A 56,528-nucleotide genomic window follows, 5' to 3' on the forward strand; every position below is an offset into this window, starting at 1 on the left:
GTACGTCACGATCGCGATGGCGATCTTTCCAGCAGCCGAATTCACGCGGTCAGCCTACCGGCACCGCTCCGGCCGCCCGGGACGCGGCGTTCAGAGGGCGGAGGCGTCGTCGGTGACGGGGGACTCGCTGGTCGGGGTGCCGTCGCGGTAGGCCGCACGGTCGGCCTCCGAGCGGGCGATCATCGCATCGATCGCCGCCTGGAAGAACTCCAGCGAACGGTGCGCCGGCGGGCCCAGGAGGTACGTGGCCAGCTCGGCCCGCGCCTCGGCGTGCCGATCGGGCGAGGTGCGGGTCACGACGTCGATGAAGTCCTGGATGCCGCTGCCGTCGCGACCGATCATGGTGCCGGCGGCGGTGGACGGGTACTGCGCGTGGAACGACTCGTCGTCCAGATCGGCGTGGTTGAACACCGCATAGGGCTTCTCGCTGGCCAGGAAGTCGCTGACGACGCTGGAGATGTCGGTGACCAGCGCGGTCGCCCGGTTGAACCACTCGTTGATCGAGCCGCCCTTGACGACCTTGTGGTCGATGCCCGTGCGCGCCGCGGCGTCGTTGATCAGGCCGGCGATGCGGGCCAGGACGAAGCGGTACTTCGCATCGCGCTGCCCCGTGAACGGATGCGCCTTGAAGACCACCCGCACCGGGGGATCGGCGGCCAGCAGCGCCTCCACGACCTTGACGCCGACGGCCGAGACCGAGGAGTACTCCTGCTCGTGGTTGACGCCCTCCCACGTCGGTGCGTAGAGGACGGTCGGGACCGGGTCGTCGCCGAGGGCCGGCTCGCGGGAGATCGCGTGCACCTGCGGACGTCCGACGAAGCGGTACTGGTCCTCGTGGATGCCCAGCCCCGAGCGGCGGTAGCGGTCGGCTCCGGCCTCGCCGGCGACCCACAGCTCGTCGTAGGCGCGGGAGAACGGATTGTTCGAGGCGCTCTTGTCGCTGTCGCCGTGCCCGATGAACGCGCTCATGAGGGTCGGCAGGCGCAGGAGGTGGATGTTGTTGCCCGTGTTGGAGGGGTACAGCGCGATCTTCGCCGCGCGGAAGTCCAGCATCAGGAGCTCGCCGGGATCGCGCAGCTCCAGGGAGGGGATGGAGGTCTGCGCCATCTTGGAGAACAACGGGGGGTCGCGCAGGACGATGAACACCCGACGGTCCAGCGACTCGAGGGCCTCCAGCCAGGTGTTGATCTGGTAGGCCGCCGTGTCGGGACCGCTGAGGTGCACGATGACCTCCGGGCGGTACTCGTCCAGGAAGTCCTGCACCTGCCGCAGGGGACCGGTGAAGCCCGTTGCGCGCTTCTGCTGACGCATGCGCCACGAGGCGAGCATGTCGGGGACGGACGCCCGCACCAGCAGGCCGTGAGCGATCGCGCCCAGGAGCACCACCAGCCACCACGGCGCGCCGAGCAGCGCCGGCGCCAGCGCGAGCAGCTGGCTGGCCACGACCTCGACGGCGCGACGCGGCGGTGCGTCGTCGATGCGCGGGGAGCCGGGCACGTTGCGGGTGCGCATCGGCTTGAGCGGGCCGATCTCGCGGTACGTGTCGTGCAGTGCGCGGGCGCACAGCAGGACGACCTCGACGACGCCGACCGCCACCAGGGCACGCCACGCGTGGACGGAGTCGATCCAGTCGATCGTGACCAGGCCGACGACGAGCCGCAGCGCGAAGCGCATGGGGATGCCGAACGATCCCTGGGTCAGCAGCATCGTCGCTGCCGAGCGGTGGCGCTCGAAGAACGCCTCGCCGACGACTGACACGAGCAGCAGGACCAGCGCTGCGATCTGCAGGCCGAGGACGGCGCAGACGATGGACAACAGGAGCCCACCGACGGCCGCGGCGAAGGCCGCGAGGCCCTGCGATCCGCCCAGTCGGGTGAGCGCGGCCTGGACGGCACGAGCGGGCGAGAGCATGGCGTCGAAATTATCACGGTCGACGCGACACGATCCTGGGGTAACGTCGTGCCGTGCTCCGCCCTCGGAGGCTCTCGTTGCCGGCCTCGATCGCCCATCCGGTGCGTCTGCTCCCGTTGACGTTCCTGACCCTGATCTTCTTCGGCACGCTGCTTCTCCTGCTGCCGTTCGCGCGCTCGGGCCAGCACTCGCCGGAGTTCCTGCCGGCCTTCTTCACCTCGACGTCGGCCGTCACGGTGACCGGCCTGGCGACGGTCGACACCGCGTCGTACTGGTCACCGGCCGGGCAGGCGATCATCCTGGCCCTGGTCGAGATCGGTGGTCTGGGCATCATCGCGCTCGCGACGGTCCTGGGCCTGTTCATCGGCGGACGGCTCGGGCTGCGGACCCGGCTGGTCGCCCAGGCCGACATGCACGTGGTGAACATCGGTGAGGTGCGCCCGCTGTTTCGGCGCGTCGCGATGACCATGGTGTTCTTCCAGGCGGTGACGGCGGTTGTCCTGACGCTGCGCTACCGCAGCGCCTACTTCGGCGACTGGCCCACCGCGGTGTGGCACGGGGTGTTCGACGCCGTGATGGCCTTCAACAACGCCGGGTTCTCCCTCAACAACGACAGCATCGTGCGCTATGCCGGTGACGGGCTGATCATCATCCCCATCGCCGTAGCCGTGTTCTTTGGAGCCGTGGGCTTCCCGGTGCTGGCCGAGCTGTTCAGCGGCTGGCGCACACCGGCCCGGTGGACGATCCACACGCGCCTCACCGTGTGGGGATCGATCGGCCTGCTGATCTTCGGTGCCGTCGCCTTCATGCTGCTGGAGTGGAACAACCCCGCGACCTTGGGTGGCGAAGGCCTCTGGCACAAGATCGTCACCGGGATCGAGGGCGGCATCATGCCGCGGTCCGGCGGGCTCAACAGCTTCGACTGGGACATGGTCCGCCCCGAGACCCTCAACATGGGCATCATCTTGATGTTCATCGGCGGCGGCAGCGCCAGCACGGCCGGCGGCATCAAGATCACGACGTTCCTCCTGCTGGCCTACGTCATCTGGGCCGAGCTGCGCGGCGATCCGGAGATCACGATCGGTGCCCGCTCGGTCGCGCCGCGCGTCGCGCGCACCGCCATCACGATCGCGCTGCTGGCGGTCATGCTGGTGACCTCGACGACCTTCCTGCTGATGCTGATGACCGACTACGGGTTCGACGTCGCCTTGTTCGAGTGCACATCGGCGTTCGCGACCGTGGGCCTCAGCACCGGCATCACGCCCGACCTGCCGCCCGACGCCCAATGCGTCATCATCGTGCTGATGTTCCTCGGGCGTGTCGGCACCATCGCTGCCGCCGGAGCGCTCGTCCTGCGGCGTAGGATGCCGCGGTACCACCTTCCCGAGGAGCAACCGATCATTGGCTAAGGACCGCAACACCTCTCCGACCCGCCCGGTCATCGTTCTCGGCCTGGGTCGCTTCGGCACGGCCGTGGCCCGTTCCCTCGTCCAGCTGGGGCACGATGTGCTCGCGGTCGACGAGCGCGCCGACATCGTCCAGAAGTTCGCGAGCGACTTCACGCACGTCGTCGCCGCCGACACGACCGACACCGAGGCGCTGCGGCAGATCGGCGCCGAGCAGTTCGAGGTGGCGGTCGTCGGCATCGGCACCGACATCGAGGCCAGCGTGCTGACGGTGCTGGGCCTGCTCGACCTCGGCGTCAAGGAGGTGTGGGCCAAGGCGATCAGCGGCAAGCATGCCGCGATCCTCGAGCGCGTCGGTGCCACCCACGTCATCCGGCCCGAGTCACAGATGGGCAAGCGGGTGGCCCACATGGTGACCGGGACGATGAGCGACTTCATCGAGTTCGAGGGCAACTTCGCGATCGCCCGAACCCGGTCGCCGTCCAGGGCCACGGGCAAGACGCTGCAGGAGGCGCGGTTGCGCGGCGACTACGGCGTGACGATCGTGGCGATCAAGGCCCGCGGTGAGGACTTCGTCTACGCCCAGGCCTCCACGCCCGTGCGCGACGGGGACGAGCTCATCGTCTCGGGGCCGACCCAGAAGGTCGAGGCGTTCTGCGCGCTGTCGTAGCGGCCGGCCGGCCGGCCTAACGGTCCGGCGCGGTCGAACGTTTGACCTCCTCGGCCAGGTCCCGCCAGGGCCCGTCCAGGTCGCTCTCGGTGACCACCGCCTCCATGTCGGCCACCCGGAAGTCGTAGACGAAGCCATCGGGGACCTGGTCGTGCGAGGCCTCGTCCCACGGGCAGGCCTCGACGATCGGTCGCCAGTGATCGGCCTCCTGCGGCGCGGCGACCTCGACGCTCCACTCGCGGCGCAGGCCGGCGACGCCGCCGGAGCGCACGACCGTGATGACGAAGGGCAGCTCGTCCATCACGTCACCTCCCAGATCTACTGCGTGGTGCCAGTGTCCCCGATCGGCAGTCCGACCGTCGACCACGCCTCGCGCACGGCGCCGTGCTCGCGGGAGGTGGGGCCGAACCGCTGCGCAGCGGCGGCGGCAGTGGCGGCCGCGAAGTCGGCGAAATCCGTCTGGGGCTCCAGCCCGGCGGTCAGCGTGTCGTACCAGATGCGTCCCGCCCGCTCCCACGCGTGACCGCCGAGCGCCGTCGCGACGAGGTAGAACGCGTGGTTGGGGATGCCGGAGTTGATGTGCACCCCACCGTTGTCATCGCTGGTCTGGACGTAGTCGTCCATCGTGGCCGGCTGCGGGTCCTTGCCGAGGACGTCGTCGTCGTACGCGGTGCCGGGGGCCTTCATGGACCGCAGCGCGGTGCCCTGCACCTGATCGGTGAACAGTCCCTCGCCGATCAGCCAGCTCGCCTCGGCGGCGTCCTGGTCGCGAGCGTGCTGCTCGACCAGCGCGCCGAAGACATCGGACAGCGACTCGTTGAGCGCGCCGGACTGCCCCTGGTACGTCAGGTTCGCGGTGTACTGGGTGACCCCGTGCGTGAGCTCGTGGCCGATGACGGACAGCGATGCCGTGAATCGTCCGAACACCTGACCGTCGCCGTCGCCGAACACCATCTGGTCGCCGTCCCAGAAGGCGTTGTCGTAGTCGCGTCCGTAGTGCACCGTGGCCAGCAGCGGCAGCCCCGCGCCGTCGATCGATGCGCGGTCGAAGGCCCGGGCGAACAGCTCGTAGGTGGCCCCGAGCCCGGAGTACGCCTCGTCCGCCGCGGGATCGCCGGTGGGATCGTCGCCCTCCCGGCGCACCACCTCGCCGGGCAGGGACTGGGTGCCATGGGCATCGCTGATCGTGCGGTCGGGACCGGTCGGGGCGGTGGTGGACGGCGGCCGCGAAGGGGTGGCCGTGGGCCTGGGCGGGCGCGGCGGAAAGGGGGAGGCGAGCGTGCGCTGTGCGGCCTCGGACGCCGCGCGCAGGTCGTCACGGTCGAGCTGGGACAGATGTCTCAGCAGGTACGGGGGAACGATGCCGGGGCACATGCGTCCACGGTAGGTGTGGGGTCCGACACGCGCGAGCATTCTCGCCGGTGGCACAGCGATTGTGGCGCCGTTCGCCGACATGCGCGGCGCCCGGCGCGAGAGTAACGTCGGCCGATGGAGTCGGCCAGGGGGTCGACATCCATTGAACGAGGAGGAATCGAGTGCTCCAGGCTGCTGATGACACATTCCGGCTGAATGCCGATTTCTTCGACTACACGATCATCGCGCTGTACTTCGCGGTCGTGCTGGGCATCGGCATCCTGGCCAGGCGCCAGGTCTCGTCGAGCCTGGACTTCTTCCTGTCCGGACGCTCCCTGCCCGCCTGGGTGACCGGCCTGGCGTTCATCTCGGCCAACCTCGGTGCCGTCGAGATCATGGGCATGTCGGCCAACGGCGCCCAGTTCGGCGTCGCCACATTCCATTACTTCTGGATCGGCGCCGTCCCGGCCATGCTGTTCCTCGGCATCGTGATGATGCCGTTCTACTACGGCTCGGGCGTGCGCAGCGTGCCGGAGTTCATGCGGCGGCGCTTCGGCACCGGGGCCCACCTGGTCAACGCGCTGAGCTTCTCGATCGCGCAGCTCCTGATCGCCGGCATCAACCTGTACCTGCTCGCGACGATCGTCAACCGCCTGCTCGGCTGGCCCCTGTGGGTCTCGCTGATCGTCGCGGCGCTGGTGGTCCTGAGCTACATCACCCTCGGCGGCCTCTCGGCGGCGATCTACAACGAGGTGCTGCAGTTCTTCGTCATCGTCGCCGCGCTGACCCCCCTGACGATCCTGGCGCTGCACAAGGTCGGCGGCTGGGAGGGCATCAAGGAGAAGGTGCAGCCCAACTCCGAGCAGCTGTCGTCCTGGCCCGGCACCGACCTGACCGGCATCGACAACCCGGTCCTGTCCACGATCGGCATCGTGTTCGGTCTGGGCTTCGTCCTCTCCTTCGGCTACTGGACCACCAACTTCGTCGAGGTGCAGCGGGCGATGGCGTCCGACTCGCTGTCCGCAGCCCGGCGCGCGCCGATCATCGGCGCCTTCCCCAAGATGTTCATCCCGTTCATCGTCATCATCCCCGGCATGGCGGCGGCCATCATCATCCCGGAGATCGCGAACCTGAAGTCCGGCGAGGGCAGCTCCGGCGGGGCCACCTACAACGACGCGATCCTGCTGCTGATGCGCGACCTGCTGCCCAACGGCATGCTCGGCGTGGCGATCGCCGGCCTGCTGGCCTCGTTCATGGCCGGCATGGCCGCCAACATCTCGGCGTTCAACACGGTGTTCTCGTACGACCTGTGGCAGCAGTACGTCAAGAAGGACAAGCCGGACGACTACTACACGCTGGTGGGCCGGATCGCGACGCTCGCCGCGACCATCACGGCGATCGGCACGGCGTGGTTCGCGTCCAACTACGACAACCTGATGAACTACCTGCAGACGCTGTTCGGCTTCTTCAACGCTCCGCTGTTCGCGACGTTCATCCTCGGTATGTTCTGGAAGCGGATGACCGCGACGGCCGGCTGGACCGGCCTCGTCTCGGGCACCGCCGCAGCCGTGGCCGTCGCCTTCCTGAGCGAGGACGCCTTCGGCAGCGCGAGCACGGGCCTCATCCCGTTGGCGGGGCAGGGCGCGAGCTTCGTGGCCGCCGGCGCGGCGTTCGTGGTCGACATCGCGGTCAGCATCGTCGTGACGATGTTCACCAAGTCCAGGGACCCCAAGGAGCTGAAGGGCCTGGTGTACTCGTTGACGCCGAAGGAGTCGCTCGTCGACCCCGACAGCGCGGCGCTCCCGTGGTACCAGTCGCCGACGAAGCTGGCAGGCATCGGCCTGGCGATCGTGATCGTCCTGAACCTGATGTTCCGATAGGAGAGCGTGATGACCGAGAATGCGCGCACGAACGACAAGCCGGTGAAGAAGCAGAAGGCCGGGCTCTTCGACATCCGGTACATGATCGCCGGGCTCATCGGCGTCTACGGCGTGATCCTGGTGCTGCTGGGGCTGTTCAACGCCTCCGAGGAGGAGCTGGCCCGCGGCGACGGCATCAACATCAACCTGTGGGCCGGCATCGGGATGCTCGTGGCTGCCGCGGTGTTCGGCATCTGGGCCCGTCTGCGTCCCGTCGTGGTGCCCGTCGAGGCGCCCGTTGAGAAGGACTAGGTCCTGCCACCGGTAACATGCGGGCAGTGAGCACGCCTGAAGAGACACCCACCTCGTACCGCTACACGAGCGACCTGGCCGGCGACATCGAGCGCCGTTGGCAGGACAGGTGGGACGCCGAGGGAACCTTCGAGGCCCCGAACCCCGTGGGCGACCTCGCGGGTGACGTCTCGGGCGACAAGTACTTCATCATGGACATGTTCCCGTACCCCTCGGGTGCGGGCCTGCACGTCGGCCACCCGCTGGGTTACATCGCGACCGACGTGGTCGGCCGCTACCGCCGCATGCTGGGCGACAACGTCCTGCACGCGCTGGGCTACGACGCCTTCGGCCTGCCGGCCGAGATCCACGCGGTGCAGACCGGCGAGCACCCGCGCACCAACACGTTGTCGAACATCGCCAACATGCGCCGCCAGCTGCGCCGGTTGGGTCTGGCGCACGATCCGCGCCGCAGCTTCGCGACGATCGATCCGGACTTCGTGCGCTGGACGCAGTGGATCTTCATCCAGATCTTCGAGTCCTGGTACGACGAGGACCAGCAGAAGGCCCGTCCGATCAGCGAGCTGCGCGCCGAGTACGAGTCCGGCGTCCGCACCGCGCCCGACGGCGCCGGCTGGGCCGAGCTCGGCCCGCTCGAGCGACGCATCCTGATCGACTCGCGCCGCCTCGCCTACGTCGACGAGTCGCCGGTCAACTGGTGCCCGGGCCTGGGCACCGTGCTGGCCAACGAGGAGGTCACGGCCGAGGGTCGCAGCGAGCGCGGCAACTTCCCGGTCTTCACGCGCAACCTGCGCCAGTGGAAGATGCGCATCACCGCCTACTCCGACCGCCTGATCGACGACCTGGAGCGCGTCGACTGGCCCGAGTCGGTCAAGAACATGCAGCGCAACTGGATCGGACGCTCGCACGGCGCCCGGGTCCGGTTCGACGTGCCGGCGGCGGCTGCGTCCTTCGACGTCTTCACGACCCGTCCCGACACCCTGTTCGGTGCGACGTACGCAGTGCTTGCGCCCGAGCACGAGCTCGTGGGTGCACTGACCACCGAGGCGTGGCCCGAGGGAACGCCGCGCGCGTGGACCAACGGCGTCGCGACACCGGCCGAGGCGGTCGCGGCCTATCGTGCCGCGGCGGCGGCCAAGACCGACCTGGAGCGCCAGGAGAACAAGGACAAGACCGGTGTGTTCACCGGCTCGTACGCGGTCAACCCCGTCAACGGCGAGCAGATCCCGGTCTTCATCGCCGACTACGTGCTGACCGGCTACGGCACGGGCGCCATCATGGCCGTGCCCGGGGGCGACCAGCGCGACTGGGAGTTCGCGCAGGCCTACGGACTGCCGATCATCCACACCGTCCAGCCGCCCGAGGGCGTCGAGGGCGCCTACCCCGGTGAGGGCCCGGCGGTGAACTCCGCGCACGGCGACCTGGACATCAACGGGCTGGCCGTCGACGCGGCCAAGACCGCCGTCATCGAGTGGCTGCAGGAGCACGGGGCCGGCGAGGGCACCACGACCTACCGCCTGCGCGACTGGCTGTTCAGCCGCCAGCGGTACTGGGGCGAGCCGTTCCCCATCGTCTACGACGAGCTGGACCAGCCCATCGCGGTGCCCGACCACATGCTGCCCGTCGAGCTGCCGGACGTCCCGGACTACTCGCCGAAGACCTACGAGCCCGAGGACGCCGACAGCGAGCCGGAGCCGCCGCTGGCACGCGCCGACGACTGGGTGCACGTGCTGCTCGACCTCGGTGACGGCCCGCGCCACTACCGGCGCGAGACCAACACGATGCCCAACTGGGCCGGATCGTCCTGGTACGAGCTGCGCTACACCGACCCGCACAACACCGAGGCCATCGCCGACCCGGAGAACGAGCGCTACTGGCTCGGCCCCCGCACGCCCGGCGGCACCGGTGGCGTCGACCTGTACGTCGGCGGCGTCGAGCACGCGGTCCTGCACCTGCTGTACGCGCGCTTCTGGCACAAGGTGCTGTTCGACCTGGGCCACGTGTCCAGCGAGGAGCCGTTCCACCGCTTGTTCAACCAGGGCTACATCCAGGCCTACGCGTACGTCGACGAGCGGGGGACCTACGTGCCCGCCGACCAGGTCGAGGAGCGCGACGGCGGGTACTGGTACGCCGGCAAGCCCGTCACCCGTGAGTACGGGAAGATGGGCAAGAGCCTCAAGAACGTCGTGACCCCCGACGAGATGTACGACGCGTACGGCGCTGACACCTTCCGGGTCTACGAGATGTCGATGGGCCCGTTGGACGTCTCCCGGCCGTGGGAGACCCGCGCCGTCGTCGGCTCGCAGCGCTTCCTGCAGCGCGTCTGGCGCCTGTTGGTCGACGAGGAGACCGGCGACCTGCGGGTCGATGACGAGCCGCTGGACGCAGCGACGCTGCACGTCCTGCACACCACGATCGACGGGGTGCGCGGCGACATGCAGGACCTGCGGTTCAACACCGCGATCGCCAAGCTGATCGAGCTGACCAACCACCTGACGAAGGTCGGCGTGAGCAGCCGGGCGGCGGTCGAGCCGCTCGTCCTGATGCTCGCACCGCTGGCACCCCACCTGGCCGAGGAGCTGTGGTCGCGGCTGGGGCACACCGAGTCGCTGACGCATGCGGCCTACCCGGTCGCCGACCCGGCCCACCTGACGTCCAGCTCGGTCACCTGCGTCGTGCAGGTGCTGGGCAAGGTGCGCGGCAAGCTGGAGGTCAGCCCCGACATCTCCGACGACGAGCTGACCGCACTGGCGCTGGCCGAGCCCAATGTCGTCAAGACGATCGACGGTCGCGAGATCCGCAAGGTCATCGTGAAGGCGCCCAAGCTCGTCAGCATCGTCGTCTAGGACGCACGGCTCGGATACCATTCGCGCATGCCCCGCATCGCCGTCGTCACGGACTCGACGTCTTCACTGTCGCCGAACGATGCGCTGCGCGAGGACATCACGGTCGTCCCGCTCCAGGTCATCATCGGCGCGGACGTCTTCACCGAGGGCCACGACGTCACGGCGGACATGATCGCCGAGGCGCTGGCCGGTTTCGTGCCGGTGAGCACCTCGCGTCCGACCCCCGATGACTTCCTGGCGGTGTACGAGCGGCTCGCGGCCGAGGGAGCCGAGGCGATCGTCTCGGTGCACCTGAGCGCCCGGATGTCGGGGACGCTGGACTCCGCGGTGCTGGCCTCCAAGCAGTGCTCGATCCCGGTGACCTGCATCGACTCCACCCAGGTGGGCATCGCCACGGGATTCGCCGCCGGTCGTGCCGCCCAGGCTCGGGACGCCGGCGAGGACGCCGTCGGCGTTGCGGAGGCCGCCCGGCAGGCGGGGGAGAGCTCGACCGCGCTGCTGTACGTCGACACGCTGGAGTACCTGCGCCGCGGCGGACGGGTCGGCGCCGCGGCCGCGCTGATCGGCTCGGCCCTCGCGGTCAAGCCGCTGCTCACGATCACCGACGGGCTCGTGGTGCCGCTCGAGCGCGTCCGGACCAAGGCCAAGGCGCTGGCCCGGCTCGAGGCCCTCGCCGTCGAGCAGGCGACGTCGTGCGAGAACGGCTTCGACATCGGCGTGCAGCACCTGGCCAGCCTGCCGACCGCGAATGCCGTCGCGGGACGGCTCGCCGCCACGCTGGACCGCGAGAGCATCGCGGTGGACGAGGTCGGCGCGGCGATCGGCGCCCATGTCGGCCCGGGGATGATCGCCGTCACCATCACCCCGCGCTGACCCAGCGGCTGCGGCGTCCACCGGGTGCGACCCCGGATCCGCTTGTCCACAGCCGGGATCAGCGGCGCTCCCGATCGCCGGCGGTGGTGCCTACCGTCGAGGAGTGAGACCAACCCGACGAGACGATCCGGACGAGACGCGCGCCGAGATCGCCCGTCGCCGGCTCGCGGCGCTCGCTGCCTCGTTCGACGCCGAGCTGCCTCCGGCGGACGACGAGGCGCCGGTGCCGCGCCGCCGCACCGAGATCCCGCACGTGCGCGCGCTCGGTGCGCTCGCCGTGGCCGGCTCCGTGCTGCTGGTCTGGTGGCTGCTGGCCGGGCGGCCGCACGCCAGCGATCCGGTCGCGCCGCTGGCCTTCGCGCCGTCGGCGAGCGCATCGGCCGGTGCGGCGGCGTCGGGCGCTCCCGGCGGTCTCCTGGTCATCGACGTGGTGGGCAAGGTCAAGCAGCCGGGCATCGTGACGGTCCCGAAGGGTTCGCGGGTGTACGAGGCGATCGAGGCCGCCGGCGGCCTGAGGGGACGGGTCGACACGACAGCGCTCAACCTGGCTCGTGAGCTCAGCGACGGCGAGCAGATCCTGGTCGGTCTCGACCCCGTCGAGGTGGCCGGTGCCCCGGCGGGGACCGCGCCTCCCGCCGGCGGCGCCACGGCGGGAGGAAAGGTCAACCTCAACACCGCGACGGCCGAACAGCTGGACACGCTGCCGGGAGTCGGCCCCGTCACGGCGCAGGCCATCCTCGGCTGGCGGGAGACGAACGGCCGCTTCGGCAGCGTCGAGGACCTGCTCGACGTCAAGGGCATCGGCGAGGCGACGCTCGCCGAGCTGCGCGATCTCGTCGTGGTGTGAACCACGACGCCAGGATGGCGCCGGGCGCCGTCCTGGCCTGGGCACTGGCCGCCTGGCTGGTGACCACCGGATCGCCGGCTGCGGTCGCGGTGGCCGTTGCTGCCGTGGTCCTCGCTGCCGCCGTGTGGCGCCGGCGGTGGGCCAGACCGGTCCTGCTGGCCGCGGTCTGCGTGGCAGCCGTCGCCGCGTCGTGCGCGTGGCGTCTGGCGACCGTCGAGCAGTCACCGCTGGTCGACCTGGCCCGGGACGGCCGTCTCGCGATGCTCGAGGTCACCGTGAGCGGCGACGCCCGGGTGTTCAGGCTGCGCGGGCAGGACTCGACGATCGTGCAGGTCGTCGTGCGGAGGGTTGTCGTGGACGGATCCGAGCTGCGCCTGCGATCGCGGGCCACGGCCTTTCTCGACGGAAGGGCCGATGACCTCGTCGTCGGTCGGCGCGTCACCCTGCAGGGGCGGCTGGGGCCCTCGCACGACACCGACCGCAGCGCCGTCATCGACGTCGTCCGGCGCAGCGCGTCATCGGGTGCGGCCTGGTGGTGGGAGGCGTCAGAACGGGTGCGGGCCGGCGTCCGCCGGTCGGTGGAACGGTTGTCCGACGAGCCCCGGGCGCTGGTGCCCGCGCTGGTCGACGGCGATGACAGCAGGATCTCCGACGAGGTCGAGGAGGACTTCCGCCGCAGCGGGCTGACGCACCTGATGGCGGTGTCCGGCAGCAACCTGACGATCGTCCTGGCGGTCACGATGGCGCTGGGCCGGGCCGCGGGCCTGCGCCGCCTGTGGATCGTCGGCCTGCTGTCCATCGTGGCCTTCGTCCTGCTGGCGCGTCCTGAGCCGAGCGTGGTGCGGGCCGCCGCGATGGGCGCCGTCGGGGTCGCGGCTCTCGGCTTCGGGGCACGTGGAGGCCTGCGGGCGCTGTGCTGGGCGGTCGTCGCGCTGCTGTTCCTCGATCCGTGGCTGGCCCGGTCGCCGGGCTTCATCCTGTCAGTCAGCGCCACGGCCGGAATCCTGCTGCTGGCGCCGATGCTCGTCCGGCGGCTGCAGACCTGGCTGCCGCACTGGTGCGCCGTGGCGGTCGCGGTGCCGCTGGCCGCACAGCTGGTCTGCACCCCGGCCATCGCGGCGCTGTCGGGTGAGGTCTCCCTGGTCGCGGTCGTGGCTAATCTGCTGGCCGCGCCTGCCGTCGCACCGGCCACGATCGCCGGCCTGGTCGGCGGGCTCCTGGCGGTCGTCTGGCCACCAGCCGGTCAGCTGTGCGGGGTCGTCGCCGGGGCCAGCGCCCGCTGGATCCTGGCCGTGGGGCACACCGCCGCGGACCTCGACTCCGCATCGCTGGAGTGGAACGCCCCGTGGCAGCTGCTCGTGCTGATCGTGCCGGCGGTGACCTGGGCCGCGATCCGGCTGGCATCGCGCCCGGTCCTGTTCACGGGCCTCGCGCTGGGCGTCCTGATCGGCATGTGGCGGCCTCCCGAGACGGGGTGGCCGCCGCCGGGCTGGGTCATGGTGGCGTGCGATGTCGGGCAGGGCGACGCCTCGGTGCTGCCCGTCGGCCCCGGCGAGGCGGTCGTGGTCGACACGGGGGAGCACGACGCTCCGGTCGACCGGTGCCTCGACTCCCTGGGCATCCACACGGTGCGGCTGCTCGTCCTGACCCACGCCCACGCCGATCACGTCGACGGCTGGCGCGGTGCGCTCGACGGCAGACGCGTCGACCAGGTGCTCGTCGGGACGTCCGGTGGGCCGTCGGTGCGGGGCGTCCCGCAGCACGAGGCGCGGGCGGGGGAGTCCTTCGCCCTCGGTGACACGGCGGCCGACGTCCTGTGGGCGCCGGCTGCCGCGGGGGAGGCCGGCGATCCCAACGCCGCCAGCGTCGTCCTCCTGGCGACGGTGCGCGGTGTGCGCATCCTGCTGACCGGGGACATCGGCGCGCAGGCCCAGCAGCGCCTGCTGCGCACCGGCGCCGACGTGTCGGCGGACGTCCTGAAGGTCCCGCACCACGGCAGCGCCGACCAGGACCCCGGGTTCATCGGGCAGGTGCGCGCCGCGATCGCGACGATCAGCGTCGGCGCCGACAACGACTACGGGCATCCCACCGCATCCCTGCTGGCCCTGCTGCGACGTGAGCGCGCCAGGACCTGGCGGACCGACACCGGCGGCGACATCGCGGTCGTCCTGGTGGATGGTCGACTGCGTGTCGTGACCCGCGACTAGTCTTGTCCCGTGGCCTCGGCATTCGGCAAGATCCTGCTCATCACCGGCAATGCCGAGTTCCTGGCCGACCGGGTGCGGGCCAAGGCCGTCAAGGTCGTGACCGCCGAGCACCCCGAGTGCGAGGTCGCCACCACGACCTCGTCGGGGCTGCAGCCCGGCGAGCTCGCCGGCCTCACCAGCCCATCGCTGTTCAGCGATGCCAGCGCCCTGGTGCTGACCGAGCTGCAGGACCTCCCCGATGTCGCGCAGACCGAGCTGCTGGCGTATGCCGCTGAGCCGTCGCCGGACATCGCGGTGATCCTGGTGCACGGCGGCGGGCAGAAGGGCAAGGGCCTGCTCGACAAGCTGCGCAAGGCTTCCGCGGTGAGCGAGGTCAAGGTCGAGCAGCCCAAGTACGAGCGTGACTACGCGCGCTGGGTGTTCACCGAGGTCCGCGACCTGGGCGCCCGCATCGACGAGCAGGCAGCCAGCTATCTGGTCACGGCGGTGGGTCAGGACCTGCGGGCCCTGGCCGGCGCGGCCGACCAGCTGGTGGCCAATCTCGAGCCCGGCGCGCACATCGGCACCTCACTGGTGCAGCAGTACTTCGGCGGACGGGCCGACGTCCGCGGCTACGAGATCGCCGACGCCACGATCGACGGACGCATCGACGTCGCCCTCGAGCACGCCCGCTGGGCGGAGTCGGCCAAGATCGCGCCCGTGCTCATCACCAGCGCCCTGGCGACCGGCCTGCGGTCCCTGGCCAAGCTGGCCGGTGCGCCCGACGGCCTGCGCGACAACGAGCTCGCCACCCGCATCGGCGCTCCGCCGTTCAAGATCCGCACGATGCGCCAGCAGCTGCGCAGCTGGGACCCCCAGGGCTTGGCGGCCGCGATCTCCGCGGTCGCGCAGGCCGATCTGGACGTGAAGGGCGGCGCGGCCGATCCGGCCTTCGCCGTCGAGCGGATGGTGCTCGCGGTCGCTGCCCAACGGCGCCGCTGATGGCCCGGGCGCCCCGTGTCGACGCGGTCGACGTCGCCCGCGGGGTGGCTCTGCTGGGCATGATGTTCGTCCACCTGGGTCCGCGGTGGACGGAGCAGAACCCGCCCATCGGGCAGATGATCGCCGGTGGCCGGGCGGCGCCCCTGTTCGCGCTGCTGGCCGGCGTCGCGCTGTCCCTGGTGCACCGGCGCGATCCGCGCGGCACCGGCTCGGTCACCGCGACGTGCATCCGTGGTGTGGTTCTGATCGTGCTGGGACTGGTGCTGGGCTCGCTGAACGGCATGCCGGTCTACGTGATCCTGGCCTTCTACGGGCTGCTGATCGTCATGGCGCTGCCGTTCCGGCGTCTGCCCGCCCGCACGCTGATCCCGCTGGGGCTGGTGTGGGCGGTCGTCGCACCGGTGCTCCTGCTGTGGCTGCAGATCGAGCACGGGCCCGTCGTGTCCGACCAGGCCGAGCTGTCCGATGCGTGGCCACCGTGGAACCTGCTGGCTGAGCTGGTGGTCTGGGGGGAGTATCCCGCCGGGGTGTGGTTCGCCTACGTGCTGGTGGGTCTGGGCATCGGCCGGCTCGATCTGGGCGACTTGCGCACCTCGCTGCGCGTGCTGGCCGGTGGCGCACTGCTGCTCGCCGGTTCACTGGTGATCGGGGCCGCCGCCATCGCCCGGGGCGTGTTCGACGACTTGGCCGTCCAGGGCTGGCGTCAGCTGTTCGTGCTGTCGCCGTATCCGTACGCACCGGCGTCGTGGCCCGAGCTGTGGCTCGTCGGCGAGCACACCTCACGGCCGCTCAACGTCCTCGGCGCGATCGGCTCGGCGCTGGTCGTGATCGGTCTGTGCGCGCTGGCCACGCGGGCGCCCTGGGGCAGGACCGTCCTGTCGCCGCTGCGTGCCGCCGGGGCGATGACGTTGACGCTGTACACGGTCCACGTGCTCTGGACGTGGCGGTTGGCGGTCCATGCGGCCGACAGCGTCGACCCGGCTGCGCAGATCGGCAGCTACGGCGACTGGCTGCTGCAGGTCGTCGTCCTGGGGACGTTCGCGGTCGTGTGGCGCCGGTGGGTGGGGCGCGGTCCGCTGGAGAGCGCCGTCCGGCTCATCTCCCTGCCGCAGACCTGGCAGTGGGAACGCAAGAACGCCCCGGACGACGAGGTCCGGGGCGTGTCTGCGACCGCTGAGCGGTCAGAGGACTGACGTCAGAGCGCCGCGGCCTTCTTGGCGATGGCCGACTTGCGGTTGGCCGCCTGGTTCTTGTGGATGACCTTCTTGGAGGCAGCCTTGTCCAGCTTGCGGGTGGCCTCACCGGCGAGCTTCTTGGCGTCGTCGGTGTTGCCGGCCGTGACAGCCTCCTCGAAGCGGCGGACGGCCGTCTTCAGCGCGGAGCGCACGGACTTGTTGCGCTCACGAGCCAGCTCGTTCTGGCGGTTGCGCTTGATCTGCGACTTGATATTCGCCACGGGGCAAACCTGTTTCTCTCGGGTGGAAGCACTGAACAAAGATGAGGTGGACGTACCGGAGCACGCGACCGCTCACTCTACCAGTCGGCCACCCGACGCCTCAAATCGGTCGATGGGCCACTGGTGGCACGAGCACGTGGGGGGTGGTGGGAGAATGGTCCACCATGAGCACCCGCCCCGTACCCCAGCCCGGGGCCACCGACCCGAAGGTCCTGCGCAACTTCTGCATCATCGCGCACATCGACCACGGAAAGTCGACGTTGGCCGACCGCATGCTGCAGCACACCGGCGTGGTCGACGGCCGCGACATGAAGGCCCAGTACCTCGACCGGATGGACATCGAGCGCGAGCGCGGCATCACGATCAAGAGCCAGGCCGTCCGCATGCCGTTCGTCAAGAGCAGCGGCGATGACGCCGGCGAGGTGTACATCCTGAACATGATCGACACCCCGGGACACGTCGACTTCACCTATGAGGTCAGCCGCAGCCTGGAGGCGTGCGAGGGGGCCGTGCTGCTGGTCGACGCGGCGCAGGGCATCGAGGCGCAGACGCTGGCGAACCTGTACCTGGCGATCGACGCCGACCTGGACATCATCCCGGTGCTCAACAAGATCGACCTGCCCGGCGCACAGCCGGAGAAGTACGCCGAGGAGATCGCCGGCATCATCGGCGGCAACCCCGATGACGTCCTGCGCGTGTCGGCCAAGACCGGCCAGGGCGTCGAGGAGCTGCTCAACCTGATCGTCGACGAGATCCCGCCGCCGAAGGGCGATCCCGACGGCCCGGCGCGCGCGCTGATCTTCGACTCGGTCTACGACACCTACCGCGGCGTCGTGACGTACGTCCGCGTCGTCGACGGCAAGCTCAGCCACCGCGACAAGATCAAGATGATGTCGACCGGCGCGGTCCACGAGATGCTCGAGGTCGGCGTCATCTCGCCCGAGCCGATGAAGTCACCCGATCTGGGCGTCGGTGAGGTGGGCTACCTCATCACCGGAGTGAAGGAGGTCCGCCAGTCCCGGGTCGGCGACACCGTGACGTCCCACATCCGCGGCGCCACCGAGCCGCTCGGCGGCTACAAGACCCCCAACCCGATGGTCTACTCGGGCCTCTACCCGCTGGACGGCGACGACTACCCGACGCTGCGCGACGCCCTCGAGAAGCTCCAGCTCAACGACGCGGCGCTGGTGTACGAGCCGGAGTCGTCCGGAGCGCTGGGCTTCGGCTTCCGCATCGGCTTCCTCGGCCTGCTGCACCTGGAGATCGTCCGCGAGCGGCTCGAGCGCGAGTTCAACCTCGAGCTGATCTCGACCGCGCCCAACGTCGTCTACCGCGTCGAGATGGAGGACGGCAAGGAGATCACGGTCACCAACCCGTCGGAGTACCCGTCCGACGGCAAGATCGCGAAGGTCTACGAGCCCGTCGTGCGCGCCACGGTCCTGAGCCCGTCGGACTACATCGGCGTCATCATGGAGCTGTGTCAGGCGCGTCGTGGCGTGCTGCTGGGCATGGACTACCTGTCCGAGGACCGCGTCGAGATCAAGTACACGCTGCCCATGGGCGAGATCATGTTCGACTTCTTCGACGCCCTCAAGAGCCGCACGAAGGGCTATGCCTCGCTGGACTACGAGCCGACGGGCGAGCAGGCAGCCGACCTGGTCAAGGTCGACGTGCTGCTGCAGGGCGAGGTCGTCGACGCGTTCAGCGCGATCGTGCACCGCGACAACGCCTACGCCTACGGGGTCTCGCTGGCCGGCAAGCTCAAGGAGCTCATCCCACGCCAGCAGTTCGAGGTGCCGATCCAGGCCGCGATCGGTGCCCGGGTCATCGCCCGCGAGAACATCCGCGCGATCCGCAAGGACGTGCTCGCCAAGTGCTACGGCGGCGACATCAGCCGCAAGCGCAAGCTGTTGGAGAAGCAGAAGGAGGGCAAGAAGCGCATGAAGATGGTGGGCCGCGTCGAGGTCCCGCAGGAAGCCTTCATCGCTGCCCTCTCCACGGGCGACGTCGACAAGAAGTAGCCGGCAGTGTTCGAAGAGGTGCTGGTCGCGGTCCGCGGCGGTGCCGCCGACGTGGGTGACCTGGTCGCCCGGCTCGGTGGCCTCGGCCTGGTGGGCTGGGCCATCGACGGCGCACGGCTGGGCCACGAGGGCTGGGTCGTCGCGCGGCTCGCGGCCGACGAGGAGGGGCTTCTCGCGGTCGACCGGGACGGCGACCTGCAGCTGCTGGAGCTCGACGACCTGCGCGCCGCTCTCGACCCGGTGTGGCCGGACGTGCAGGTCGGCGACGTGGTCATCGGCGGTCACGAGCTGCTCGCGCCGCTGTGCCAGTCACCGTCCGAGCGACTCCACGAGGTCGCCGTGGCCACGGCCCGCGGCATGCGGCTCGACCTGGAGGCCAGCATGGAGAAGCTGACCCTGGCCGAGGTGCGGACGGGCGACAGGGTGCTGTTCGGCCGCGTGCAACCGGTCACGGGGCCCGAGCACCGGCTGATCGACGTCTTCACGAGCGCCAAGGGCGGTTCGGTCGTGCTGTGGCGGCGGGAACCGTACCTCGTCCTCCAGGTGCTGGCCGGGCGCGAGGAGGCCGAGCTGCACGTCTGGGGGCCCGAGTGGTCACCGGTGGGCTCCGCGGCGCAGGACGGGCTGCGTGACTCGATGCGGCCCGTCGAGGGTGACGCCGCCGAGATCGTGGAGCTGCTCGACCTGCCCGCCGAGTCCGTCGAGCCGTTGCAGGCCGTGCTCGGGCAGGCGCGTCCGCCGCTGGGCGAGCTGTGCCACCTGCTGGGGCTGCCGGACGAGGCCGCGTGGGTCCTCAGCGGGGAGTGCGCCGTGGAGGACCTCCCCGGTGCGGTCGTCCACGAGCCGAAGACCTTCGTGGCCGCCCTGCGCGACGTGTCGCGGCCATCGGACGACGATCCGGCCTGGGTGCAGTGGATGGACCGGGGCGCCCGGGAGCTGCGTCCCTGGTACGTCGTGTCGAGCGTCGCCAGCATCGCGGCCGGCGGCGCGATGATCGCGGCATGGCGGTCCGGACGGTCCCGGCTGTGGGGAGTGCTGGGCGTGACGACGGTGCTCGGCAGCGCGGTGGACCTACCGGTCCGGTGGGTGCTCCGGCGGCGCCGATCGCGGGGGTGAGCGCACCCGGCGCCGATAGGGTGACGCGCGTGGCAGTCGTCGAGTCGATCAACGTGGGCCCGGCGGTGGCGGTGCCGTGGGGCAAGTACAAGTGGAGCGCGATCGACAAGCGTCCCGCCGACGGACCGGTGCACCTGCGGACGCATGGCGTCGACGGCGACGAGATCGGCGACCTGGTCAACCACGGCGGACCCGACCAGGCGGTGTACGCCTATGCCGCCGAGGACCTGCAGACCTGGTCCGGCGAGCTGGGACGCGAGCTGCGTCCCGGGCAGTTCGGTGAGAACCTCACGACGCGGGGGATCGACCTGACCCACGCGCACGGTGGCGACCGGTGGCGGATCGGCGGGGCGCTGCTGGAGGTGTCGGGCGTCCGCATCCCGTGCTCGGTGTTTCAGGGGTTTCTGGACGAGAAGCACTGGGTCAAGCGGTTCATGCAGGCGCGCCGCCCCGGCGTGTACCTGCGGGTGCTCGAGGAGGGACCGGTCGCCGTGGGGGACCGGATCGACGTCGTCGAGCAGCGCGACCACGAGGTCACGATCGACTTCCTGTTCCGTGCCCTGACGACCGAGCGGGCGCTGGTGCCCCGGCTGGCGGTCGAGCCGCGGGTCGCCGCCTTCGTCGCCCGCCGGTTGGGTGAAGGTCGCAACGACCCCGCGAAGTGACCTACGAGTAGGTTAGGGTGATCGGCACCACATTCCGTCAGTACGTACGTGTGAAGGATCACCACATGCCTGCTCCAGTTGTCACCCCCGAACAACTAGCCATCATCGAGAACCGTCCAACCAGCGTCTCGGCCATGTTCTTCGACCGGGTGACCAAGAGCGGCTCCCGCGAGGCGTACCGCTATCCCGACGAGAACGAGAACTGGCAGTCGCTCACGTGGAGCGAGACCGGTGACCGCGTCAGCCGCCTCGCCGCGGGACTCATCTCGCTGGGCATCCAGCCCGAGGAGCGGGTGGCCATCTCGTCGAACACGCGCCTGGAGTGGATCCTGGCCGATCTGGCGATCAACGCCGCCGGCGCCGCCACCACGACCGTGTACCCCACGACGATGGCCGACGATGTCGCCTACATCCTGGCCGACTCCGACAGCCGGATCGTGTTCGCCGAGGACGACGAGCAGGTCGCCAAGCTGCGCCAGAAGCACTCCGAGCTGCCGTCGATCGTCAAGGTCGTCGTCTTCGACGGCACGTCCGACGGAGACTGGGTCATCAGCTTCGCCGACCTGGAGAAGCTCGGCGAGGGCTACCTGGCCGAGAAGCCGTCCAGCGTCCAGGACCGGGTCGCTCAGACCACGGGTGACTCGCTCGCGACGCTGATCTACACCTCGGGCACCACGGGCCGGCCCAAGGGCGTCCGGCTGTCCCACGACGGCTGGGTCTACGAGGGCTACGTCATGGTGGCCGCGAACATCCTGTCCGAGGACGATCTGCAGTTCCTGTGGCTGCCGATGGCGCACTCGTTCGGCAAGGTGCTGCTCACGACGCAGCTGGCGATCGGCTTCCCCACCGCGATCGATGGCCGTGTGCCGCGCATCGTGGACAACCTGGCAGTCGTCCAGCCGACGTTCATGGGCGCTGCACCCCGCATCTTCGAGAAGGCCTACGGCCGCATCATCGGCATGACCGAGGCCGACGGCGGCGCGAAGCTCAAGATCTTCCGCTGGGCCGAGAAGGTCGGCATCGAGTACTCGCGGGCGGTCCGCTCGGGCAAGCCGGTCTCCCCGGTGCTGAAGGCCAAGTTCGGCCTGGCCGACAAGCTGGTCTTCTCCAAGGTCCGTGCACGCTTCGGCGGCCGGGTCCGGTTCTTCATCTCCGGTGCCGCGGCGCTGTCGCCCGACATCGCCGAGTGGTTCCACGCCGCAGGCGTCCTGATCCTGGAGGGCTACGGACTCACCGAGACCTCGGCCGGCGCCTTCGTCAACCAGCCCGACAACTTCAAGATCGGCTCGGTCGGCACGGCGTTCCCGGGCAGCGAGGCCAAGATCGCCGCGGACGGCGAGGTGCTCATCAAGGGCCCGCACATCATGCGCGGCTACCACAACCTCGAGACGGAGAGCGCGTCGTCGCTGACCGACGAGGGCTGGCTGCACACGGGTGACGAGGGCCGCATCGACGAGGACGGCTTCTTGTTCATCACCGGCCGCAAGAAGGAGCTGTTCAAGACCTCCGGCGGCAAGTACGTCGCGCCGCCGCACATCGAGGGCATCTTCAAGGGCATCAGCGCCATGACCAGCCAGATCCTGGTCCACGGCAACGAGCGCAACTTCTGCTCGGCGCTCATCACGCTCGACCCCGACGCGGTGGCCGAGTGGGCCGACCACCACGGCATGGGCGACAAGAGCTACACCGAGGTCGTGCGGTCCCCGGAGATCCACGCGCTCGTCCAGGGCCAGATCGACGAGCTCAACACCAAGCTCAACCGTTGGGAGACGATCAAGAAGTTCGCGATCCTCGACCACGACCTGTCGATCGAGTCCGGCGAGATCACGCCGAGCATGAAGGTCAAGCGCAATGTCGTCGAAGCCAACAACAAGGCGATTCTGGACGGCTTCTACGCTTAGTTCGTGAACTCGACCCAAGGCCCGCTCCCCACACCAGGGGGGCGGGCCTCCGTGATTGCGGGTGCGCGCCCCTTCGGCGTCTACGTCCACGTCCCGTTCTGCCGGGTGCGCTGCGGCTACTGCGACTTCAACACGTACACCGCCGACGAGCTGGGGGAGGGCGCGACGCGGGCCTCGTACGCCGACACCGCGATCAGCGAGATCGTCCGCTCCGGCGCCGAGCGGGGACGGCGTCCCGTCGAGACGGTGTTCTTCGGCGGGGGCACGCCCACGCAGCTGCCCTCGTCGGACCTGGTGCGCATCCTCGACGCGATCGACGACACCTTCGGCCTCGTGGACGGTGTCGAGGTGACCACCGAGGCCAATCCGGACTCGGTCACACCGGAGTCGCTGGCGACGCTGAAGGCCGGCGGCTTCACCCGCATCTCCTTCGGCGTGCAGTCCGCGGTGCCGCACGTGCTGGCGACGCTGGAGCGCACCCATGACCCGGCCAACGTCCCGCAGGCGGTGCGGTGGGCGCGGGAGGCCGGCTTCGAGCAGCTCAGCGTCGACCTGATCTACGGGACGCCCGGCGAGTCGATGGACGACTGGCGCGCGAGCCTCGAGCAGGCCATCGCGCTGGAGCCCGATCACGTCAGCGCCTACGCCCTGATCGTCGAGCAGGGCACGGCCTTCGCCCGCAAGGTGCGTCGCGGCGAGGTCGTCATGCCCGATGACGACGAGACCGCCGACAAGTACGTCCTGGCCGACGAGATGCTGACCGCGGCGGGGCTCGGCTGGTACGAGCTGTCGAACTGGGCGCGCGACGAGGCCGCCTGGTGCCGGCACAACGTCCTGTACTGGCACAGCGACGACTGGCTGGGCATCGGCCCCGGCGCGCACTCGCACGTGGCAGGTGAGCGCTGGTGGAACGTCAAGCACCCGGCCGCCTACGCGCAGCGACTCGCGGCGGGCGAGTCCCCGCGGCACGACGGCGAGAGCATCGACGGCGCCACCGCCCGGGTCGAGCGCATCATGCTGGAGACCCGGCTGCGCTCCGGGCTGGACCTGTCGGCGCTGACCGCAGCCGCCCTCGCCGAGGTGCCCGATGTCGTGGGCCGCGGCCTGGCGGACGTCCACGACGACCATCTCGTCCTGACCCGGCCCGGTCGCCTCCTGGCCGACGCCGTCGTCCGCCAGCTCGTCGACTGACCCACAGTCCCCCTGAGTGGGACGTTTTGCGCGACCCGCCCGCGGCCGCGCCCGCTGAAACGTCCCACTCAGCGAGTTGGTGGGCTAGACGGGGGCGGTCACGAAGTCGATGAGCTCCTCGACGCGGCCGAGGAACTCCGGCTCCAGGTCGGTGTAGGAGTCGACCTTGCTGAGGATGTGCTTCCAGGCGTTCGCGATGTCGGTCTGGTCCTTGTGCGGCCAGCCCATCTCGCGGCAGATGCCGTACTTCCAGTCCTGCCCACGGGGGATGACAGGCCATCGCTCGACGCCCAGGCGGGCGGGCTTCACCGACTGCCAGACGTCGATGTACGGGTGGCCGACCACGAGCACGTGCGGCCGTCCGGAGACCTGCTCGGCGATCCGGGTCTCCTTCGAGCCGGGCACCAGGTGGTCGACCAGGACGCCGAGGCGCCGCTCGGCGGTCGGCCCGAACTCGTCCACGATCGCGGCCAGGTCGTCGATGCCGCCCAGGTACTCCACCGCGACGCCCTCGATGCGCAGGTCGTCGCCCCACACCCGCTCGACCAGCTCGGCGTCGTGCCGGCCCTCCACGTAGATGCGGCTGGGCAGCGCCACCCGCGCCCGGGCGCCGTGCACCGCGCGGGAGCCGGACGCCGTCCGCTTCGCCAGCGCCTTGGTCGCCGCGGACGGTGGACGCAGGACGACCGGCTTGCCCTCCAGCAGGTAGCCCGGCCCGAGCGGGAACGAGCGCCGCACGAGGCGCCGGTCCTCCAGGATCATCATGCCGAGGTCCTTCTCCACGACCATGACCTCGCCGCAGAAGCCCGTGGTGGCGTCCTCGACGACCATGCCGCGCTCGACGACGACCTCCTCGGAGCGTCCTCGCTTGGGCTTCTTCCAGTCGCCGGACAGGACGTCGCTGCCGTACCGGTCAGCCATGCAGTGCCTCCAGGAGTCGTTGGTGCAGGTCCTCGACATCATCCTTGGTCGCATCGGTGCCGATCAGGCGGACGTCACCGTCCAGCAGCCCCAGGGCCAGGTCGACCGCGACGGGCCAGCTCGCGGGCACGGTGGCCGGCAGCTCGGCCGCCCACAGGTCCCCGAGCGCGACGTAGCGCAGCGTCTCGTCGATGCCGATGTACGTGACGGTCATGACCAGCTCGCCGCCGACCGGCCCGTCGCCCAGATGGGCGACCTCGACGAAGAAGTCCCCGCCCAGGTCAGCGGCCCACACCGACGACATCTGGCCGCCCTGCGACTCGTGGGCGATGGTCGTCCCGTCGTCCAGGGTCACCAGCCGGGGGGTGTATGTGAGCGATCGCTCACCACCGTCGACCACCACGTGCCCCTCGGACGTCTCCCTGATTGCCTGCACATCGTTAGACTGGCACTTGACCGGTGAGAGTGCCAAAGCGACGCGCTGGGGACGGCGCAGCAGAAGGAGAGCGAGATGTCTGACGACCGTCGGCTCGACGTGCTCCGTGCCATCGTCGAGGACTACGTGGCGACCCAGGAGCCCGTCGGCTCACGATCGCTGCTGGACCGCCACCAGCTGGGCGTCTCGCCCGCGACGGTCCGCAACGACATGGCGGCGTTGGAGGACGAGGGCTACCTGACCCAGCCGCACACCAGCGCGGGCCGCATCCCCACCGACAAGGGCTACCGGTTGTTCGTCGACCGGCTGGCGACCGTCAAGGCCCTGTCTCCCGCCGAGCGCCGCGCGATCGAGACCTTCATGAACGGCGCGGTCGACGTCGACGACGTCGTCCAACGCAGCGTCAAGGTGCTGGCCCAGCTGACCAACCAGGTCGCGATCGTCCAGTACCCGTCGCTGACCCGGTCGACCGTGCGCCACATCGAGCTGGTCGCCCTCGAGGGGTCTCGCGTGCTGCTGGTGGTCATCACGAGCAGCGGGCGCGTCGAGCAGCGCATCATCGAGCTGGTCGAGACCCTGACCGACGACCTGCTGGTCGACCTGCGCTCGCGCATCACCCGCGCGACCGTCGGCGAGCGGCTGCCGGAGGCATCGCTGCGGCTCGCCGACATGATCCAGACCTTCGCGATCAACGACCGCCCGGTCGTGACGTCGATCGTCACGACGCTGACGCAGACATTCACCAACGAGCGGTCCGATGAGCGCATCGCCGTCGGCGGCACCGCCAACCTGGCCCGGTTCGGCAGCGACTTCGACACCGCGATCAAGCCGGTGCTGGAGGCGATGGAGGAGCAGGTCGTGCTCCTCAAGTTGCTGGGCGAGGCGACCAGTGGCCTGTCGGTCCGCATCGGCAGCGAGACCGGCCATGAGAACCTGTCAGGCACGGCGGTCGTGTCGTCGGCGTACGGCGCGGACGACATGGCGCTCGCGACGCTCGGCACGGTCGGCCCCACCCGCATGGACTACCCCGCAACGATGGCTGCTGTCGGCGCCGTCGCCCGCTACGTCGGCCGCACGCTGGCCGACAACTGAGCACCGAACTCGAGGACAATCACACCCATGGCACAGGACTACTACGCAACTCTGGGCGTCGGACGCGACGCGACCCCGGAGGAGATCAAGAAGGCGTATCGCAAGCTGGCACGCCAGCTGCACCCGGACGTCAACGACGCCCCTGACGCCTCCGAGCGGTTCAAGGAGGTGACCCTCGCCTACGAGGTGCTCTCCGATCCGAGCAAGCGCTCGATGTTCGACCGCGGCGGCGACCCCATGAGCAGCGGCGGTGGCTTCGGCGGTGGCGCCCAGGGCTTCAACTTCGACGACATCATGGACGCCTTCTTCGGGCAGAACGCCCAGCGTGGTCCGCGCCCGCGCCAGCAGCGTGGCCAGGACGCCCTGCTGCGGCTCAACGTCGACCTCGCCGAGGCCGCGTTCGGCGTCACGCACGAGATCAAGGTCGACACGGCCGTCACCTGCACGACCTGCGACGGCAGCGGCGCGGCGAACGGCTCGCAGCCGGAGACCTGCCGCACCTGCCACGGTCACGGCGACGTCCAGCACGTCCAGCGCTCGCTGCTGGGCGACATCCGCACCTCGCGGCCGTGCCCCACGTGCCACGGCTTCGGCACCGTCATCCCCGATCCGTGCCCCGAGTGCGCCGGCGAGGGACGCGTCCGCTCGCGGCGCTCGCTGTCGGTGACCATCCCGGCGGGCGTGGACCAGGGCACCCGCATCCAGCTCACCGGTGAGGGCGAGGTCGGCCCCGGCGGCGGACCGGCCGGCGACCTGTACCTCGAGATCAACGTCGCGCGGCACCCCATGTTCCAGCGCAAGGGCGATCAGCTGTTCTGCCAGGTCACGGTCCCGATGACGGCCGCCGCACTGGGCACCCAGATGGACCTTCCGACGCTGGAGGCCGATGTGCCCGACTCCGACGAGGCCGATCGCACGGTGCTGCTCGATGTCGCACCCGGCACGCAGTCCGGCGACACCATCACGATCAAGGGCCACGGCGTGCCGCGCCTGCGCGGATCGGGGCGCGGTGACCTCAAGGTGCAGGTCGTCGTCGAGACGCCCTCGCGACTGGACGACGAGCAGCGGGCGCTGCTCGAGCAGCTGGCGGCCCTGCGCGACGAGCAGCGTCCCGATGCGCTGATCGGCGCCAACCACAAGGGCGTCTTCGGCAAGATCAAGGATGCATTCAAGTGAGCACGCCCGATCCCGACTGCCTGTTCTGCAAGATCGTGGCCGGTGACATCCCGGCCGAGATCGTGGCCGAGACCGAGCACACGGTGGCCTTCCGCGACATCAACGCGCAGGCTCCCACGCATGTCCTGGTCATCCCGCGGGTGCACGAGCCGGACGTCGCGAGCCTGGCCGCTGCCGCGCCCGAGGCGGCCGCCGCGCTGCTCGTGGAGACCCGGCGGATCGCGCAGCTCGAGGGCCACGAGGCGTACCGGCTGGTGTTCAACACCGGCGCCGAGGCCGGCCAGAGCGTCTTCCACACCCACGGTCACGTCCTGGCTGGACGCGACCTCACCTGGCCTCCGGGCTGACGATTCGCCCAGCCGCTCAGGCTTTGCGTACGATTGTGACCACATGACTGAAGAAACCGTTCCGCACGCTCCCGTGCCCGCCCACACGTTCACGATCCCGTCGAGCGTCCCGGCCGTTGCTCTGCTCGGCCCCGCCGACGAGTTCCTGCGCCTGATCGAGGACTCCTTCGAGGCGCGCATCCACGCGCGCGGCAACACCATCACGGTGACCGGTGCGCCGTCCGAGGCGGCGCTCGTGGAGCGGCTGCTGGACGAGCTGGTGACGATCCTGCGCACGGGCCAGAACCTGACCCGCGAGACGGTCGAGCGCAGCGTGTCGATGCTGCGCACCGAGACGCGCGAGAAGCCGGCGGAGGTGCTCAGCCTCAACATCTTGTCGAACCGGGGCCGCACGATCCGCCCCAAGACGGTCAACCAGAAGCGATACGTCGACGCGATCGACAAGCACACGATCGTGTTCGGCATCGGCCCCGCCGGCACCGGCAAGACCTATCTCGCGGTCGCGAAGGCCGTGCAGGCGCTGCAGGCCAAGCAGGTCAACCGCATCATCTTGACCCGCCCGGCCGTCGAGGCCGGGGAGCGACTGGGCTTCCTGCCGGGCTCGCTCAGCGAGAAGATCGATCCGTACCTGCGTCCGCTGTACGACGCGCTGCACGACATGATCGACCCCGAGACGATCCCGAAGCTGCTGACGTCCGGCGTCATCGAGGTCGCCCCGTTGGCGTACATGCGCGGCCGCAGCCTCAACGACGCCTTCATCATCCTGGACGAGGCGCAGAACACGACGCCCGAGCAGATGAAGATGTTCCTGACCCGACTGGGCTTCGGCTCCAAGATGGTCGTCACGGGTGATGTCACGCAGGTCGACCTGCCCAGCGGCAACAAGAGCGGGCTGCGGGTCGTGCAGGACATCCTCGAGGACGTCCAGGACATCCACTTCGCGTACCTGGCACCGGCCGACGTGGTCCGCCACAAGCTGGTCGGACGCATCGTCGCGGCGTACGGCGAGTTCGAGGAGGCAGGTGCAGACACCCATGAACGTCGACGTACTCAATGAGTCCGGGGTCGACGTCGATGTCGTCGGCCTGACCAAGCTGTGCCGGTTCACGATGCGGCGCATGCGCCTGCACCCGGCCACCGAGCTGACGGTGCGCCTCGTCGAGCCCGACACCATCGCGGTGCTCAACGAGCAGTGGATGGGCAAGAAGGGCCCGACGGACGTCCTGTCGTTCCCGATGGACGAGCTGACTCCCGGCAGCGACGACGAGGAGAGCCCCGAGGGCTACCTCGGCGACATCGCGCTCTGCCCGCAGGTCGCGGAGCAGCAGGCCCCGGCCGCCGGACACTCGACGCAGGACGAGGTCGAGCTGCTGACGGTGCACGGCATCTTGCACCTGCTCGGCTACGACCACGCCGAGCCCGAGGAGCACAAGGAGATGTTCGGCATCCAGGGCCGACTCCTCCTGGAGTGGCAGCAGGTCGGCGCGGGGCTCGACCCCGAAGACGCGTGAGAGCGGCCCGATGAGCTGGCTGCCGTTGCTGCTGTCCGTTGCCCTGGCGATGGTCGCGGGCACCCTGGCGAGTGTCGATGCCGCGATCTCGGCGTTCTCGAAGGCGCGCGCCGAGGAGCTCGACGACGAGGGACGTTCGGGTGCGGGGCGCTTGGCCCACATCCTGGACGATCCCGCGCCGTACCTGAACTCCGTCCTGCTGATCCGGGTGCTGGCCGAGACCGCCAGCATCGTGCTGGTCGCCCTGGTGGTCGCCGACGAGCTGGACGGCCTGTGGACGCGGTTCGCGGTCGCCGTGGCGATCATGACCGTTGTCGGCTTCGTGCTGATCGGCGTCGCCCCGCGCACGCTGGGGCGCCAGCACGCCGAGTCGATCGCCCTGGCGTCGGCGCTGCCTGTCGTCGGCATCACCCGGCTGCTCGGGCCGGTGCCGAAGCTGCTGATCCTGCTGGGCAATGCGATCACCCCCGGCAAGGGGTTCCGCGAGGGCCCGTTCGCCTCCGAGGTCGAGGTGCGTGAGCTGGTCGACCTCGCCGCCGCGAGCTCGGTCATCGAGACCGACGAGGGCCGGATGCTGCAGTCGGTCTTCGAGCTCGGTGACACGATCGCCCGCGAGGTCATGGTGCCGCGCACCGACCTGGTGTTCGTCGAGAAGCACAAGACCCTGCGTCAGGCGATGTCGCTGGCCCTGCGCAGCGGGTACTCCCGCATGCCCGTCATCGACGAGAACCTCGACGACGTGGTCGGCATGGCCTATCTCAAGGACATCACCAAGCGGGTCTTCGACAACCACACCGCCGAGACCACCGAGCGCATCGAGTCGATCACCCGTCCGTGCCTGTTCGTGCCCGACACGAAGGCGGTCGACGAGCTGCTCAAGGAGATGCAGGCCCAGAGCACCCATGTCGCGATCGTCGTCGACGAGTACGGCGGGACGTCCGGGATGATCACGATCGAGGACATCCTGGAGGAGATCGTCGGTGAGATCACCGACGAGTACGACGCCGAGCCGGAGGCCCGCGAGCAGCTCGCTGACGGGTCCTGGCGGGTCAGCTCGCGCTTCGAGGTCGACGACCTGGAGGAGCTGTTCGACATCCCGATCGAGGACGACGACGTCGACTCGGTCGGCGGGCTCATGGCCAAGCACCTGGGCAAGGTGCCGATCCGGGGCAGCGTAGTCGAGGTCGGGGGACTACGTTTCGAGGCCGAGGGTCCGTCCGGGCGCCGCAACCGCATCGGGCACGTGCTCGTGAGCCGACTGACCACGCTGACCGACGACGTGAAAGGGTCCGACCATGGATCTCAGTCCTGAGGACGCCAAGCTGGTGACGCTGGCCCGCAGCTCGCGCGCCCGCACCAAGGCCGAGCACGGCGCGGCCGTCCGTGACCGGGACGGGCGGACGTACGTCGCCTCGACGGTCAACCTGCCGTCGGTGCGCGTCGACGCCCTTGACCTGGCGGTCGCGATGGCGGTGTCGTCCGGTGCCACCGGCATCGAGGCCGCCGCACTCGTCGGCGAGATGGTGCCCGAGCCGATCGTCAGCGGCACCGCCGTCCGGGACGTCTCGGGGCACGGCATCAGCGTCTACCTGGCGGATCCGTCCGGCCAGGTCGTGAGAGTACGAACAACATGAGTGAGGCCAACATGAGCGTGCATCGATCCGGTTTCGCGTGCTTCGTCGGACGGCCCAATGCGGGCAAGTCGACGCTGACCAACGCGCTGGTGGGCGGCAAGATCGCCATCACGTCGTCCAAGCCGCAGACCACCCGTCACGCGATCCGCGGGCTCGTCAACCGCGACGACGCCCAGCTGATCCTGATCGACACCCCGGGGCTGCACAAGCCACACACGTTGCTGGGGGAGCGGCTCAACGCCCTCGTCCGGTCGACGTGGTCCGAGGTCGACACGATCGGGATGTGTCTGCCGGCCAACGAGACCGTCGGCGAGGGCGACAAGTTCTTGATGAAGGAGCTCGCCCAGCTGCAGAAGTCCGGCCCGCTGCGCAAGAAGCCGATCTTCGCGATCGCGACCAAGATCGATCTGGTGAAGCCCGACAAGCTCCGCGACCACCTGATGTCGATCCAGCGGATCGCCGCCGATCTCGGTCTGCAGTTCCAGGAGATCATCCCGGTGTCGGCCGTCGCCGACGACCAGGTCGATCTGTTGGCTGATCTGCTGATCGGCACCCTCCCCGAGGGCCCGGCGCTGTACCCGGAGGGCCAGCTCACCGATGAGCCCGAGGAGACGCTGATCGCGGAGATCATCCGCGAGTCCGCGCTCGAGGGCGTCCGCGACGAGCTGCCGCACTCGATCGCGGTGATCGTCGAGGAGATGGTGCCGCGCGCCGATCGTCCCGCCGACAAGCCGCTGGTCGACGTACGCGTCAACGTCTACGTCGAGCGCGACAGCCAGAAGGGCATCATCATCGGCAAGCAGGGAGCCCGGCTGCGCCAGATCGGCAGCGACTCCCGCGCGCAGATCGAGAAGATCCTCGGCACGCCGATCTACCTGGACCTGCACGTCAAGGTCGCCAAGGACTGGCAGCGAGATCCCAAGCAGCTGCGCAAGCTCGGCTTCTGACCCTCACGGGCCGAGCGCGCGCCACTCGTCGGCCATGAGCGCGTAGACGTACGAGTCCTGCCAGCCGCGATCGCGGTGCAGCGAGTCCTTGACGTGGTGCGCCTCGCGGCGCATGCCGACACGTTCCATGAGCCGCCAGGACGGCTCGTTGTCGGTGAAGCACGTGGCGACAACGCGGTGCAGCCCCAGACGGTCGAAGCAGATGTCGAACAACGCGTCGATCGCCTCCGTCGCGAAGCCCTGCCCGTGGTACGCCGGGTCGAACGTCCAGCCGAGCTCGGCCTCGGACGCCGTGGCGGCACCCGCGACCTCCCGTTGGGCGTAGGCGTCCCGGACGGAGACCATCAGATCGGCGATGAGCCGTCCCTCATGCTCGACGATCACGGCCGTCGGCCCGTCGCCGAAGCGCTCGGCCAGCTCGCCGGGATCGGTGGTCGTTCCGCCGATCCACTCCGCAACTGATCGCTGCGACCGATAGGCGAAGATGCGCGGAATGTCGTCGGGCGCGAAGCGGCGCAGCTCCAGACGCTCCGTGCGCACCGGCCAGTCGACGACGTCCAGGTGGGAGCCCATGGTTCATGGTGGCAGCCGAACCGCCGAGCCGTCAGGCGGCGCGGGGTTCTTGCTGGGTGAATCTGGCGTGGCGTCTGGGTCTCTGCTCGGGGTCGATCCGAGGCGGCGGGATGATCTCGGGGATCCCGTCAGCTCCCATCCGAGCTTCCCACTCGCCCTCGTGGACGAGGAAGTGGTGGAAGTGGCATAGCAGGGCCGCGTTGTTCAGGTCTGTCGGTCCGCCTTCTGACCAGAAGCTGAGGTGGTGGGCTTCGCACCAGGCTGGTGGCCGGTCGCAGTCGGGGAACACGCATCCCTTGTCCCGGACGGCGAGCGCGAGGCGCTGGTGGCGGTCGTAGAGCCTCTTGGTCATGCCGTGGTCGATGACTCTGGTGCCGTTCTCCAGGTACAACGCGACCAGGTGGGCGTTGCAGGCCAGACGCTGCGCCTTGCGGGCCGACATGTCCGTGCCGGACGTGTTGGTGGCGACGCCCTGACCCGTCCGGAGGTCATCGACATCAACGGTGACTGCGACTGTGGCGGCCAGGCCGCCGGACTGCGGCAGCGCCCCTGTCGGCAGATGTGTGATGAGCTCGGTGAAAGCATGCCCGAGCTTCTGGTCACGACCCAGCGCCAGCCAGTCATCGGCACCCATGCCGTGGTGTTCGGCATTCGCTGCTGTGCGGCGTGGGGCGATGATTCCTTCCAGGGCCGCGCGCAGGGTGTCGGCATCCGCTTGGGGGATGATGAACGACCCTCGGGTGGTGCCGTCGCCGCGGTCCTTGATCGCCATCCGCGTTGCGTCCCACGCCTTCTGTTCCTGCTTGCGCAGCTGTTCACCCAGGTGCTCGTCGGCACCGTCGGGATCGATGACCTCCAGCACGTGATTGGCGAGCCGCTTCAGGTCGTCCAGACCGTACTCGCCGGCGAGGCGGATCAGATGGGCCTCGGCATCGCCGCGTTCTTCGTCACCGCACCAGTCCGGCAAGGCGTCGATGGCCTTCATGATCACTGACGCCTGATCCGTCGACAGCTCACCGGCGGCCCAGGCCGCTTGCGTGGCCTCCACCCCGGTGACCCGAGCCAGACCAACCAGCTTGGCCGCTTCACCCTTGCTGATCCCGGTCTTGGCAGCCAGCCATGCCGTCGTGGAGGTGGAGCCATCGTCCTTGGCCAGCCCCATGTCATCGGCGCATCCCGCCAGCCGCGACAAGGCGGCATCCATCGACGTTCGGGCCTTCACGACCGCGAGCGCGACCTGCTTGACCTCGCCACCGGTCAACGTCCACGGCTCGAGCGCAGCCAGATCATCACTCACCGATGACAGCTGATCCACGATCATGGACGGACTCCGAAGGACTAGAACGTATGTTCGATTCTACTCCTGGCCGACCGCTCGTGGCAAGGGTCTTACCCACATAATCTGCTGCAATCTCAGGAAATCTGGTTCTGTCAGCGGACCTCGAAGCCGATCTCGCCGACCGGCTCCTGCTCCGTCACCTGGACGTCGGTGACCTCGGCTCGCGGGGGTCCCACCCGGCACCACGTCACGAGGTGGTCGACCGCCTCGGCCGATCCCTCGAAGGTGGCCTCGACGGAGCCGTCCGGACGGTTCGCGACCCAGCCGGTCACGCCCAGCCGGTTGGCCTCGCTCTCGCACGACGCCCGGAAGAAGACGCCCTGCACGGTTCCGCGGACGATCACGTGTCGACGCTCCATGCCTCCACCGTAATAGGGTCGATCGAGTGGAGGACCTCACTGCCGTCGACGCCCTGGACGAGATCGCCTTCTGGCTGGAACGCGCGCAAGCCAAGACCTACCGCGTCGAGGCGTTCCGCAAGGCGGCCGCCGCGATCGCGCACCTGACCCCCGAGCAGGTCGCTGAGCAGGCCCGCGACGGCCGGCTCAAGCGCATCAAGGGCATCGGCGACCGGACGTTCGGCGTCGTGCAGCAGACCGTCGAGGGGGTGGTGCCGGACTACCTGGCCGAGCTGCGCGAGCAGGGGAGCGCGCCGCTGGCCGAAGGCGGTACCGAGCTCCGGGCGCAGCTGCTCGGCGACCTGCACAGCCACTCGAACTGGTCAGATGGCGGCTCGCCGATCGAGCAGATGGCGCGGACGGCGCAGTGGCGTGGACGCTCGTACCAGGTGCTGACCGACCACTCGCCGCGCCTGACGATCGCCAACGGGCTGAGTGCCGAGCGGCTGGCGGAACAGCTCGACGTCGTCGCCGAGGTCAACGAGGGCTTCGACGACTTCCGGCTGCTGAGCGGCATCGAGGTCGACATCCTGGACGATGGCGGCCTCGACCAGACCGACGAGATGCTGGAGCGGCTCGACGTCGTCGTGGCCAGCGTCCATTCGAAGCTGAAGATGGACGCCAAGGCGATGACGCGGCGCATGATGACCGCAGTCGCCGATCCGCACACCAATGTCCTCGGCCACTGCACGGGCCGGCTCGTGCAAGGCGGACGCGGGCAGCGTCCCCAGTCCGAGTTCAACGCCAAGGCCGTGTTCGCCGCGTGCGCCGAGTTCGACGTCGCGGTCGAGATCAACTCCCGCCCCGAGCGCCAGGACCCGCCGGACGACCTCATCGCCCTTGCGCTCGACGCCGGTTGCCTGTTCGCGATCGACACCGACGCGCACGCGCCCGGCCAGCTGGACTTCCTGGACTACGGCGCGGCCCGCGCGGACGCTGCGGGCGTCCCGGCCGAGCGCATCGTGACGACGTGGCCGGTGGAGCGCCTGTTGGAGTGGTCGCACGTCAAGCGCTGAACCAGGCGCGCGTCAGCGGGCGACGAGCAGTCCGTCGGACTCCACGAGATCCAGGTCCAGCGTCCGATACCCCTCCTGCTCGAACAGCACGACGACCCGGTCCCCGTCGTACTGCGCGATGCGCCCGTTGCCGAAGCTGGCGTGCCGCACCTCGGCGCCCAGCGGGAACGGCCGCCGGCTGGCGGACGTCGACGTGCCCGCGTCGCACGAGTCGCACCGACCGCAGGGATCGGGATGCGCCTCACCCAGCAGCTCCAGCACCAGCCGCCGCCGGCAGTCGTCGGTCTCGGCGTATCGCTGGACGAGATCCACCTCCGACTCCTGCATCGCGCGGAGGCTCTCGCGCATTGCGTCGACCCGGTCCAGGATCGTCTCGGTGTGGGCGCGGGTCGACAGCCGGACGCCGGCGCGGTCCTCGAGCACGGCGCCAGCCCGCTCCAGCAGGTTGAGGGCGGCGCGGGAGCGCCGGGGCGACAAGCCAGCGGCAGCGGCGATCGCCGCCGGACGTTGCGCCCCGCGCAGGTCTCGCAGCGTCACGACCACCGCGTACACATCACCATCGGACGCCCCGGCGACCGATGCGAAGTATCGGCGCAGGCCGTAACCGCCGGGGCGGGTGATGAGGACGGCCGACGCGGGCTGACCGTCCCGCCCGGCCCGGCCGATCTCCTGCCACAGCTCGTCGACGCTCTCGGGCGGGTCGACGTGGACGACCTGACGGACGTCCGCGCGGTCGATGCCCAGCCCGAATGCGGAGGTGGCCAGCACGAGTCGCGCCCCGCCGTCCCGGAAGCGGCGCAGGACGTCACCGCGCTCGGCGGGCCGCATGCCGCCGTGGTACCGGTCGACCTCGTACCCGGCCGCGGTCATGCGCTCGTGCAGCTCGTCGACCCGGCGGCGCGTCGCGGCGTAGACCAGCATCGCCCCTGCATCGGTGTCGTGCGCGTCGACCAGCTCCAGCAGCGCCTTCTCGGTGGCGTCCTCGTCGGCGGTGACTCGGGCCGACAGGTGGATCTCGGGCCGGTCGGCATTGCCGACGACCATGGCCATGCCGGGGGTTCCCAAGGCCTCCGCGACGGCGCGACGGGTGCGCGGCGGCGCGGTCGCGGTCAGGCCCAGCACGCGCGGCCGTCCCAGTCGCTCGATGACGCCGTCCAACGCAAGGTAGTGGGGCCGGAAGTCGACGCCCCACGTCGCCACGCAGTGCGCCTCGTCGACGGCGAACAGCCGCACGTCGGCGCGCAGGAGTGGGTCGAGGACGTCGTCATTGGTCGCCTGCTCGGGCGTCAGCAGGACGACGTCGAGCCGGCCGGAGGCTGCGTCGTCCAGCACCTGGCGGCGCCCGTCCAGGCGCAGGTTGCCGTTGACGGCCGCGGCCCGGAAGCCGCACTCACGCAGCCCGGCGAGCTGATCGGCCTGCAGCGACAACGTCGGGGAGATCACCAGTGTCACGCCGCCGAGCAGCCGGGCCGCCACTTGGTACACGAGGGTCTTGCCGCTTCCGGTCGGCAGCACGACGAGCGTGTCGCGCTCGGCGACGCTGCGGATCGCGCGCCGCTGGTCGGGATGCAGCTCGGCCGCCGCGGGGAGCAGCGGCCGTGCGATCCGGTCGATGTCGTCGTCGAGTGTCACCCTGACTGCCTACCCACCGCTCAGTGCGGCATGCGCCGGCGTGATCAGCTCAGGACGTCGGCCATCTCACGCACCAGCTCTGCGGTGACCTCATGGGGGATGCGTCCGGTGACCTCGTCATAGGTGTCGACCAGGCCGGCGAGGTCCTTGACCATCCGCCGCGCCCGGGCCGGCCCGTTGCCGCAGTCGGCGCGGCACTCGCCGGCCGCGATCCGGTGCGCGCCGACGAGCGCGGTCAGCGCGTACGCCTCGGCGGCCTCGAGCTCCGGCGTCATGGCGAAGGGGAACATCCGCGACATCGCGGTGTGGAACTCGACGTGCTCGGGGTCGAGCTCTCCGTGGGCGATGGGGAAGGACATGGCGGCGTGGAACGCGTCCCGCACATCGTCGTCGGTGCCCTCGCGGCCGATCCACGACTCGGCCCGCTCGACGGCCGCGAGCGCGCGCGGCCGGGCAGAGGGCTCGAGCAGGGCGATGACTTGACGGGCCTGGGTGATGCGCAGCCGGGCACGCAGCTCGGGGGAGTCCTCGGTCGTGCCGAACAGGCGGCCGATCAGCGGGACGAGGCGGGAGCGGTCGCCGTCGCGCAGCAGGTCATTGGTCGTCCGGGCCTCATGGGCCAGCAGCGGATGCGTGCACTCGGGACGGTCGCTCCACTCCTCGCCGGCCAGGAGCGACACGTACTCCATGACGCACGCCTCGCCCTGCTCGGCGTCGTGGGCGCCGGCGGACAAGGAGGGCAGGAAATCAGGCGTGGGCATGGCTCAAGTGTCCCGCGCCACGTCAAGCCGAGCGAGTCAGCTCGCGAACCACACCTTGGCGTCGCGGCACTTCTGCGGAGCCTGCTGGTACAGGGTGCTGGATGGATCGAGCCCGTCGGCGAAGCCGCCGCCCACCTCGACGGTGTCGCCGAGCTCGTAGAACGTCCCCTTGATCTTCACCCGCAGCGGATCAGGGGTCTCGACGTTGGTGCCGTGCGGCCAGACGACCACGGTGCCGGGCTCGCCGTTCTCGCCCGCCCAGCCGAGGCAGCCGCCGACGTCGGCCAGCGTGCCGCGGCCCAGGGCGGTGCGACCGACATCGGTCTTCTTGCCGACCAGCACCAGCGTGTCGCCACCAGCGTTGATGACCTTCTCGCCGCCACCGCGCACCACCACGACGGCGATGAGCACCGCTGCGAGTACCGCGACCAGGGCAGCGCCCGCGATCTTCCGGCGCCGGGAGGAGAGGTTCGCGTCAGTGGTCGACATGGCAGCCATTGTCTCAGGGCTACGGGCGGGGCCAGTCGCTCAGCTGGACCCGGAACCCCCGTCCCAGCAATGTGCCAACTGCCCGGCAACGGGCGGAGACGTCGTTGACAGCCCTCCGGGATGGGCGCACACTGGCGCCCACCCCTCGGACCAGGCGGAATCGTGAAGCCGTTCATCGTGGCACTCCTTGTCATCGCGGCCATCGGCGTGTCCAGTGCCGTGGTGGTCGCCGCGGCGAACGATGAGCAGGCTGTGGCCCAGGACGACCTGGCGGAGCAGGTGGCTGCACGCGCCGAGCAGCTGCGCGGGGGTGGCGCGATGGGCCGCGACGAGCGTTCGATCGTCGAGGCCTCACGGACGTCGACCAGAGCCCCTCGGAGCTTTCGCGAGCGCGAGAAGCTGCCGATCTGCGGCGAGATCGTCCTGACCTCGGTCACCGGTGTCGACCCGCGCGCGTTCGAGTGCCTCGTCTCGCCTGGCGCGGCGGGTGCCGAGCTCATTGTGCTTCGCCGAACGAACGAGGGCGATCCGATCGTGCGGTACTACCGGGTCGGTGGCAGCGTCGAGAACATCGAGGTTTTCGGTGACGACACCCTCGACAAGTTCGGCATGACCGGCTGGACCCGACAGGTCACGACGCTCGACCGGCTCGCGAAGCTTGGCCTGTGACGACGTGGACGGACTGGCCTCCTCAAGGGGGTAGCGACGTCCGACGCTCAGGACATGAGCGAGGCGGCGACCGTCGCGCCCAGGTCATGGGCCTGCGCCAGGTGGTCGTCATCGGGCTCTCCCAGGAAGCACAGCGGCTCGCTGACCTTCGCCCAGCCCAGACCGGTGGTGATCGACTCCATCGCCCGCTCCGCGCCGCTGGTGTCGCTGCGGCCGTGCACCCAGTACGAGAACGGACGCTTCTGCGTCTCCTGGCTGGCCCGGTCGAACGTGACGTCGAAGAAGTGCTTCACGGCGCCGGAGATGTACCCGATGTTCGCGCTCGTGCCGATGACGTAGCCGTCGGCGGCCAGCACGTCGTCGACCGTGGCCGAGAGCGCCTCGCGGACGACGACGTCCACGCCCTCGATGTCGTCGTGGTTCGCCCCCGCGACGACGGCCGCCAGAATGGCCTGCAGGTTGGGTGAGGGCGAGTGGTGGACGATCAGCAGGCGGGCCATGGCGCCACCGTACCCACCCCGGTCCCCGGATGGACGGCCCTGATTCACCTCGGTTCCAGTGCACGCTTGTCGTGATGTGCCTAACATCGGATATGGACTTCGAGACGGTCGCGCGCGCCATCCTCGGCAACATCGAGAAGGTCGTCGACGGCAAGCCGGAGGCCGCTGAGGCCGCACTGGTGGTTCTTCTGGCCGAGGGACACCTGCTGATCGAGGACGTCCCGGGGGTGGGCAAGACGGTTCTGGCCAAGGCGCTGGGCCGCTCGGTGAGCTGCTCGGTGCGACGCATCCAGTTCACGCCCGACCTGCTGCCGTCCGACATCACGGGCGTCTCGGTCTACAACCAGGTCGACCGCGAGTTCGAGTTCAAGCCGGGCGCGGTGTTCGCCAACATCGTGATCGGCGACGAGATCAACCGTGCTTCGCCCAAGACGCAGTCGGCCCTGCTGGAGGCGATGGAGGAGCGTCAGGTCACCGTCGACGGGACGACCTACCAGCTGGCGAGGCCGTTCACCGTCGTCGCGACGCAGAACCCGTTCGAGATGGAGGGCACCTATGCTCTGCCCGAAGCGCAGCGCGATCGCTTCATGGCGCGCATCTCGATGGGCTACCCCGATCCCGCCGCGGAGCTGGCGATGGTGCAGGGACGCGACGCCGACAACCCGTACGACGAGCTGTTGCCGGTCGCCTCGGTCGACGACATCACCGCCATGATCGCGATCGCGCGCGCGGTCCACGTGTCGACCGCGGTCGAGCAGTACGTCGTCGACATGGTGCAGGCCACCCGTGCCGATCCGGAGCTGAGGCTGGGGGCCAGCCCCCGCGCGACCCTCCAGCTCGTGCGAGCCGCCAAGGCCCGCGCCGCCGTGCAGGGACGCGACTTCGTGCTGCCCGACGACGTCGACGCCTTGTCGAAGGTGGTCCTCCCGCACCGGCTGATCGCCATGCGCGGGGTGTCGTCGGTCGAGGACGTGGTGGCCCGCATCGTCGCCGAGACCCCGGTACCGGCCGGTGCGGTCCAGCCGGGCTGACGTGGCCGGCCTCGGACGCGATCGACTGGTCGGTGCCGCGCGCTCCGTCGTGATCACGCGGCGCGGCATCGGTTTCCTGGTTGCTGCCGTCATCGCCTTCCTCGCCGCGCCCCTGCTGTCGCTGCCGGCGCTGCTTTACGTCACGGGCTTGTTGCTCGGCCTGGTGATACTGGCGGCGGCCTTCGTGTTCGTGGGGCACTCATCGGTGCTCATCGAGCGGTCGTTCACGCCGCAGGTCGTCTCGCCGGGGACGCTGTCGCGCGCGACCGTCCGCATCACCAACCTCTCGCTCCTGCCGTGCCTCGAGGCACGCTGGGAGGATCAGCTGCCGCCCCGCATCACGGGCGACGCCAGCGGGCTGCTGCCGCCGCTGGGCGGCAGCCGCAGCGGCACGGCACGCGCGACGTTCTCCTACACGCTGCAGGGGCTGCAGCGCGGCCGTCACGACATCGGTCCGTTGCAGGTGGACGTGCAGGATCCCTTCGGGCTGGTCTACCGGCGGCACGCCTTCGGGTCCGCCGAGCCGTTGACGGTGCTGCCGCGGCGGGTGGAGCTGCCGCCGATCTCCCCCCGTAGTGCGAGCGACGACGGTGCGACCCGTCCCGCCGCCCACAACGCCGGGGTCGGCGAGGACGACATCATCGCCCGCAGCTATCTGCCCGGCGACGCCCTCAAGCGCATCCACTGGAAAGCCACGGCACACCGCGCCGAGCTGATGGTCCGTCAGGAGGAGCAGCAGGTGACGCCGCGCTCGGCGGTCGTCCTCGACACGGAACCGACCAGCCAGGGGACGGCGCGGGACCGCAAGGCCAGGTGGGAGTTCTCGCCGGCGCTGGAGTGGGCGGTCGTGGCAGCGGCGTCGATCACCGCCCACCTGGTCCGCGCCGGGTACGTCGTGGCCCTGCAGTCCAGCGGCCCCGCGATCGACCGGGTGGTCGCCGACGGGCAGGACACGCTCGAGGACGCGATGGTCGATCTCGCGCTCGCCGAGCCCGAGACCGTGGACCGGGCCGGCCGGCACGACGTGGAGGGCGCGGTGTTCGCCGTGCTGGGTCGGCTGAGCCCCGAGCGGGCGCGCCACTGGGTCACGGCGCTGTCGACCTCACGCTCGGTCCTGGCCCTGGTCGCGCGCGGCTCGTCGGCGGAGGCGCTCGACATGCTGGACGGTGCCCGGTGGAACGTGGTGCAGTACTCGCCGGGAGACGACCTGGCCGAGACGTGGTCGCTGTTCGATGGGGAGCCGGCCCGTGCTGCGCGCTGATCCGGGGGCCGGCGCACCGGCCCGCAGCTCGCGGGAGAACTGGATCGATCACGGCATCCTGGCCCTCGCGCTGGTCCTGCTGCTGTCGGGCTTCTCAACCATCGTGGAGGGCCGCGACTGGTGGGTCACCACGATGCTCGTCGGAGCCCTGACCGGGCTGACCTGCGCAGTGCTCCGCGGGATCGGCTTCCGCTACGTGGCGGTGGTCGCGGTCGTGGTCGAGCTCTTGGCGGTGGCGTGGATCTTCGTCCCCGAGACGTTGCTCCTGCTCGTCCCCACACCGAGCACGGTCACGGCGCTGGCCGATCTCGCCGCATCAGCCCGCGAGATCATCGTGGAGGAACAGGCACCTGTCGCCGCGGCCAAGCCGATCGTCCTGGTCGTGGCGAGCTCGTTCGGGCTCATCGTCATCGTCGGTGACCTGCTGCTCCAGCGCCGCCGGGCCGCGCCGCTGGTCGGCGCGCTGCTGCTGGCGGTGTTCGCGACCCCGGCGCTGGTCTCGGGGGAGACCCCGCCGGTCTGGCTGTTCGTGGCGGTCGCGGCCCTGTGGCTCGTGCTGCTGAGGTCCCGCACGACCGCCACCGGCGTCGCGCGCACCGGGGCCGGCCCGGCGGTCGCCCTGGGCGCGGCGGCGCTGGCGGCGGCGGTCATCTTCCCGGCGGTCACCCCCGATGTCGGAGCAGTCGCGACGTCGTGGGGCAAGCCGCCGCCGACGGTGTTCGGCCGCGGCATCAACCCGATGGTCGAGCTGGGGCAGAACCTGCGGCGCAACAGCACCGTGACGTCCCTGACCTACACGACCTCGTTCGAGGAGCCGCAGTACCTGAAGGTCGCGACCCTGCGCGACTTCACCGGACGGACCTGGAAGCCGGCCGAGACCGCCCGCAACGACATGTTCGAGGGCGAGATCGGCATCAACCGCGACATCGAGCGCGAGGCGGGCAAGACGACCATCACCATCAGGAACCTGCGCAGCCCGATGCTTCCGGTCCCGTACCCGTCGATCGGCACGGTCGACGGCCTGGAGGGCGAGTGGAACTTCCGCAAGGTGGGTCTCACGTTGGAGACACAAAGCAGCAACTCCCGGGGGCAGACCTACACGGTCCCGAGCCTGGACGTCCAGCCCACCGCCGAGCAGATGCGCGAGGTGCGCACGCACTCCGGGCTGTCCCTGCAGAGCTACCTGGAGCTGCCTGACGAGATGCCGGCGGTCATCGCGCGCACCGCCCAGGAGGTCACCCGCGACGCCGACAACGACTACGACCGGGTCATGGCGCTGCAGGAGTTCTTCCGTGACGGGCAGTTCCGCTACTCCGAGTCCGCGCCGGTCGCCGATGACTATGACGGCAACGGCGTCGACGTGATCGCCAAGTTCCTCGAGGTCAAGGCCGGCTACTGCGTGCACTTCTCGTCGGCGATGGCGGTGATGGCCCGCACGCTCGGCATCCCGTCGCGGGTCGCCGTCGGGTACGCGCCAGGCAACGCATCGATCGTCGACGGCAGGACCCGGTACGAGAACACCTCGAACGATCTGCACGCCTGGGACGAGATCTACTTCCAGGGTGTGGGCTGGGTCCGCTTCGACCCCACGGTCAGCATCGGCTCGGCGACCAGGTTCGCCGAGCCGGCCAACACCACGCCGAACGCAACACCCACCGAGACCCCGGACGGGCAGGAGACCGCACCCGTGCGGGGTGCCGACCGCATCGACGACGGTGCGGCGCCCGCCCCGAAGGCGGCCGACACGGCGCCGCGCAGCGCGATGGTGACGCTGGGCGCGCTGGTCGTCGTGGGCGTGCTGCCGTGGCTGGTGCGGTCGCTGCGCCGCCGTGTCCGCATCGCGCGCGGCCGGGACGACGTGGAGCCGCTGTGGCGGGAGCTGGAGGACGTCGCCCGTGATCTGCGCATCCCGGTCTCGGCGGCCGACACTCCGCGCGGGTTCGCGGCGCGACTCGGCCAGCGTCCCGGGGTCGAGGCGGCGCCGCTGGAGGCCCTGCTGCGGCGGGTCGAGCGCGCACGTTTCGCGCAGGACGCGGAATCCGAGGGCGATGGTGTCGCCGAGCTGCGGGCCGTCGTCCGATCGCTGCGTGAGGGGTCGTCGGCGCGCACCAGGGTGCTGGCCACGCTGCTGCCGCAGTCGCTGGCCGGGCGGGCCCCCGTCATGAGGATCGCGGAGCCCGGCACACTGGCGACATGAGTCAGGACCAGCCCTTGATCGGTGGGCCGGAGCGTCGCGAGATCGTGATCGCCGATCCCGATCCGGCGTGGGCGCAGCGGTACGAGCGCGAGCGGCGTCGCATCGTCGCCGCGCTGGGGGACAGGGTGCTGCGCGTCGACCACATCGGCTCGACCAGCGTCCCGGGGCTGGCCGCGAAACCGGTCATCGACATCGACCTCAGCGTCGCCGACCCCGACGACGAGGCGGCGTACGTGCCCGACCTCGAGGCCGCGGGATATGTCCTGCGGGTCCGTGAGCCCGGGCACCGGATGCTGCGGACGCCGGAGCGCGACGTCCACGTGCACGTGTGCGCTCTGGGCAGCGAGTGGGAGACCCGGCACCTGGTCTTTCGTGACTGGCTGCGGGCTCACCCCGACGACCGGCAGCGCTACGAGGACGTCAAGCGCTCACTGGCGGGCGTGTGGGACGACAGCAATGCCTACGCCGACGCCAAGAGCGACGTCATCGCCGACATCATGCGCCGCGCCCTCGCCCCTTGAGCTTGTCGAAAGGGCCCGAGCCACCCCGCCCCTTGAGCTTGTCGAAAGGGCCCAGCCCTCGCCCCTTGAGCCTGTCGAAAGGGCCTAGCCCTCGCCCCTTGAGCTTGTCGAAAGGGCCTTTCGACAAGCTCAAGGGGCGGCCTTCGGCTCAAGGGGCGTCCTTTCGACAAGCTCAAGGAGCGGCCTTCGGCTCAAGGGGCGGTTCCGTCGCCGAACGGACGACCGCCGAGCGACTCGCGGCCGTGGGGCGTCAGCCACACCTCCGGATCGGGACCCTTGGGCACGATCTGCGTCGGATTGATGTCGGTGTGCACGACGTAGTAGTGCTTCTTGATCTGGTCGAAGTCGATCGTGTCGCCGAAGCCCGGGGTCTGGAACAGGTCGCGTGCGTACGCCCACAGCGCCGGCATCTCGGTGAGCTTCTGCCGGTTGCACTTGAAGTGGCCGTGGTAGACCGCGTCGAAGCGGGCCAAGGTCGTGAACAGCCGGACATCGGTCTCGGTGATCGAGTCGCCCATCAGGTAGCGGCGGTCGGTGAGCCGATCCTCGAGCCAGTCCATCGCGGCCCACAGCCGGTCGTAGGCGGCCTCGTACGCCTCCTGCGATCCGGCGAAGCCGCAGCGGTACACGCCGTTGTTGACCTCGGTGAAGATCCGCTTCATGACGTCGTCCATCTCGTCGCGGACGTCCGCAGGCCACAGGTCGGGCGCGCCGTCGCGGTGGAACTCGGTCCACTCGGCGGCGAAGTCGTGGGTGATCCACGGGAAGTCGTTGGTCACGACCTGGCCGGTGGGCACGTCGACCATCGCCGGGACGGTGATGCCGCGGGGGTAGTCGGGGAAGCGCTTGAAGTACGCCTCCTGGAGCCGCTCGATCCCGAGCACCGGGTCGCGTCCGTCGGGGTCCAGGTCGAAGGTCCAGCTGCGGGCGTCGTGCGTGGGACCGCAGTAGCCGATGGAGATGACGTCCTCGAGGCCGAGGAGACGCCGGACGATGATCGCCCGGTTCGCCCACGGGCACGCCTTGGCCACGATGAGGCGGTACCGTCCCGGCTCGACGGGCCAGCCGTCGCGACCGTCGCGCGTGATCCGGTCCGGGATGTAGTTCATGTCCCGGTCGAACTCCTTGTTCGGCTCGACGTACGACCCCATGCTCGACTGGCTGCTCATGCCGCCAGCCTAGGTCGCCCAGCACGACGGCGCTGTGCGGCTACGGTGACCCGGTGTTGGATTCCGGTGCCGAGATCAGGGGCGAGAGCTTCGAACGCGCGGTGGACCTCGATCGTTTCGAGCGCCGGACCAGGGGGACGCTGCTCGGGGTCATGGCGGCCGGCGTGCTCGTCATGTTCTTCGTGGGCTGGCCCCTGGTGTGGCACGGCCTCGACACCGCGGAGCTGCTCGGCGACGTGGCCGGCAGCACTCCCATGGCGCGGGACGGCGATCGGGTCTTCACCCTCCTCTACACCGCGGCGTACGGCATCTCGAACCTGGCGTTCCTGGTCGCGGTGGTCATCTACCTGCTCTGGCGTCGGCGCCATGACGCTGCGGACCGGTGGCCGACACCGCTCCTGCTCGTGCTCGGCGCGCTGGCCGTCCTGCAGCTCACGTCGATCGCGGTGGCGTGGGGCGACCAGTTCACCGGCCGTGCGATCCACGAGTCGTTGGAGGACGTGGGCGTCAGCAGCTGGGGCCGGGACGTGATCGAGCGGGGGTGGTACGCCGGCTATGTGACGCAGGTCGGGACGGCTGCGCTGGGCGCCGCCGTGCTGGGTCTCGGCGCCCGCCGGGGGTGGTGGGTGTTCCTGATCGGCTTCGTCGCACTGGTGCCCGCGGTCTGGTTCGCGGTGGGCAGGCCGTACATCGGCTGAGCGCAAGCCTGATAGCCTGCAACTGCTATGCGGATCCAGAGCCTGCTTCTTCTCTGCCGCGTCGAGGTCCTCTAGGTCGGACCCCTCGGCGCGGAGTTTGTCACGTCCCGGCCGCCAGCCCGACGAGCACACCAGACAAACACCCCGAGGAAGATCCGATGACCAGCTACGCCAACAGCCCCCAGCAGCCCAGCGGCATGTCGTTCCAGCGCTACCAGCCCTTCGTGCCGGTGGACCTGCCCGACCGCACCTGGCCCGCCAAGACCATCACGGAGGCCCCGCGCTGGTGCGCTGTCGACCTGCGTGACGGCAACCAGGCCCTGATCGATCCCATGACCGCTCCCCGCAAGCTGGCGATGTTCCAGCTGCTCGTGCGCATGGGCTACAAGGAGATCGAGGTCGGCTTCCCGAGCGCGAGCCAGACCGACTTCGACTTCGTCCGGCTGCTGATCGAGGGCGGTCACATCCCCGACGACGTCGTGATCCAGGTGCTGACGCAGTGCCGTGAGTCGCTGATCGACCGCACGTTCGAGTCGCTGGTCGGCGCCAAGCAGGCCATCGTCCACTTCTACAACTCGACGTCGACGCTGCAGCGCCGTGTGGTGTTCGGCCTGGACAAGGACGGCATCACCGACATCGCGACCCAGGGTGCTCGGCTGTGCATGAAGTACGCCGAGATCCACACGCCCGACACCAAGATCTTCTACGAGTACTCGCCCGAGTCGTACACCGGAACCGAGCTCGACTACGCGCTGGAGGTCTGCTCGGCGGTCATCGACGTCATCGACCCGACACCCGAGTGGCCGCTGATCATCAACTTGCCGGCAACCGTCGAGATGGCCACCCCGAACGTGTACGCCGACTCGATCGAGTGGATGCACCGCAACCTGCCGCGTCGCGACAGCATCGTCTTGTCGCTGCACCCGCACAACGACCGGGGGACCGGGGTCGCGGCGGCCGAGCTGGGCTACCTGGCCGGCGCCGACCGCATCGAGGGCTGCCTGTTCGGCAACGGCGAGCGCACCGGCAACGTGTGCCTGGTGACGCTGGGGCTGAACATGTTCAGCCAAGGCGTCGACCCGCAGATCGACTTCAGCGACATCGACGAGATCCGCCGCACGGTCGAGTACTGCAACGAGCTGCCCGTCCCGGAGCGTCACCCCTACGGCGGCGACCTGGTCTACACCGCCTTCAGCGGCTCGCACCAGGACGCGATCAAGAAGGGCTTCGAGCACATGGAGATCGACGCGGCTGCTGCCGGCGTCCCGGTCTCCGAGGCGCAGTGGGCCGTCCCGTACCTGCCGATCGATCCCAAGGACGTCGGCCGGTCGTACGAGGCCGTCATCCGGGTCAACAGCCAGTCCGGCAAGGGCGGCGTCGCCTACATCCTGAAGAACGATCACCAGCTGGACCTGCCGCGTCGTCTGCAGATCGAGTTCAGCCAGATCGTGCAGCAGCTCACCGAGGGCGAGGCCGGCGAGATCGAGCCGGACGCGATCTGGGCCGCGTTCCAGCGTGAGTACCTGGAGGGCGAGGACCCCTACCGCCTGGAGAGCTTCAGCTCGATCACGTCGCCGGACGGCAGCGACCAGCAGATCGTCGAGCTGCGGGTCCGTGGCGAGGTGCGCGAGTTCAAGGGCGAGGGCAACGGCCCGGTCGCGGCGTTCATCGACGGGATGCGTCAGGCCGGCTCCGACATCCGCCTGCTCGACTACTCCGAGCACGCGCTGTCGTCGGGCGGCGATGCGTTCGCGGCGTCGTACATCGAGTGCGAGGTCGGCGGCGAGACGGTGTGGGGCGTGGGCATCCACGAGAACATCGTGACGGCGTCGTTGCGGGCGGTCGTGTCGGCCGCCAACCGCGCGGTCGCCCAGACGATCCCCGCCGACTCGGTCTCGGCCTAGTCGAGCGCGGTGCGGCGCTGGTCGATCACGAGCGTGATCAGGGCCAGCGCCGCCAGCGCTGCTGCGGTCAGTGAGAACGCGATGCCAGTGGCGTCCAGGCCCCAGTGGTCCGAGGCGATCCCGCTGCCGATGACGGGCAGCGAGATGGCCACGTAGGCCACGACGAAGAACGCCGACGTCGTGCCGGCGCGCTCGTGGGGCCGGACACGGGCCAGCACCGCGGCGAGGCCCTTGCTGAACGAGACGCCCTGGCCCGCCCCGGCGACGAGAGCGGCCAGGAGCATCAGCCACAGGGCCTCCATCGCGAGGGACGCCGTGAACAACAGCATCCCGACCGTCAGCAGCAGACAACCCACATTGACCCCCGCATCCGTCGGCAGCCGGTGCCACACCAGCTGGGCGCCCACGGATGCGATGAAGATGGCGAAGACCACCGACACCGACACCAAGGGTGTGGGTGAGTCGACCGCCTCGGCCACGAACCGCGGGGACACCGCGGTGAACAGGCCGGCGACCGCGAATCCTGCAAAGCCGGCGATCCCGGCGCCCAGGAACGTGGTCCGTGCCGGTGCCGGGACGCTCGGCCGCTGCAACCGCGGCCGGGCGCCCGGCGTCACCTCCACCGTCTCGGGCACCATCGTCAGCAGCACCAGGACGACCAGGCCCACGGCGCCGTGGACGATGAACGTCAGGTGCACCGGCCACGGGAACCCGTCGACGAGCACCGCCGCGACGACCGGGCCCAGACCGAGGCCGCCGATGTTCGCGACCGTCGCCACGAGCGGGGCGCGCGACCGCCAGCGCTCAGGCGCAGCCTCGATGACCGCTGCGGTGGCTGTGCCGACGTAGATGCCGGCCGACACGCCCGAGACGAGTCGGGCGACGAGAAGCACCCACGTCGCGTCCGCCACGAGGAAGATGACGTCGCTGAGCAATGAGATCAACAGCCCTGCCAGCAGCAGAGGTCTCCGGCCCACGGCGTCCGACCAGCGTCCGAACAGCAGCAGCGCACCGATCACGCCGAAGGCGTACGTCGCGAACACGACCGTGATGGTGGTCAGCGAGAAGCCGAGCCGCTCCTGGTAGACCGCGTACAGGGGTGTCGGCATGGTCGTGCCGATCATGGTCACGAGGAAGGCCAGGACCACGACGGTGAAGGCGCGAGTGCCGGTGAGACGAGGCATGGTGCTCCTGCAAGAAGGGGACTGAGGCGACAACCACGACGCGACGCTCTGTCTTCCCGCTGCTGGTGCGCCACTGCATCCGCTGTACCGGCCAGCCGGTACACGAGGCCAGCTTTTCGGGCTAGGCTCGCTGTGACGCCGATCACTCGTCGGCGCTGAGGAGGATCGATGACGCGCATCATCAACCAGGTCGCCGTGTTCGGCCTCGGCAAGGTCGGCGAGCTCGTGGCGGACCTGCTGGGCGAGTCCGGCTTCAAGATCATCGGCTACGACGCCGCGCCGCGCGACGGACTGGACTTCCCGGTCGAGGCGCTGGACGTCAGCGACCCCGAGGGCCTGCGCGATGCGCTGCGCGGCGTGGACGCGGTCGTGTCGTGCCTGCCGTTCCACCTCAACATCGCCGTGGCCGAGGCCGCGTACGACGCGCGCGTGCACTACTTCGACCTGACCGAGGACGTCCCGACGACCAACCGCGTCATCGAGCTGGCCACCGATGCGCCGGCCGCGGCGTTCGCCCCGCAGTGCGGGCTCGCGCCGGGCTTGATCGGCATCATCGGTGCCTCGATCGCCAAGACCTTCGACGAGATCCGCTCGATCGAGCTCAAGGTCGGTGCGCTGCCGCAGAACCCGACCGGCCTGCTGGGCTACGCGATCAACTGGTCGCCCGAGGGGGTCGTCAACGAGTACCTCAACGACTGCGAGGTGCTGCGCCAGGGACACCGCCAGATGGTGCCGGCGATGACCGAGAAGGAGCGGGTGCTGATCGGCGGCATCGAGCTCGAGGCGGCGCTGACGTCAGGCGGTCTGGGCACGATGTGCGAGACGTACGAGGGCCGGGTGCATCGCCTGGACTACAAGACGCTGCGCTACCCGGGGCACTTCGACCAGATGCACTTCCTGTTCGACGAGCTCAACCTGCGCGAGCAGCGCGAGCTCGTCGGCCGGATGCTGGTGGACTCCAAGCCGCCGGTCAACGATGACGTCGTCTACGTCCACGCGGCCGTCGAGGGACGCAAGAACGGGCAGCCCTTCCGCGAGAACCACGTGCGCGCCTACAAACCGCTGGTCATCTCCGGACGCACCTGGCGGGCGATCTCGTGGACGACCGCCGCCTCGGCGGTCAGCGTCATCGAGCTGGTCGCCGACGGTGTGCTGCCGGCGACCGGGTTCATCAAGCAGGAGGACATCACGCTCGAGGCGCTGTTCTCGACCCAGGCCGGCCGCCACTTCGCCGAGCAGGGCGCGATCTGACGCATCAGGCCCAGATTGCCGGGTGCGGCTCGTCGCGCGGCTCGGGCGGAAGCCGTTCGGCGACGCCGTCAGCGAACCGCCGCGCGGTCCACGCGGTCGCTGCGGCGTCCAGGACGTCGTCGACCGCGACGCCGGACCGACGCTCGGCCTCGACGTCCAGACCGTGCGCGGACAGCAGCGAGCGGCGCAGTGCCTCTCCGGCCGCGGTGGTCTTGCCGTCGAACAGCACGCCACCGTTCATCGCGGCGAAGCAGATCTCCGGGTGCGCCTCGACGACCGGGACCGCCGGACGCGTCCGGAGCCACTGGTCGACGTCGCGGATCTTCGGCACTAGGTGCCAGGTCTGCTTGCTGAGCCCGAGCCCCAGCGCTGCCTTGTTGGCGGCATTGGCGGCCGGGTAGTCGGGCGCGTCCAGCACGACGTGGGCCGGCGCGTTGAAGACCGTGGACGCCCGGCCCGGCAGCCGGCGACGGGCCAGTCGCTCCGCCTCCCGCGGGGTGCCGGACGGCAGGTCGATGGGGATGTCGATCGCGATGGCGTCCACCGGCCCAGCCGACGCGACGAGCTCGTCGATCGTGGCGGCGAGCAGCACGTCGCACGTGCCGTCCCACCGGACGCCGACCCAGCCCGACCTGCACCCGTCCACACCCAGCACCGCGCCCATGGGCTCGATCCTGCCACCGGACGCCTCTGGAAAGTGTCCACGGCCGGGATCACAGTGGGGACATGACCAGAGACGTACAGATCACGTTCGACTGCGCCGACCCGGCCGCGCTCGCGGCGTTCTGGGCCGAGGTGCTCGGCTACGAGCTGCAGCCGCCGCCGGAGGGCTTCGACACCTGGGAGGCCGCGCTCGCGGCGTTCGGCGTGCCGCAGAGCGAGTGGAACGCCCGCTCGGCGATCGTCGCCGAGGGCGCCCCGCGAGTTTTCTTCCAGCGGGTGCCCGAGGGCAAGACCGCCAAGAACCGCATGCACCTCGACGTCCGGGTCGCCCCCGGGCTGACGGGGGACGAGCGGATGCAGACGCTGCAGGCCGAGGCATCACGGCTGGAGGCGCTCAGTGCGACCGTCGCGTACCGCGTCGAGCCGGACGGCCGCATGGAGCAGGGATTCATCACGATGCTCGACCCGGAGGGCAACGAGCTCTGCCTCGACTGAGGGAGCTGCGGACGGCCAGCGAGCCGCGCGGGTGAAACGTCACCCCCGCACGGCACAATGGACGGGTGAGTCTCTACCGCGACACCGGCATCGTGCTGCGGGTCCACAAGCTGGGTGAAGCCGATCGCATCATCACGCTGCTGACCCGCCAACGCGGCATCGTGCGCGCGGTGGGCAAGGGCGTCCGCAAGACCACCTCGCGCTTCGGTGGCCGGCTCGAGCCGTTCATGCACGTCGACCTGCAGCTGGCCGAAGGCCGCTCGCTCGACATCATCACGCAGGCCGAGACGGTCAACGCCTTCGCCAAGGACCTCGGGCTCGACTACGCGGCCTACACCGCTGGCACCGCGATGCTCGAGACCGCCGAGCGGCTCGTGCAGGAGGACGGCGAGCCGGCCGTCGCCCAGTTCCAGCTGCTGGTCGGCGCGTTGCGGGCGCTGACCGAGGGCCGCATGACGCCCGGCCTGATCCTGGACTCCTACCAGCTGCGGGCCCTGTCGATCGCCGGATATGCCCCCACGTTCGACGGCTGCGCCCGCTGCGGCCTGGAGGGGCCGCACCGCAACTTCCACGCCGCCTCCGGCGGCATGCTGTGCGACGACTGCCGGGTCGCCGGATCGGCCGCGCCGTCGCCGTTCACGGTGACTCTGCTGGCCGGTCTGCTCAGCGGCAACTGGGCCAGCGTCGCGACGTCCGACGAGCGCTCGCGCCGCGAGGCCAGCAGCATCATCAGCGCCTACCTGTCCTGGCACCTCGAGCGCGGACTGCGCTCCCTGACCCACGTGGATCGTTGATGAAGCGCACCGTACGACGCCCGGTCCCGCACGCCTCCGGGGCGACACCGCCTGCCATCGCGATCGAGCAGGTCCCGCGCCACGTCGCGATCGTCATGGACGGCAACGGCCGCTGGGCCAAGCAGCGTGGCCTGCCGCGCACCGCCGGCCACGAGATGGGCGAGGCGGCGCTGTTCGACGTCGTCGAGGGCGCCATCGAGATCGGGGTCAAGGCCATCTCGGCGTACGCCTTCTCGACCGAGAACTGGAAGCGCTCGCCCGACGAGGTGCGCTTCCTGATGGGCTTCAACCGCGACGTCATCCGTCGGCGCCGCGACGAGATGCACGAGCTGGGGGTTCGGGTCCGTTGGGCCGGCCGACGTCCCCGGCTGTGGCGCAGCGTCATCAAGGAGCTCGAGACCGCCGAGGAGCTGACCCGCGACAACGACGTCCTGACACTGACGATGTGCGTCAACTACGGCGGACGTGCCGAGATCGCGGACGCCGCCGCCGCCCTGGCCCGTGACGTCGCGGCCGGACGCGTCAACCCCGACAAGATCGACGAGAAGGTGTTCGCCCGCTATCTCGACGAGCCCGACATGGAGGACGTCGACCTGTTCTGGCGCACGTCCGGGGAGCAGCGCACCAGCAACTTCCTGCTGTGGCAGTCGGCGTACGCCGAGATGGTGTTCTCCGACATCGCCTGGCCCGATGTCGACCGCCGTGCCCTGTGGGCCGCGATCGAGGAGTACGCGGCCCGCAACCGCCGCTACGGCAGCGCCTGACCCGCCGGCCAGGGAGCGGTGCCCGCGAGGACGTCCGCGATCGTGGCCCGGAAGCCGGGGCACCTGGTCAGGTCGTGCGCCTCGCACTCGAAGGCGTGGACGGCCATCGCCCGCGACAGCGTCATCTCGGCCATCCGACGATCCAGGTCCGCGATGTGCTCCTGCAGGACGGTATGCCGCTCCCGCCCGTGATCGTCCGACAGCAGCACCGCGATCTGCTGCAGGCTCATCCCGGCGGCCTTGCTGCGCAGGATCACCGCGATGCGGACGAGGTCGTCGTCACCGAACAGCCGCCGGCCGGCACTGTCGCGCCCGGGGGCCAGCAGTCCGGCGTCCTCCCAGTGCCGCAGCACGTGCGTCGCCAGCCCGAACTGGGCCGCGGTGTCGCCGATGGATCGCAGACTTGACTTCATGTCGACATGAACTCACATGCTGGAGATCCAATCAAGTCACGAAGGAGATCCACCATGTTCGACACCATCGTCATCGGCGGGGGGCCCGCAGGCCTGCAGGCCGCCCTCACGCTCGGCCGGATGCACCGCTCGGTGCTGCTGCTCGACTCCGGGCACTACCGCAACGGCACCGTCGAGCACATGCAGAACTTCATCACGCACGACGGCCGCGACCCCGCAGACCTGCGGCTGCTGGCCCGCAAGGACATCGCTGCCTACGCCACGGTCGAGATCCGCGACACCGCCGCCGACGCCGTCCGCCAGGTCGAGGACGGCTTCGAGGTCGTCCTCGGCGACGAGACCGTGTCCAGCCGCACGATCGTCCTGGCAACGGGTGTGCGTGACACGCTCCCGGACGTCCGCGGCGTCGCCGAGGCGTGGGGGCGCGAGATCGCGTCCTGCCCGTTCTGCCACGGTCATGAGCTGGCGCAGGAACGCGTGGCCCTGCTCGGTGCCGGAGCGCAGAGCGCCCACCTCGCCGCCCTCCTGGCCGGCGTCGGGGGAGAGCTGGTCGTGCTCGCCGACGGCGTGGTCCCGGAGCCGGAGGTCACGGACGCGCTCGCGCAGCTGGGCGTCGCGGTCCGCCCGGAGAAGGTCGAGCAGGTCGACCGGGTCGAGGGGGGCCTGCGGGTGCGTCTCGTGGACGCCGAGCCCCTGGAGGTCGGCGGCATGTTCGTGGAGACGCAGATCGCGCAGTCCGCGCCGTTCGCGGAGCAGCTGGGCCTGGCCCTCCTGCCGTCCGGATGCGTCGAGATCGACGTGACGGGACGCACGAGCCTGCCCGGCGTCTTCGCCGCCGGCGACCTCGCGCACACCTCGGCCCTGCCCGGACCGATGCCGTCGGTCGCCGGAGCGATCTCCGCGGGGCTCGTGGCCGCGGCGATGTGTCACATGGACCTGGCCCACCGCGGTTGACGGACGCGACCCCGGGCCGAGGTCGTCTTCCGGCGACAGACGCGGCTCGGAACAGCGATAGGCTGATGTCCTATGCGTATTGCCAGGTTTGCCGGGGACGACGATCCCCGTTTCGGTGTCATCGGGGACGACAACGGCGTCCCCACCATCGCTGTGCTGAACGGTGACCCCCTCTATGCGGGGCTCAACCTCAGCGGGCAGAAGATCCCGCTCGCGGACGTGCGCCTGCTCGCGCCGGTCATCCCGCGCAGCAAGGTCGTGTGCGTGGGCAAGAACTACGCCAAGCACGCGGCCGAGATGGGGGGCGAGGTCCCCGAGGAGCCGCTGATCTTCCTCAAGCCCAACACCAGCGTCATCGGGCCCGGCGAGCCGATCTTCTACCCCGAGCAGAGCAGCAACGTGCACTTCGAGGGCGAGCTGGCGGTCGTCATCGGCCGCATCTGCCGTGACGTGCCGGCCGAGGACGCCGCCAAGGTGATCTTCGGGTACACCGTCGCCAACGACGTGACCGCGCGTGACCTGCAGGCCAAGGACGGCCAGTGGGCGCGCGCCAAGGGCTTCGACACGTTCTGCCCGCTCGGCCCGTGGATCGAGACCGACTTCGACCCGTCGGACGTCCGCGTCACGACCGAGCTCGGCGGCGAGCTGAAGCAGGACGGTCGCACGTCCGACATGGTCTTCACCGTCCCTGACGTCATCGCGTACGTCTCATCCTTCATGACGCTGCTGCCCGGCGACGTCATCCTCACCGGCACCCCTGATGGTGTCGGACCCATGCAGGTCGGCGACGAGGTCAGCGTGACCGTCGAAGGCCTCGGAACTCTCACGAACACGGTGGTCTCCCGCAATGACTGACATCTCCACGACGCCGACCCGTCCGGTCGTCGCCCGCTTCTGCCCGTCCCCGACGGGCAACCCGCACGTCGGCATGGCGCGCACGGCCCTGTTCAGCTGGGCCTTCGCGCGGCACCACGGCGGACGGTTCGTCTTCCGCATCGAGGACACCGACACCTCGCGCGACAACGAGGAGTCCTACCAGCTCCTGGTCGAAGTCATGCACTGGCTGGGCCTGGACTGGGACGAAGGGCCGGAGGTCGGCGGCCCCAACGGACCGTACCGGCAGTCCGAGCGGATGGACATCTACGCCGATGTCGCCCAGCAGCTGCTCGAGGCGGGATATGCCTACAAGGCGTACGACACCGCCGAGGAGCTCGAGGCCCGCCGCAACGCCGCCCGGGCCGCCGGCAAGCCCAGTGGCTACGACGGCCTGCACCGCGACCTGACGCCCGAGCAGATCGCCGCGTACGAGGCCGAGGGACGCAAGCCGGTCATCCGCTTCAAGATGCCCGACAAGGACTACACGTTCACCGACCTGGTCCGTGGCGAGATCACGTTCGGGTCCGAGAACGTCCAGGACTACGTGCTGGTGCGGGCCAACGGTCAGCCCCTCTACACGCTGACCAACCCCACCGACGACGCCATGATGGGCATCACGCACGTGCTGCGCGGCGAGGACCTGCTGAGCTCGACCCCCCGTCAGATCGCCCTGTACGAGGCATTCGCCGAGATCGGCATCGGCGGCGGCTTCACCCCGGAGTTCGGCCACCTGCCGTTCGTCATGGGCGAGGGCAACCGCAAGCTGTCCAAGCGCGATCCGGAGTCCAACCTCCTGGACTACAAGCCGAAGGGCTTCCTGCCCGAGGGACTGCTGAACTACATGGCCCTGCTCGGCTGGTCGATCGCGGACGACCGCGACGTGTTCACCATCCCCGAGATGGTGGAGGCCTTCGAGATCGGGCGGGTCAACCCCAACCCGGCCCGGTTCGACATCAAGAAGGCCGAGGCGATCAACGGCTCGCACGTCCGCCTGCTGGGCGAGGAGGAGCTGCGCGACCGCCTCGTGCCGTACTTCCAGGACGCCGGCCTGATCGACCCGACGCCGACGGTCAGCCAGATCGGTCTGCTCGCCGCCGCGACGCCGCTGGTGCACGAGCGTATGACGTTGCTCACCGAGGCGGTCGACATGCTGCGGTTCCTGTTCGTCAGCGATGAGGACTTCGCGGTCGACGAGGCGGACGCAGCCAAGAATCTGGACGCCGCGGGTCTGGAGGTCGTCCGGACGGCTCGTGCGGCCCTCGGGGAGATCCCGGAGAAGACCGAGTGGACCACCGGG

Annotated in this window: 56 protein-coding genes (2 of these 56 running past the window's edge); 38 read left to right on the forward strand and 18 right to left on the reverse strand. The window is 69.9% G+C overall.

The annotated features are described in order from the left end of the window. Positions 1–45 carry the beginning of a glycosyltransferase gene (locus NQV15_RS05670; RefSeq protein WP_232398676.1) on the reverse strand. 948 nt of this gene lie to the left of the window's left edge, so the window shows 45 of its 993 coding nt (coding positions 1–45); the start codon lies at positions 43–45; the stop codon falls past the left edge of the window. A 45-nt stretch (positions 46–90) separates the two neighbouring features. Continuing rightward, complete coding sequence (locus NQV15_RS05675; protein ID WP_232398678.1) at positions 91–1,911, reverse strand: CDP-glycerol glycerophosphotransferase family protein; 1,821 nt, start codon at positions 1,909–1,911, stop codon at positions 91–93. A gap of 53 nt (positions 1,912–1,964) precedes the next feature. On the opposite strand from NQV15_RS05675, the gene NQV15_RS05680 reads away from it, so the two are divergent. Further along, positions 1,965–3,320: a TrkH family potassium uptake protein gene (locus tag NQV15_RS05680; RefSeq protein WP_232398679.1), complete on the forward strand. Its 1,356-nt coding sequence runs from the start codon at positions 1,965–1,967 to the stop codon at positions 3,318–3,320. Then, positions 3,313–3,987, forward strand: a complete 675-nt coding sequence (locus NQV15_RS05685; RefSeq protein WP_232398680.1) for a potassium channel family protein — start codon at positions 3,313–3,315, stop codon at positions 3,985–3,987. The genes NQV15_RS05680 and NQV15_RS05685 overlap by 8 nt, the downstream gene beginning before the upstream one ends. A 16-nt stretch (positions 3,988–4,003) precedes the next feature. Here the strand turns inward: NQV15_RS05685 and NQV15_RS05690 are convergent, their stop codons facing one another. Next, a complete protein-coding gene (locus tag NQV15_RS05690) occupies positions 4,004–4,288 on the reverse strand; it encodes a protealysin inhibitor emfourin (RefSeq protein WP_232398682.1) in 285 nt (94 codons plus the stop codon). 17 nt (positions 4,289–4,305) lie between these two features. After that, on the reverse strand, positions 4,306–5,361 hold the full coding sequence (locus NQV15_RS05695) for a M4 family metallopeptidase (RefSeq protein ID WP_232398683.1): 1,056 nt from the start codon (positions 5,359–5,361) through the stop codon (positions 4,306–4,308). A 161-nt stretch (positions 5,362–5,522) separates the two neighbouring features. Between NQV15_RS05695 and NQV15_RS05700 the strand changes: the two genes are divergently transcribed. The 8 genes from NQV15_RS05700 to NQV15_RS05735 all read left to right on the forward strand — a co-directional run bounded on the left by NQV15_RS05700 (position 5,523) and on the right by NQV15_RS05735 (position 16,458). Continuing rightward, a complete protein-coding gene (locus tag NQV15_RS05700; protein ID WP_232398685.1) occupies positions 5,523–7,220 on the forward strand; it encodes a sodium:solute symporter family protein in 1,698 nt (565 codons plus the stop codon). A gap of 9 nt (positions 7,221–7,229) precedes the next feature. Next, positions 7,230–7,511 (forward strand): hypothetical protein, encoded by a 282-nt coding sequence (locus NQV15_RS05705; protein WP_232398686.1) that lies wholly within the window; start codon positions 7,230–7,232, stop codon positions 7,509–7,511. A 26-nt stretch (positions 7,512–7,537) separates the two neighbouring features. Then, a complete protein-coding gene (gene leuS / locus NQV15_RS05710) occupies positions 7,538–10,357 on the forward strand; it encodes a leucine--tRNA ligase (protein ID WP_232398688.1) in 2,820 nt (939 codons plus the stop codon). A gap of 27 nt (positions 10,358–10,384) precedes the next feature. Next, positions 10,385–11,230 carry a DegV family protein gene (locus NQV15_RS05715; protein WP_232398689.1) on the forward strand — a complete coding sequence of 282 codons (846 nt, stop codon included), beginning with the start codon at positions 10,385–10,387 and terminating at the stop codon, positions 11,228–11,230. A 103-nt stretch (positions 11,231–11,333) separates the two neighbouring features. After that, on the forward strand, positions 11,334–12,077 hold the full coding sequence (locus tag NQV15_RS05720; protein WP_232398690.1) for a helix-hairpin-helix domain-containing protein: 744 nt from the start codon (positions 11,334–11,336) through the stop codon (positions 12,075–12,077). Continuing rightward, positions 12,074–14,284 (forward strand): ComEC/Rec2 family competence protein, encoded by a 2,211-nt coding sequence (locus NQV15_RS05725; protein WP_232398691.1) that lies wholly within the window; start codon positions 12,074–12,076, stop codon positions 14,282–14,284. The genes NQV15_RS05720 and NQV15_RS05725 overlap by 4 nt, the downstream gene beginning before the upstream one ends. Positions 14,285–14,293: 9 nt before the next feature. After that, the gene (gene holA / locus NQV15_RS05730; RefSeq protein WP_232398692.1) at positions 14,294–15,265 is read left to right on the forward strand and encodes a DNA polymerase III subunit delta; all 972 of its coding nucleotides are present in this window, start codon (positions 14,294–14,296) and stop codon (positions 15,263–15,265) included. Further along, on the forward strand, positions 15,265–16,458 hold the full coding sequence (locus NQV15_RS05735) for a DUF418 domain-containing protein (RefSeq protein ID WP_232398693.1): 1,194 nt from the start codon (positions 15,265–15,267) through the stop codon (positions 16,456–16,458). The genes holA and NQV15_RS05735 overlap by 1 nt, the downstream gene beginning before the upstream one ends. 2 nt (positions 16,459–16,460) lie before the next feature. Here the strand turns inward: NQV15_RS05735 and rpsT are convergent, their stop codons facing one another. Beyond that, entirely contained in the window at positions 16,461–16,721 is a 261-nt protein-coding gene (rpsT, locus tag NQV15_RS05740; RefSeq protein WP_232398694.1) for a 30S ribosomal protein S20, read from the reverse strand. 164 nt (positions 16,722–16,885) lie between these two features. Between rpsT and lepA the strand changes: the two genes are divergently transcribed. From lepA to hemW, 5 genes are all read left to right on the forward strand, one after another. Continuing rightward, entirely contained in the window at positions 16,886–18,742 is a 1,857-nt protein-coding gene (lepA, locus tag NQV15_RS05745; protein WP_232398695.1) for a translation elongation factor 4, read from the forward strand. Between the two features lie 6 nt (positions 18,743–18,748). After that, on the forward strand, positions 18,749–19,858 hold the full coding sequence (locus tag NQV15_RS05750; protein WP_232398696.1) for a hypothetical protein: 1,110 nt from the start codon (positions 18,749–18,751) through the stop codon (positions 19,856–19,858). Between the two features lie 29 nt (positions 19,859–19,887). Continuing rightward, positions 19,888–20,523, forward strand: a complete 636-nt coding sequence (locus tag NQV15_RS05755; protein WP_232398697.1) for an MOSC domain-containing protein — start codon at positions 19,888–19,890, stop codon at positions 20,521–20,523. A 65-nt stretch (positions 20,524–20,588) separates the two neighbouring features. Beyond that, entirely contained in the window at positions 20,589–22,424 is a 1,836-nt protein-coding gene (locus tag NQV15_RS05760) for an AMP-dependent synthetase/ligase (RefSeq protein ID WP_232398699.1), read from the forward strand. Positions 22,425–22,427: 3 nt separating this feature from the next. Beyond that, complete coding sequence (gene hemW / locus NQV15_RS05765; RefSeq protein WP_232398700.1) at positions 22,428–23,615, forward strand: radical SAM family heme chaperone HemW; 1,188 nt, start codon at positions 22,428–22,430, stop codon at positions 23,613–23,615. Positions 23,616–23,699: 84 nt separating this feature from the next. Here hemW and NQV15_RS05770 read toward each other — a convergent pair whose 3' ends face one another. Beyond that, a complete protein-coding gene (locus NQV15_RS05770) occupies positions 23,700–24,536 on the reverse strand; it encodes a DUF3097 domain-containing protein (protein WP_232398701.1) in 837 nt (278 codons plus the stop codon). Further along, complete coding sequence (locus tag NQV15_RS05775; protein WP_232398702.1) at positions 24,529–24,972, reverse strand: hypothetical protein; 444 nt, start codon at positions 24,970–24,972, stop codon at positions 24,529–24,531. The genes NQV15_RS05770 and NQV15_RS05775 overlap by 8 nt, the downstream gene beginning before the upstream one ends. Positions 24,973–25,047: 75 nt before the next feature. Between NQV15_RS05775 and hrcA the strand changes: the two genes are divergently transcribed. Genes hrcA through era form a run of 8 tightly spaced genes read left to right on the forward strand, consistent with a single transcriptional unit; the run spans position 25,048 to position 31,679 of the window. Continuing rightward, on the forward strand, positions 25,048–26,064 hold the full coding sequence (gene hrcA, locus NQV15_RS05780) for a heat-inducible transcriptional repressor HrcA (RefSeq protein ID WP_232398704.1): 1,017 nt from the start codon (positions 25,048–25,050) through the stop codon (positions 26,062–26,064). 27 nt (positions 26,065–26,091) lie between these two features. Next, positions 26,092–27,240, forward strand: a complete 1,149-nt coding sequence (gene dnaJ, locus NQV15_RS05785) for a molecular chaperone DnaJ (protein ID WP_232398707.1) — start codon at positions 26,092–26,094, stop codon at positions 27,238–27,240. Next, positions 27,237–27,587, forward strand: coding sequence for an HIT domain-containing protein (locus tag NQV15_RS05790; RefSeq protein WP_232398708.1), 351 nt, complete (start codon positions 27,237–27,239; stop codon positions 27,585–27,587). Before dnaJ ends, NQV15_RS05790 begins: the two co-directional genes overlap by 4 nt. Positions 27,588–27,630: 43 nt before the next feature. Continuing rightward, positions 27,631–28,644 carry a PhoH family protein gene (locus NQV15_RS05795; protein ID WP_232398710.1) on the forward strand — a complete coding sequence of 338 codons (1,014 nt, stop codon included), beginning with the start codon at positions 27,631–27,633 and terminating at the stop codon, positions 28,642–28,644. Further along, positions 28,622–29,098, forward strand: a complete 477-nt coding sequence (ybeY, locus tag NQV15_RS05800) for an rRNA maturation RNase YbeY (RefSeq protein WP_232398712.1) — start codon at positions 28,622–28,624, stop codon at positions 29,096–29,098. The genes NQV15_RS05795 and ybeY overlap by 23 nt, the downstream gene beginning before the upstream one ends. Positions 29,099–29,108: 10 nt before the next feature. Continuing rightward, on the forward strand, positions 29,109–30,410 hold the full coding sequence (locus tag NQV15_RS05805; RefSeq protein WP_232398713.1) for a hemolysin family protein: 1,302 nt from the start codon (positions 29,109–29,111) through the stop codon (positions 30,408–30,410). Beyond that, positions 30,394–30,732: a cytidine/deoxycytidylate deaminase family protein gene (locus NQV15_RS05810; protein WP_232398715.1), complete on the forward strand. Its 339-nt coding sequence runs from the start codon at positions 30,394–30,396 to the stop codon at positions 30,730–30,732. Before NQV15_RS05805 ends, NQV15_RS05810 begins: the two co-directional genes overlap by 17 nt. Before the next feature lie 11 nt (positions 30,733–30,743). Further along, complete coding sequence (gene era / locus NQV15_RS05815) at positions 30,744–31,679, forward strand: GTPase Era (RefSeq protein ID WP_257125101.1); 936 nt, start codon at positions 30,744–30,746, stop codon at positions 31,677–31,679. A 3-nt stretch (positions 31,680–31,682) separates the two neighbouring features. Here the strand turns inward: era and NQV15_RS05820 are convergent, their stop codons facing one another. The 3 genes from NQV15_RS05820 to NQV15_RS05830 form a co-directional block, all read right to left on the reverse strand. Next, positions 31,683–32,252, reverse strand: coding sequence for a GNAT family N-acetyltransferase (locus tag NQV15_RS05820; RefSeq protein ID WP_232398718.1), 570 nt, complete (start codon positions 32,250–32,252; stop codon positions 31,683–31,685). Positions 32,253–32,283: 31 nt separating this feature from the next. Then, positions 32,284–33,573 carry an HNH endonuclease signature motif containing protein gene (locus NQV15_RS05825; RefSeq protein ID WP_232398720.1) on the reverse strand — a complete coding sequence of 430 codons (1,290 nt, stop codon included), beginning with the start codon at positions 33,571–33,573 and terminating at the stop codon, positions 32,284–32,286. Positions 33,574–33,683: 110 nt separating this feature from the next. Beyond that, entirely contained in the window at positions 33,684–33,950 is a 267-nt protein-coding gene (locus tag NQV15_RS05830; protein ID WP_232398722.1) for an acylphosphatase, read from the reverse strand. 26 nt (positions 33,951–33,976) lie between these two features. Between NQV15_RS05830 and NQV15_RS05835 the strand changes: the two genes are divergently transcribed. Continuing rightward, positions 33,977–35,005 (forward strand): PHP domain-containing protein, encoded by a 1,029-nt coding sequence (locus NQV15_RS05835; protein ID WP_232398725.1) that lies wholly within the window; start codon positions 33,977–33,979, stop codon positions 35,003–35,005. Between the two features lie 12 nt (positions 35,006–35,017). Here NQV15_RS05835 and NQV15_RS05840 read toward each other — a convergent pair whose 3' ends face one another. Genes NQV15_RS05840 through NQV15_RS05850 form a run of 3 tightly spaced genes read right to left on the reverse strand, consistent with a single transcriptional unit; the run spans position 35,018 to position 37,887 of the window. Then, on the reverse strand, positions 35,018–36,637 hold the full coding sequence (locus NQV15_RS05840) for a RecQ family ATP-dependent DNA helicase (protein ID WP_232398726.1): 1,620 nt from the start codon (positions 36,635–36,637) through the stop codon (positions 35,018–35,020). Positions 36,638–36,681: 44 nt separating this feature from the next. After that, positions 36,682–37,398: a hypothetical protein gene (locus NQV15_RS05845; RefSeq protein WP_232398727.1), complete on the reverse strand. Its 717-nt coding sequence runs from the start codon at positions 37,396–37,398 to the stop codon at positions 36,682–36,684. Positions 37,399–37,434: 36 nt separating this feature from the next. Continuing rightward, positions 37,435–37,887: a hypothetical protein gene (locus tag NQV15_RS05850; RefSeq protein WP_232398729.1), complete on the reverse strand. Its 453-nt coding sequence runs from the start codon at positions 37,885–37,887 to the stop codon at positions 37,435–37,437. 162 nt (positions 37,888–38,049) lie between these two features. Between NQV15_RS05850 and NQV15_RS05855 the strand changes: the two genes are divergently transcribed. Further along, positions 38,050–38,556, forward strand: coding sequence for a hypothetical protein (locus NQV15_RS05855; protein ID WP_232398731.1), 507 nt, complete (start codon positions 38,050–38,052; stop codon positions 38,554–38,556). 47 nt (positions 38,557–38,603) lie between these two features. Here NQV15_RS05855 and NQV15_RS05860 read toward each other — a convergent pair whose 3' ends face one another. Continuing rightward, on the reverse strand, positions 38,604–39,056 hold the full coding sequence (locus NQV15_RS05860) for a flavodoxin family protein (protein WP_232398733.1): 453 nt from the start codon (positions 39,054–39,056) through the stop codon (positions 38,604–38,606). 92 nt (positions 39,057–39,148) lie between these two features. Here NQV15_RS05860 and NQV15_RS05865 point away from each other — a divergent pair, with 92 nt between their 5' ends. From NQV15_RS05865 to NQV15_RS05880, 4 genes are read left to right on the forward strand one after another with little or no spacing between them, the layout of a single operon-like run. Beyond that, positions 39,149–40,087, forward strand: coding sequence for an AAA family ATPase (locus NQV15_RS05865; RefSeq protein ID WP_232398734.1), 939 nt, complete (start codon positions 39,149–39,151; stop codon positions 40,085–40,087). Between the two features lies 1 nt (position 40,088). After that, complete coding sequence (locus tag NQV15_RS05870; RefSeq protein WP_232398736.1) at positions 40,089–41,348, forward strand: DUF58 domain-containing protein; 1,260 nt, start codon at positions 40,089–40,091, stop codon at positions 41,346–41,348. Then, entirely contained in the window at positions 41,335–43,545 is a 2,211-nt protein-coding gene (locus NQV15_RS05875) for a transglutaminase TgpA family protein (RefSeq protein ID WP_232398738.1), read from the forward strand. Before NQV15_RS05870 ends, NQV15_RS05875 begins: the two co-directional genes overlap by 14 nt. Beyond that, positions 43,542–44,066 carry a GrpB family protein gene (locus NQV15_RS05880; RefSeq protein ID WP_232398740.1) on the forward strand — a complete coding sequence of 175 codons (525 nt, stop codon included), beginning with the start codon at positions 43,542–43,544 and terminating at the stop codon, positions 44,064–44,066. The genes NQV15_RS05875 and NQV15_RS05880 overlap by 4 nt, the downstream gene beginning before the upstream one ends. Positions 44,067–44,257: 191 nt before the next feature. Here NQV15_RS05880 and NQV15_RS05885 read toward each other — a convergent pair whose 3' ends face one another. Then, positions 44,258–45,235: a glutathione S-transferase family protein gene (locus NQV15_RS05885; RefSeq protein WP_232398742.1), complete on the reverse strand. Its 978-nt coding sequence runs from the start codon at positions 45,233–45,235 to the stop codon at positions 44,258–44,260. A 53-nt stretch (positions 45,236–45,288) separates the two neighbouring features. Here NQV15_RS05885 and NQV15_RS05890 point away from each other — a divergent pair, with 53 nt between their 5' ends. Both NQV15_RS05890 and leuA read left to right on the forward strand, forming a co-directional pair. Further along, positions 45,289–45,933, forward strand: coding sequence for a hypothetical protein (locus NQV15_RS05890; RefSeq protein ID WP_232398744.1), 645 nt, complete (start codon positions 45,289–45,291; stop codon positions 45,931–45,933). A gap of 158 nt (positions 45,934–46,091) precedes the next feature. Next, positions 46,092–47,837, forward strand: a complete 1,746-nt coding sequence (gene leuA, locus NQV15_RS05895) for a 2-isopropylmalate synthase (protein WP_232398746.1) — start codon at positions 46,092–46,094, stop codon at positions 47,835–47,837. On the opposite strand, the gene NQV15_RS05900 is transcribed toward leuA, so the two are convergent. Beyond that, on the reverse strand, positions 47,834–49,021 hold the full coding sequence (locus NQV15_RS05900; protein WP_232398747.1) for an MFS transporter: 1,188 nt from the start codon (positions 49,019–49,021) through the stop codon (positions 47,834–47,836). The genes leuA and NQV15_RS05900 overlap by 4 nt on opposite strands. 168 nt (positions 49,022–49,189) lie before the next feature. Between NQV15_RS05900 and NQV15_RS05905 the strand changes: the two genes are divergently transcribed. Beyond that, the gene (locus tag NQV15_RS05905) at positions 49,190–50,272 is read left to right on the forward strand and encodes a saccharopine dehydrogenase family protein (RefSeq protein WP_232398749.1); all 1,083 of its coding nucleotides are present in this window, start codon (positions 49,190–49,192) and stop codon (positions 50,270–50,272) included. Positions 50,273–50,276: 4 nt separating this feature from the next. Here the strand turns inward: NQV15_RS05905 and NQV15_RS05910 are convergent, their stop codons facing one another. Further along, positions 50,277–50,936 carry a DUF429 domain-containing protein gene (locus NQV15_RS05910; protein ID WP_232398751.1) on the reverse strand — a complete coding sequence of 220 codons (660 nt, stop codon included), beginning with the start codon at positions 50,934–50,936 and terminating at the stop codon, positions 50,277–50,279. Positions 50,937–50,998: 62 nt separating this feature from the next. Here NQV15_RS05910 and NQV15_RS05915 point away from each other — a divergent pair, with 62 nt between their 5' ends. From NQV15_RS05915 to NQV15_RS05925, 3 genes are all read left to right on the forward strand, one after another. Next, positions 50,999–51,430, forward strand: a complete 432-nt coding sequence (locus NQV15_RS05915; RefSeq protein ID WP_232398753.1) for a VOC family protein — start codon at positions 50,999–51,001, stop codon at positions 51,428–51,430. A 65-nt stretch (positions 51,431–51,495) separates the two neighbouring features. Then, entirely contained in the window at positions 51,496–52,224 is a 729-nt protein-coding gene (gene recO, locus NQV15_RS05920) for a DNA repair protein RecO (RefSeq protein WP_232398755.1), read from the forward strand. After that, positions 52,224–52,988: an isoprenyl transferase gene (locus tag NQV15_RS05925; RefSeq protein ID WP_232398757.1), complete on the forward strand. Its 765-nt coding sequence runs from the start codon at positions 52,224–52,226 to the stop codon at positions 52,986–52,988. Before recO ends, NQV15_RS05925 begins: the two co-directional genes overlap by 1 nt. Here NQV15_RS05925 and NQV15_RS05930 read toward each other — a convergent pair. Further along, on the reverse strand, positions 52,973–53,401 hold the full coding sequence (locus tag NQV15_RS05930; protein ID WP_232398759.1) for a MerR family transcriptional regulator: 429 nt from the start codon (positions 53,399–53,401) through the stop codon (positions 52,973–52,975). The genes NQV15_RS05925 and NQV15_RS05930 overlap by 16 nt on opposite strands. A gap of 54 nt (positions 53,402–53,455) precedes the next feature. Here NQV15_RS05930 and NQV15_RS05935 point away from each other — a divergent pair, with 54 nt between their 5' ends. The 3 genes from NQV15_RS05935 to gltX form a co-directional block, all read left to right on the forward strand. Beyond that, a complete protein-coding gene (locus NQV15_RS05935) occupies positions 53,456–54,355 on the forward strand; it encodes an NAD(P)/FAD-dependent oxidoreductase (RefSeq protein ID WP_232398761.1) in 900 nt (299 codons plus the stop codon). Between the two features lie 72 nt (positions 54,356–54,427). Further along, positions 54,428–55,210: a fumarylacetoacetate hydrolase family protein gene (locus tag NQV15_RS05940; protein WP_232398763.1), complete on the forward strand. Its 783-nt coding sequence runs from the start codon at positions 54,428–54,430 to the stop codon at positions 55,208–55,210. Then, positions 55,203–56,528: the 5' portion of a glutamate--tRNA ligase gene (gltX, locus tag NQV15_RS05945; protein ID WP_232398766.1), read on the forward strand. Its footprint extends 180 nt past the window's final position; 1,326 of the gene's 1,506 nt are visible here — the first part of the coding sequence; it begins with the start codon at positions 55,203–55,205; its stop codon lies beyond the right edge, outside the window. The genes NQV15_RS05940 and gltX overlap by 8 nt, the downstream gene beginning before the upstream one ends.

The organism is Aeromicrobium wangtongii, assembly GCF_024584515.1.
Taxonomy (GTDB): domain Bacteria; phylum Actinomycetota; class Actinomycetes; order Propionibacteriales; family Nocardioidaceae; genus Aeromicrobium; species Aeromicrobium wangtongii.

Coding starts and splice junctions, on each gene's coding strand:
- NQV15_RS05795 (WP_232398710.1), top strand. CDS start 27,631: ATGACTGAAGAAACCGTTCCGCACGCTCCCGTGCCCGCCCACACGTTC.
- dnaJ (WP_232398707.1), top strand. CDS start 26,092: ATGGCACAGGACTACTACGCAACTCTGGGCGTCGGACGCGACGCGACC.
- NQV15_RS05770 (WP_232398701.1), bottom strand. CDS start 24,536: ATGGCTGACCGGTACGGCAGCGACGTCCTGTCCGGCGACTGGAAGAAG.
- NQV15_RS05825 (WP_232398720.1), bottom strand. CDS start 33,573: ATGATCGTGGATCAGCTGTCATCGGTGAGTGATGATCTGGCTGCGCTC.
- NQV15_RS05915 (WP_232398753.1), top strand. CDS start 50,999: ATGACCAGAGACGTACAGATCACGTTCGACTGCGCCGACCCGGCCGCG.
- NQV15_RS05885 (WP_232398742.1), bottom strand. CDS start 45,235: ATGAGCAGCCAGTCGAGCATGGGGTCGTACGTCGAGCCGAACAAGGAG.
- NQV15_RS05810 (WP_232398715.1), top strand. CDS start 30,394: ATGGATCTCAGTCCTGAGGACGCCAAGCTGGTGACGCTGGCCCGCAGC.
- NQV15_RS05900 (WP_232398747.1), bottom strand. CDS start 49,021: ATGCCTCGTCTCACCGGCACTCGCGCCTTCACCGTCGTGGTCCTGGCC.
- NQV15_RS05930 (WP_232398759.1), bottom strand. CDS start 53,401: ATGAAGTCAAGTCTGCGATCCATCGGCGACACCGCGGCCCAGTTCGGG.
- NQV15_RS05940 (WP_232398763.1), top strand. CDS start 54,428: ATGCGTATTGCCAGGTTTGCCGGGGACGACGATCCCCGTTTCGGTGTC.
- NQV15_RS05905 (WP_232398749.1), top strand. CDS start 49,190: ATGACGCGCATCATCAACCAGGTCGCCGTGTTCGGCCTCGGCAAGGTC.
- NQV15_RS05830 (WP_232398722.1), bottom strand. CDS start 33,950: ATGGAGCGTCGACACGTGATCGTCCGCGGAACCGTGCAGGGCGTCTTC.
- NQV15_RS05820 (WP_232398718.1), bottom strand. CDS start 32,252: ATGGGCTCCCACCTGGACGTCGTCGACTGGCCGGTGCGCACGGAGCGT.
- NQV15_RS05675 (WP_232398678.1), bottom strand. CDS start 1,911: ATGCTCTCGCCCGCTCGTGCCGTCCAGGCCGCGCTCACCCGACTGGGC.
- NQV15_RS05860 (WP_232398733.1), bottom strand. CDS start 39,056: ATGGCCCGCCTGCTGATCGTCCACCACTCGCCCTCACCCAACCTGCAG.
- NQV15_RS05925 (WP_232398757.1), top strand. CDS start 52,224: ATGAAGCGCACCGTACGACGCCCGGTCCCGCACGCCTCCGGGGCGACA.
- NQV15_RS05695 (WP_232398683.1), bottom strand. CDS start 5,361: ATGTGCCCCGGCATCGTTCCCCCGTACCTGCTGAGACATCTGTCCCAG.
- NQV15_RS05865 (WP_232398734.1), top strand. CDS start 39,149: ATGGACTTCGAGACGGTCGCGCGCGCCATCCTCGGCAACATCGAGAAG.
- NQV15_RS05880 (WP_232398740.1), top strand. CDS start 43,542: ATGAGTCAGGACCAGCCCTTGATCGGTGGGCCGGAGCGTCGCGAGATC.
- era (WP_257125101.1), top strand. CDS start 30,744: ATGAGCGTGCATCGATCCGGTTTCGCGTGCTTCGTCGGACGGCCCAAT.
- leuA (WP_232398746.1), top strand. CDS start 46,092: ATGACCAGCTACGCCAACAGCCCCCAGCAGCCCAGCGGCATGTCGTTC.
- NQV15_RS05735 (WP_232398693.1), top strand. CDS start 15,265: ATGGCCCGGGCGCCCCGTGTCGACGCGGTCGACGTCGCCCGCGGGGTG.
- NQV15_RS05760 (WP_232398699.1), top strand. CDS start 20,589: ATGCCTGCTCCAGTTGTCACCCCCGAACAACTAGCCATCATCGAGAAC.
- NQV15_RS05850 (WP_232398729.1), bottom strand. CDS start 37,887: ATGTCGACCACTGACGCGAACCTCTCCTCCCGGCGCCGGAAGATCGCG.
- lepA (WP_232398695.1), top strand. CDS start 16,886: ATGAGCACCCGCCCCGTACCCCAGCCCGGGGCCACCGACCCGAAGGTC.
- NQV15_RS05705 (WP_232398686.1), top strand. CDS start 7,230: ATGACCGAGAATGCGCGCACGAACGACAAGCCGGTGAAGAAGCAGAAG.
- ybeY (WP_232398712.1), top strand. CDS start 28,622: ATGAACGTCGACGTACTCAATGAGTCCGGGGTCGACGTCGATGTCGTC.
- NQV15_RS05715 (WP_232398689.1), top strand. CDS start 10,385: ATGCCCCGCATCGCCGTCGTCACGGACTCGACGTCTTCACTGTCGCCG.
- NQV15_RS05935 (WP_232398761.1), top strand. CDS start 53,456: ATGTTCGACACCATCGTCATCGGCGGGGGGCCCGCAGGCCTGCAGGCC.
- NQV15_RS05690 (WP_232398682.1), bottom strand. CDS start 4,288: ATGGACGAGCTGCCCTTCGTCATCACGGTCGTGCGCTCCGGCGGCGTC.
- NQV15_RS05805 (WP_232398713.1), top strand. CDS start 29,109: ATGAGCTGGCTGCCGTTGCTGCTGTCCGTTGCCCTGGCGATGGTCGCG.
- hrcA (WP_232398704.1), top strand. CDS start 25,048: ATGTCTGACGACCGTCGGCTCGACGTGCTCCGTGCCATCGTCGAGGAC.
- NQV15_RS05845 (WP_232398727.1), bottom strand. CDS start 37,398: ATGCCCACGCCTGATTTCCTGCCCTCCTTGTCCGCCGGCGCCCACGAC.
- NQV15_RS05910 (WP_232398751.1), bottom strand. CDS start 50,936: ATGGGCGCGGTGCTGGGTGTGGACGGGTGCAGGTCGGGCTGGGTCGGC.